Annotated in this window: 39 protein-coding genes, 1 tRNA gene and 1 pseudogene (1 of these 41 only partly in view); 15 read left to right on the top strand and 26 right to left on the bottom strand. The window is 32.6% G+C overall.

What is annotated here, in order from left to right; all coding sequences use genetic code 11:
- Positions 1 to 313: 313 nt before the first annotated feature.
- The 6 genes from ccoG to RH82_RS06735 form a co-directional block, all read right to left on the bottom strand.
- Positions 314 to 1,735 (bottom strand): cytochrome c oxidase accessory protein CcoG, encoded by a 1,422-nt coding sequence (gene ccoG, locus RH82_RS06760; protein ID WP_034059212.1) that lies wholly within the window; start codon positions 1,733 to 1,735, stop codon positions 314 to 316.
- 71 nt (positions 1,736 to 1,806) lie between these two features.
- Positions 1,807 to 2,748, bottom strand: a complete 942-nt coding sequence (locus RH82_RS06755; RefSeq protein ID WP_034059211.1) for a cbb3-type cytochrome c oxidase N-terminal domain-containing protein — start codon at positions 2,746 to 2,748, stop codon at positions 1,807 to 1,809.
- A gap of 2 nt (positions 2,749 to 2,750) precedes the next feature.
- Positions 2,751 to 2,942, bottom strand: a complete 192-nt coding sequence (locus RH82_RS06750) for a cbb3-type cytochrome c oxidase subunit 3 (protein ID WP_034059223.1) — start codon at positions 2,940 to 2,942, stop codon at positions 2,751 to 2,753.
- Positions 2,943 to 2,952: 10 nt separating this feature from the next.
- On the bottom strand, positions 2,953 to 5,148 hold the full coding sequence (gene ccoN, locus RH82_RS06745; protein ID WP_034059210.1) for a cytochrome-c oxidase, cbb3-type subunit I: 2,196 nt from the start codon (positions 5,146 to 5,148) through the stop codon (positions 2,953 to 2,955).
- 2 nt (positions 5,149 to 5,150) lie between these two features.
- Positions 5,151 to 5,366 carry a cbb3-type cytochrome oxidase assembly protein CcoS gene (gene ccoS / locus RH82_RS06740; protein ID WP_034059209.1) on the bottom strand — a complete coding sequence of 72 codons (216 nt, stop codon included), beginning with the start codon at positions 5,364 to 5,366 and terminating at the stop codon, positions 5,151 to 5,153.
- Positions 5,367 to 5,495: 129 nt separating this feature from the next.
- Positions 5,496 to 7,892 carry a heavy metal translocating P-type ATPase gene (locus tag RH82_RS06735; RefSeq protein ID WP_034059208.1) on the bottom strand — a complete coding sequence of 799 codons (2,397 nt, stop codon included), beginning with the start codon at positions 7,890 to 7,892 and terminating at the stop codon, positions 5,496 to 5,498.
- Between the two features lie 153 nt (positions 7,893 to 8,045).
- Between RH82_RS06735 and RH82_RS06730 the strand changes: the two genes are divergently transcribed.
- Positions 8,046 to 8,735, top strand: coding sequence for a Crp/Fnr family transcriptional regulator (locus tag RH82_RS06730; RefSeq protein WP_034059207.1), 690 nt, complete (start codon positions 8,046 to 8,048; stop codon positions 8,733 to 8,735).
- Between the two features lie 33 nt (positions 8,736 to 8,768).
- On the opposite strand, the gene RH82_RS06725 is transcribed toward RH82_RS06730, so the two are convergent.
- Complete coding sequence (locus RH82_RS06725; protein WP_034059206.1) at positions 8,769 to 9,596, bottom strand: universal stress protein; 828 nt, start codon at positions 9,594 to 9,596, stop codon at positions 8,769 to 8,771.
- Positions 9,597 to 9,717: 121 nt separating this feature from the next.
- On the opposite strand from RH82_RS06725, the gene RH82_RS06720 reads away from it, so the two are divergent.
- Entirely contained in the window at positions 9,718 to 9,921 is a 204-nt protein-coding gene (locus tag RH82_RS06720; RefSeq protein WP_034059205.1) for a hypothetical protein, read from the top strand.
- 98 nt (positions 9,922 to 10,019) lie between these two features.
- On the opposite strand, the gene RH82_RS06715 is transcribed toward RH82_RS06720, so the two are convergent.
- The 4 genes from RH82_RS06715 to RH82_RS06700 form a co-directional block, all read right to left on the bottom strand.
- The gene (locus RH82_RS06715; RefSeq protein WP_034059204.1) at positions 10,020 to 10,481 is read right to left on the bottom strand and encodes a hemerythrin domain-containing protein; all 462 of its coding nucleotides are present in this window, start codon (positions 10,479 to 10,481) and stop codon (positions 10,020 to 10,022) included.
- The gene (locus tag RH82_RS06710; protein ID WP_034059202.1) at positions 10,471 to 11,664 is read right to left on the bottom strand and encodes a hypothetical protein; all 1,194 of its coding nucleotides are present in this window, start codon (positions 11,662 to 11,664) and stop codon (positions 10,471 to 10,473) included. The genes RH82_RS06715 and RH82_RS06710 overlap by 11 nt, the downstream gene beginning before the upstream one ends.
- Before the next feature lie 117 nt (positions 11,665 to 11,781).
- A complete protein-coding gene (ric, locus tag RH82_RS06705) occupies positions 11,782 to 12,504 on the bottom strand; it encodes an iron-sulfur cluster repair di-iron protein (protein WP_034059201.1) in 723 nt (240 codons plus the stop codon).
- A gap of 128 nt (positions 12,505 to 12,632) precedes the next feature.
- Positions 12,633 to 13,067, bottom strand: coding sequence for an RrF2 family transcriptional regulator (locus tag RH82_RS06700; protein ID WP_034059200.1), 435 nt, complete (start codon positions 13,065 to 13,067; stop codon positions 12,633 to 12,635).
- 227 nt (positions 13,068 to 13,294) lie between these two features.
- Here RH82_RS06700 and RH82_RS06695 point away from each other — a divergent pair, with 227 nt between their 5' ends.
- From RH82_RS06695 to RH82_RS06675, 5 genes are all read left to right on the top strand, one after another.
- Positions 13,295 to 13,708, top strand: a complete 414-nt coding sequence (locus RH82_RS06695) for an HYC_CC_PP family protein (RefSeq protein ID WP_034059199.1) — start codon at positions 13,295 to 13,297, stop codon at positions 13,706 to 13,708.
- Between the two features lie 108 nt (positions 13,709 to 13,816).
- Positions 13,817 to 17,521 (top strand): efflux RND transporter permease subunit, encoded by a 3,705-nt coding sequence (locus tag RH82_RS06690; protein ID WP_034059198.1) that lies wholly within the window; start codon positions 13,817 to 13,819, stop codon positions 17,519 to 17,521.
- Position 17,522: 1 nt separating this feature from the next.
- Entirely contained in the window at positions 17,523 to 18,758 is a 1,236-nt protein-coding gene (locus tag RH82_RS06685) for a TolC family protein (RefSeq protein ID WP_034059197.1), read from the top strand.
- 13 nt (positions 18,759 to 18,771) lie between these two features.
- A complete protein-coding gene (locus RH82_RS06680; RefSeq protein ID WP_034059195.1) occupies positions 18,772 to 19,023 on the top strand; it encodes a heavy metal-binding domain-containing protein in 252 nt (83 codons plus the stop codon).
- A gap of 71 nt (positions 19,024 to 19,094) precedes the next feature.
- A complete protein-coding gene (locus tag RH82_RS06675; protein ID WP_034059194.1) occupies positions 19,095 to 20,846 on the top strand; it encodes an efflux RND transporter periplasmic adaptor subunit in 1,752 nt (583 codons plus the stop codon).
- A 120-nt stretch (positions 20,847 to 20,966) separates the two neighbouring features.
- On the opposite strand, the gene RH82_RS06670 is transcribed toward RH82_RS06675, so the two are convergent.
- A tRNA-Ser gene (locus RH82_RS06670) sits at positions 20,967 to 21,051 on the bottom strand.
- A gap of 96 nt (positions 21,052 to 21,147) precedes the next feature.
- Positions 21,148 to 21,537 carry an acyl-CoA thioesterase gene (locus RH82_RS06665; protein WP_034059193.1) on the bottom strand — a complete coding sequence of 130 codons (390 nt, stop codon included), beginning with the start codon at positions 21,535 to 21,537 and terminating at the stop codon, positions 21,148 to 21,150.
- Between the two features lie 89 nt (positions 21,538 to 21,626).
- Between RH82_RS06665 and RH82_RS06660 the strand changes: the two genes are divergently transcribed.
- From RH82_RS06660 to RH82_RS06650, 3 genes are all read left to right on the top strand, one after another.
- Positions 21,627 to 22,256, top strand: a complete 630-nt coding sequence (locus RH82_RS06660) for an NAD(P)H-dependent oxidoreductase (protein ID WP_034059192.1) — start codon at positions 21,627 to 21,629, stop codon at positions 22,254 to 22,256.
- 385 nt (positions 22,257 to 22,641) lie between these two features.
- Positions 22,642 to 23,835, top strand: a complete 1,194-nt coding sequence (locus tag RH82_RS06655) for a DegT/DnrJ/EryC1/StrS family aminotransferase (protein ID WP_034059191.1) — start codon at positions 22,642 to 22,644, stop codon at positions 23,833 to 23,835.
- Between the two features lie 114 nt (positions 23,836 to 23,949).
- On the top strand, positions 23,950 to 25,506 hold the full coding sequence (locus tag RH82_RS06650) for a family 16 glycosylhydrolase (RefSeq protein WP_034059190.1): 1,557 nt from the start codon (positions 23,950 to 23,952) through the stop codon (positions 25,504 to 25,506).
- Here RH82_RS06650 and ribB read toward each other — a convergent pair.
- The 6 genes from ribB to tpx form a co-directional block, all read right to left on the bottom strand.
- Positions 25,503 to 26,654 carry a 3,4-dihydroxy-2-butanone-4-phosphate synthase gene (gene ribB, locus RH82_RS06645; protein ID WP_034059189.1) on the bottom strand — a complete coding sequence of 384 codons (1,152 nt, stop codon included), beginning with the start codon at positions 26,652 to 26,654 and terminating at the stop codon, positions 25,503 to 25,505. The two genes, RH82_RS06650 and ribB, sit on opposite strands and share 4 nt — an antisense overlap.
- 106 nt (positions 26,655 to 26,760) lie before the next feature.
- On the bottom strand, positions 26,761 to 29,178 hold the full coding sequence (locus tag RH82_RS18785; RefSeq protein WP_241148016.1) for an LptF/LptG family permease: 2,418 nt from the start codon (positions 29,176 to 29,178) through the stop codon (positions 26,761 to 26,763).
- Between the two features lie 62 nt (positions 29,179 to 29,240).
- The gene (locus RH82_RS06635) at positions 29,241 to 29,882 is read right to left on the bottom strand and encodes a LolA family protein (protein ID WP_034059188.1); all 642 of its coding nucleotides are present in this window, start codon (positions 29,880 to 29,882) and stop codon (positions 29,241 to 29,243) included.
- Between the two features lie 46 nt (positions 29,883 to 29,928).
- The gene (locus tag RH82_RS06630; protein WP_034059186.1) at positions 29,929 to 32,373 is read right to left on the bottom strand and encodes an FtsK/SpoIIIE family DNA translocase; all 2,445 of its coding nucleotides are present in this window, start codon (positions 32,371 to 32,373) and stop codon (positions 29,929 to 29,931) included.
- 105 nt (positions 32,374 to 32,478) lie between these two features.
- Positions 32,479 to 32,850 carry a diacylglycerol kinase gene (locus tag RH82_RS06625; RefSeq protein WP_034059185.1) on the bottom strand — a complete coding sequence of 124 codons (372 nt, stop codon included), beginning with the start codon at positions 32,848 to 32,850 and terminating at the stop codon, positions 32,479 to 32,481.
- Positions 32,843 to 33,349 carry a thiol peroxidase gene (gene tpx, locus RH82_RS06620; protein WP_034059183.1) on the bottom strand — a complete coding sequence of 169 codons (507 nt, stop codon included), beginning with the start codon at positions 33,347 to 33,349 and terminating at the stop codon, positions 32,843 to 32,845. The genes RH82_RS06625 and tpx overlap by 8 nt, the downstream gene beginning before the upstream one ends.
- A 222-nt stretch (positions 33,350 to 33,571) precedes the next feature.
- On the opposite strand from tpx, the gene katG reads away from it, so the two are divergent.
- A complete protein-coding gene (katG, locus tag RH82_RS06615) occupies positions 33,572 to 35,770 on the top strand; it encodes a catalase/peroxidase HPI (RefSeq protein WP_034059182.1) in 2,199 nt (732 codons plus the stop codon).
- Between the two features lie 287 nt (positions 35,771 to 36,057).
- On the opposite strand, the gene RH82_RS06610 is transcribed toward katG, so the two are convergent.
- From RH82_RS06610 to nhaC, 6 genes and pseudogenes are all read right to left on the bottom strand, one after another.
- On the bottom strand, positions 36,058 to 36,354 hold the full coding sequence (locus RH82_RS06610; protein WP_034059181.1) for a chaperone modulator CbpM: 297 nt from the start codon (positions 36,352 to 36,354) through the stop codon (positions 36,058 to 36,060).
- Complete coding sequence (locus tag RH82_RS06605) at positions 36,351 to 37,244, bottom strand: DnaJ C-terminal domain-containing protein (protein WP_034059180.1); 894 nt, start codon at positions 37,242 to 37,244, stop codon at positions 36,351 to 36,353. Before RH82_RS06605 ends, RH82_RS06610 begins: the two co-directional genes overlap by 4 nt.
- Positions 37,245 to 37,432: 188 nt before the next feature.
- The gene (locus RH82_RS06600; protein WP_034059179.1) at positions 37,433 to 37,690 is read right to left on the bottom strand and encodes a DUF6952 family protein; all 258 of its coding nucleotides are present in this window, start codon (positions 37,688 to 37,690) and stop codon (positions 37,433 to 37,435) included.
- A gap of 52 nt (positions 37,691 to 37,742) precedes the next feature.
- Positions 37,743 to 38,051, bottom strand: coding sequence for a thioredoxin family protein (locus RH82_RS06595; protein WP_034059178.1), 309 nt, complete (start codon positions 38,049 to 38,051; stop codon positions 37,743 to 37,745).
- 74 nt (positions 38,052 to 38,125) lie between these two features.
- Entirely contained in the window at positions 38,126 to 38,770 is a 645-nt protein-coding gene (locus RH82_RS06590; protein ID WP_034059177.1) for a peroxiredoxin, read from the bottom strand.
- Between the two features lie 143 nt (positions 38,771 to 38,913).
- Positions 38,914 to 40,400 (bottom strand): annotated as a pseudogene (nhaC, locus tag RH82_RS06585) (Na+/H+ antiporter NhaC).
- Positions 40,401 to 40,486: 86 nt separating this feature from the next.
- Between nhaC and RH82_RS06580 the strand changes: the two are divergent.
- Complete coding sequence (locus RH82_RS06580; protein WP_034059176.1) at positions 40,487 to 41,509, top strand: metal-dependent hydrolase; 1,023 nt, start codon at positions 40,487 to 40,489, stop codon at positions 41,507 to 41,509.
- 91 nt (positions 41,510 to 41,600) lie between these two features.
- On the opposite strand, the gene RH82_RS06575 is transcribed toward RH82_RS06580, so the two are convergent.
- On the bottom strand, positions 41,601 to 42,815 hold the full coding sequence (locus tag RH82_RS06575) for an aminotransferase class I/II-fold pyridoxal phosphate-dependent enzyme (protein WP_034059175.1): 1,215 nt from the start codon (positions 42,813 to 42,815) through the stop codon (positions 41,601 to 41,603).
- Positions 42,816 to 42,992: 177 nt separating this feature from the next.
- Here RH82_RS06575 and RH82_RS06570 point away from each other — a divergent pair, with 177 nt between their 5' ends.
- From RH82_RS06570 to lpdA, 3 genes are all read left to right on the top strand, one after another.
- Complete coding sequence (locus RH82_RS06570) at positions 42,993 to 43,451, top strand: Lrp/AsnC family transcriptional regulator (protein WP_034059174.1); 459 nt, start codon at positions 42,993 to 42,995, stop codon at positions 43,449 to 43,451.
- Between the two features lie 138 nt (positions 43,452 to 43,589).
- Positions 43,590 to 44,216, top strand: a complete 627-nt coding sequence (locus RH82_RS06565; RefSeq protein WP_034059173.1) for a CPBP family intramembrane glutamic endopeptidase — start codon at positions 43,590 to 43,592, stop codon at positions 44,214 to 44,216.
- A 106-nt stretch (positions 44,217 to 44,322) separates the two neighbouring features.
- Positions 44,323 to 45,683 carry the 5' portion of a dihydrolipoyl dehydrogenase gene (lpdA, locus tag RH82_RS06560; RefSeq protein ID WP_034059172.1) on the top strand. 40 nt of this gene lie beyond the right edge of the window, so only the first 1,361 of its 1,401 coding nucleotides appear in the window; it begins with the start codon at positions 44,323 to 44,325; the stop codon falls past the right edge of the window.

Genomic DNA, 45,683 nt, shown 5'->3' with positions numbered 1-45,683 from the left:
CAATTTCTGTCTGGTATAGCATTTCTTTAGCGTAGTATTCATCCGTAACTAAATCGTGACCAATATTCTGTGTTAGTTGTCATTTTAATCACTAAAAATAAAATAAAACTCATAAATGCTATTATGACAACTACTATTTCCTGTTTCCCCAATTCCATTTCATAATGCTTGTGTTTTATCTTTTATCTGTTTGGGCGTGACCACAAGGGTCAGGCTATACGTTTCAATTCCTCGCGCGTCCGCGCTGTGGGATTTCCTCTTTTATCCTTCACGCGGGCTAGTTTACTGTTTTTCAAACCTCAATCAGTCTGTTTTACTTATAACTTCGAGGTCCTAAAAAGGCAGTAGTAGTGGTTTCTATTAATGTATCGCCACTATAAATACCAATCTCTATCCTATCTTTATCGCCTTTAAGTGCACTAGCGTTTACTTCAACAAATAAAGTGCCTTCAGCAAGACCTTGTCCTTCAACTTTAAAAGTGCCATGAGAAACCAGTTTAATTGTACCTTTATGTGATAGTAATTTAAAAGTAATATTCTCGATATCGTCAACAGTTTTATTTACCAGTTTAAAGGTGTAAACGTTACTAATCATATTACCTGCCTTGTGCTCGTATAATTGTCCAGGAAGACGAAGGATATTTGCTTCTACATCATTACGTAAAAATAGCATGCCTATTAATACTGCAATTAAAATACCTAATACAGCACAATAACCTTTTAAACGTGGAGTGAATTTAAATTTCTCCTCTTTTTCAATGTCATCTTCACTGGCATAACGAATAAGACCTTTTGGCAGATCTACCTTTTCCATCATATCGTCGCATACATCGATACAAGCAGTACAGTTTATACATTCTAATTGTGTTCCATTTCTTATATCAATTCCTGTTGGGCAAACGTTTACACATTGAAAGCAATCGATACAGTCACCTTTTCCAGTGGCAGGTCTGTCTTCATTTTTTTTGAATTTTGCACGACCAGCTTCTTTTTCGCCACGTTTATGATCGTAAGCAACAATAATAGATTTATTATCGAGTAAAACGCCTTGTAGTCGTCCATAGGGACAAGCAATTATACAAACTTGCTCTCTAAACCAAGCAAATATAAAGTAGAATACTCCGGTGAAAATTAATAATGAAATAAGGGTGTTAACGTTTTTAAAAGGCCCTTCTAAGATATAACGCAATAATTGATCACTACCAATAAGATACGCTAAAAAGACATTGGCAATTAGAAATGAAATAATAAAAAAGATAATCCATTTTAATACCCTTTTTTTTATTTTCTCTGCATTCCAAGGCATTTTTTTAAGACGAATCTGTTTACCACGGTCTCCATCTATCCAGTATTCTATGCGTCTAAAAACCATTTCCATAAAAATGGTTTGTGGGCATATCCAGCCACAAAATATACGACCAAAAGCTACAGTAAATAAAATAACGAATACAACACCAATAATCATCATGATTACAAACAGATGAAAATCCTGAGGCCAAAATGGGTAACCAAAAATATTAAAACGACGTTCTAAAACGTTGAACATCAAAAACTGATTACCATTAATTTTTATAAAAGGAGCAGAGAATAGGAAAACAAGTAATATGTAGCTTACATATTTTCTATACGTGTACCATTTACCGTCTGGCTTTTTTGGAAACACCCAGGCTCGTTTGCCTTCTTTATTAAGAGTTCCTATTGAATCTCTAAAATTGTCTTGACCTTGTTCTGCCATTTTAGTGTTCTTTGCTTACTGTTAACCTGATTTTTTACAGGTATGAACTAATGTAACTATATTTTTTAGTATTATTCTACAGCAGTAGAATCTGTTGCTACTTCTTGAATAGTTTCAGTTGTTTCTATTGGGGCATTGGGATCTAACCAAATATCTCCTTCAGCAACTTTAGGTTCAGCAGGTGTTGTACCTTGAAACGTTAGTACATAACTAGCTACTTGTGCCATTTCTGCTGGTTTTAATTCAGATTTCCAAGAAATCATACCTTTTCCTGCACGACCACCTTCAGAAATAGTTCTAAAAACATCTTTAATTCCACCACCCGAAATCCAGTGCTTATCTGTTAAGTTTGGTCCAATACCACCACCACCATCTGCTTTATGACAAGCTACACAGTTGGTTGTGAAAATATTTTGTCCAGCTTTTAAGTCTGAAGCATCTGTTAGTAAAATAACAGAATTAACATCTACTAAATCTTTAGCTGTTTTTTTCCATTCTTCAATTTCAGCTTTAGCTTCTGCTACTGCGATATCATATTCTTCTGCTTGACTGTAATCATTTACTACTTCAAAACGTACCCAATACACAACTGCAAAAATTATTGTTGCATAGAACATGTAAACCCACCATGGTGGAAGATCATTATCTAATTCTTTGATACCATCGTAATCGTGGTCTAAGATTATTTCGTGTTCCTCTTCCATTTCTTTAGTTCCTAAAGATTTCTTGTAGGTTTCACTTATCCATTTAAACTGGTTTTCTTTTTTTAGTGCTTCTTTAGACAAATAACTTGTTTGTTGGTCATTAGTTAAAGTTTTAAACAATACAGTTTTTAATGCTTCTACACAGATCTCAAAGGCCACTGCAAATAACATTGCGGTACCAATAATTCCCCAAAATAATGGTTGTGTAAACATGGCCCATTTGTCTCCTGTATCATAAACCCATTCAATTAGTATTAGGGCTACTATAAAAAAGAGTAATAGTCTTATAAATGATGCTGTAGTTTTCATAGTTAGTCGTTATTAGTATTAATGGTGTCGTCTTCCAATGGAATATTACTAACCGTTTCGATATGTGATTTTTTTGCGGTAAAAACCCACAAAAATAAACCTGCGAAAAAGATGAAGAATATTAATAGAGATATTATTGGATAAATTTCCACTCCATCTATTTGCTCTAGATTACCTTTTATAAATTTGAACATCGTTTTAGTTTTATTTAAGTGCAGTATCGCCTGCATTTTTAATTTTAATATCTGTTCCTAAGCGCTGTAAATATGCAATTACTGCAACCACTTCGCGATTACGCATTTCTATAAAGGCTTCACCATTTTCTTTTGCGTACTGTTTATCTGCTTCATAAGTTTTAGCAAAATCAGGATCACTATAAAGATTTTTCTCAATTTGAGTACCTTGTTCGTCCATCCATTCTTGAGCTCTAGCTATTTCTTCTTCTGTATATGGTACACCTAGAGTCACCATAGCTTCCATTTTAGTTTCTGTTAAGTCTTTATCAAGGGCATTTTTTATTAACCACTTATAAGATGGCATAATTGAGCCAGATGAAGTACTCTGCGGATCGTAGAAATGATTTAGATGCCAGTTATCACTATATTTTCCTCCAATACGCATTAAATCTGGACCTGTACGTTTACTTCCCCAAAGAAATGGGTGATCGTAAACATATTCTCCTGCTTTAGAGTATTCTCCATAGCGTTCTACTTCACTTCTAAACGGACGTACCATTTGTGAGTGACAACCTACACAACCTTCTCTAATATAGATATCTCTACCTTCTAACTCAAGGGGAGAATAAGGTTTAACACTAGATATAACTGGTATATAGTCGTCTACAATTAACGACGGGATTATTTGTACCATCCCACCAATTAAAATAGCTATTGTAGCAAATATTGTTAATTTAACTGGTCGTCTTTCTAACCAAGTATGGTATGCCTCTTTGTTAGTACGTTTTTGAGTTACTTTTTGTAATGGAGCGGCTTCTGCTAACTCATCTGTTACTTTGCTACCAGAACGCGCAGTCATGATAATATTATATACACCAATTAAGGCACCTGTAATAAATAGAGTACCACCAATAGCACGCATCCAGTACATTGGCATAATTTGAGTTACTGTTTCTAAGAAGTTACCATAAGTTAAAGTACCATCTGGATTAAATTGTTTCCACATTGACGCTTGTACAAATCCAGCAACATATAATGGTAATGCGTAAAGAATAATACCTAAAGTACCAATCCAAAAATGAACATTAGCTAATCCTGTGGACCATAGCTTCGTTTTAAAAAGTTTTGGAGCCATCCAATAGATCATACCAAAGGTGAAGAAACCATTCCATGCCAGCGCACCAACGTGAACGTGAGCAATAATCCAATCACTAAAGTGAGCAATAGCATTAACATTTTTTAAAGATAATAATGGGCCTTCAAAGGTTGCCATACCATAACCAGTAATAGCAACAACCATAAATTTAAGAGTAGGATCTGTACGTACTTTATCCCAAGCACCACGTAAGGTTAATAAACCGTTAATCATTCCTCCCCAAGAAGGCGCTAAAAGCATTATGGAGAACGCTACACCTAAATTTTGTGCCCAATCTGGAAGCGCAGAATATAATAAGTGGTGTGGTCCAGCCCAAATGTAAATGAAGATTAAAGACCAAAAGTGTACAATAGAAAGTCTATAAGAATACACAGGTCTATTGGCAGCTTTAGGTACAAAATAATACATTAATCCTAAAAAAGGCGTAGTAAGGAAGAATGCTACTGCATTGTGTCCATACCACCATTGTACTAATGCATCTTGAACTCCAGCATAAGCAGAATAACTCTTAAGTGCGCTTACAGGTAATTCCATACTGTTTACAATATGAAGTACCGCAACGGTTACAAATGTTGCCAAATAGAACCAGATAGCGACATATAAATGGCGTTGTCTTCTTTTGAGTATGGTCCCTATTAAGTTTGCACCAAAGGCAACCCAAATTAATGCAATAGCAATATCGAAAGGCCATTCTAATTCGGCATATTCTTTAGAGGTTGTGTAACCTAAAGGCAATGTTATGGCAGCTCCAACAATAATAGCTTGCCATCCCCAAAAGTTAAGACTACTTAACCAGTCTTTCCACATACGTGCTTTTAATAAGCGCTGTGTAGAATAATATACACCAGCAAAAATAGCATTACCTACAAAGGCGAAAATTACGGCATTTGTGTGTAATGGGCGTAACCGACCAAAACTTAACCAAGAGATGCCATCTGTAAGGTTAGGAAATAAAAACATGAAAGCTAATAGTAAGCCCACTGTCATTCCTATAATGCCCCAAAAAAGTGTAGCGATGATGAATTTGCTAACGATTTTATTATCGTAATAAAATTTTTGTAATTCCATAGTTACTTGAGTTGTTCTTTAAATATGATTGGTTTTTTGTTGTTTTTAGGACTTGGTTTTGTGCTTTTTTCTTTGACTAATTCATCTTCAAAAAGCATACGAACAGAAGGTGTGTACATATCGTCATATTGTCCGTTTTTAACAGACACTATAAAAAATGTAAAAAAAACTAACGCAACAATTACGCTAATTGCCAAAAGCATATAAATGATACTCATACCTAACTGAATTATTTTGTAAAATTACTGCTGTTACGCTTAAAAAAAGATGACATTTATCACTTTTAGAGAATTTACTGTATTAATTTTAATAAAAAAATAGTATTATTTTTATTAAATAAATTAGTATTAATAAGTATTCATTTTTTTTCCAATAAAATAGGTAGCCAAAGTTGTAAATACTACAATACTTATCGAGCTTAACGGCATTAAAATGGCAGCTACTACGGGTTTTAGGTTACCCGAAATGGCAAAAGCTAACCCTATTAAATTGTATACTAACGAAAAGATAAAGGCATATTTAATAACTGTAATACCTTTCCGCGAAAGCACCAAAAAGGAAGGGATATCTTTAAATTTTGAAGCATCTAAAATCCCATCGCAAGCAGGAGAGAAGATGTTTACGTTTTCGGAGATTGAAAACCCGACATTACTTTGTGCTAATGCTCCAGCATCATTAAGTCCGTCTCCAATCATTAATACGTTTTTGCCTTCTTTTTGCTGTTGTTTAATAAAATGGAGTTTGTCTTCTGGTTTCTGATTAAATAAAAGCGTCGTGTTCTTTGGCAGTAGGCTTGTAAGGTGTGCTTTCTCACCTTCGTTATCTCCAGAAAGAATAACGATTTTTGATGTTTCACTAAGCGCATTAAAAACGTACTTTACACCATCTCTATATTCATTATAAAACACGTAACACCCTTTGTAATTATTATCTTTACTAATATGTATTGCTGTGCGCTGCAGTGTTTTTGCATGTTCAATAGTCTGGTTTTTTTCTACATATTCAAAGGAGCCCACTTTAATTTCTTGGTTATTAATTTTTCCGGTAATACCCTGCCCAATATCTTCTTTAAAATAATCTAAAGTTTGAATGTTGTTTTTGTCTAAAGTAGCATACAAAGATCTGCTTAAAGGATGATTAGAGGCTCTAATTGTGCTTGTTAATAGAGATTCTTCATCTTTAGTAAGCGGAATCCCTTCGTAGCTTATTGTATTTTTAGTACTTGTCGTAAGCGTTCCTGTCTTATCGAAAACGACAGTATTGATATGTGCTAATTGTTCTATAACAGTTGTATTTTTTAGGTATAATTTATTACGCCCATAAATACGTAATAAATTTCCTAAAGTAAAAGGAGCAGCAAGTGCAATTGCACAAGGACAAGCTACAATGAGTACAGACGTAAATACATTTAATGCTATAGACTTATCAATAAATAACCATACAATAGTGGCAATAACAGCAATTAATAAAAGACTTGTTGTAAAGCGTTTACTAATCCCATCTGTTAACGTTTGAAAAGTGCTTTGGTTAGTCTTGTTAAAAATTTCGTTAGACCAGAGTTGCGTTAAGTAACTTTGCTCCACAGGTTTTAATACTTCTACTTCTATTGGCCCAGATTGTTGTCTTCCTCCGGCAAATAAATGTTCTCCCGATACTTTTGTAATGGGTTCTGCTTCGCCAGTAACAAAACTATAATCTATTAACGCGTTTCCTTTAATTAAGATCGCATCTACAGGCAATAACTCTGCATTTCTAATTAACAATCGGTCTCCTTTTTTTAGTTCGTAAACTTGAGTCTGTTCTTCGGTTTTTGAAGTGCTGTTTTTTAATAATCGTGTTACTGCAATAGGAAAGTATGATTTGTAATCGCGTTCGAAAGACAAGAAATCATACGTTTTTTGTTGAAAGAATTTTCCTAGAAGTAAGAAAAAGACCAAACCAGTCATGCTGTCAAAAAATCCAGAACCAAGATCGAATACAATTTCGATGGTAGATCTAATAAATAAAACAGAAATACCTATAGCAATAGGCACATCTATGTTTAAAATTTTAGAGCGTAAGCCTTTATATGCAGATACAAAATAGTCGCGTCCAGAATATACTGCAACAGGTAAAGCGAAAACAAAAATTAACCAACGAAAAAGAGGCTTAAATTTATCTAGCCAAAATTCATTAACTTCAAAATACTCAGGAAAGGAGAGAAACATAATGTTTCCAAAAGCAAAACCAGCAACTCCTAATTTATAGATAAGACTTCTATCTGTTTTTGTGTTTTTTTTGGTGGCATCATCTAACGAAATATAAGGTTCGTAACCTATTCTCGATAAAAGAATAACGAGATTTTGTAGTGTTATTTCTTCCGAAGAAAAAGTAATTCTTACCGTTTTTTTAGGGAAATTTACCTGAGCTGTTTTTACTGCAGGATTTAGTTTGTTAAGGTTTTCTAATACCCAAATACATGAACTACAGTGAATTGTTGGAATTAATAACGATACTACTTGTGTCCCTTGCTCGTTAAATTCTAAGAGCTTAGCTACTATTTTTTCATTTTCTAGAAAATCAAATTTGCCTTCTGTAAAAAATGGAGTAGTACCCGGAGTTTGCTCTAAATCGTAATAATAAGAAAGATCATTATCGTTTAAAATATCGAAAACAGTTTTGCAACCGTTGCAACAAAAGGATTTATCGTGATGATGAATTACTGTTGTTCTGCATTCGTCTCCACAATGGAAACAATTCTCCATAGTTATTTTATTTGCTCATTAAACCTATAACAAAAGTATTAAATATTCAAGTTTAAAAGATGATATTTGTCATTTTTCATAAGGTATTTGGTAAAAATTATTATGCAGAAAAAATAGATTTGATTACCTTTGCATTTCTTAAAAGAGAACGAAATGGAGAGCCGTTGTGAGAATTGTATTATTAGAGAGTTGAATGCGCTTAAGACTTTAAAAAAGGATGAGTTAAAGCTAATAGCGGATAGTAAGGTGTCTAAAACTATAAAAAAGGGTGATACATTATTTTCAGAAGGCGAAAAACTGAATGGTGTTTTTTGCGTTCGTAGTGGTGTTTCTAAATTGTCTAAAATGAGTGATAATGGTAAAGATCAAATAATAAAAATATCTTCAAGCGGAGAAGTTTTAGGACAACGTTCTGTTATTACAGATGAGGTTACAAATCTAAGTGCAGTTGCTTTAAATGATATGGAAGTCTGTTATATCCCTAAAAAACATCTTCAAGACAGTGTAAATAATAATGTAGATTTTACTAAGGCTATATTACTACATATGGCAAACGAGTTAAAATATGCAGATAACATTATCGTGAATATGGCTCAAAAAACAGTAAAACAACGTGTTGCAGAAACCTTAAAATATCTTGAAGATAATTTTGGAATAGACTGCGATGGTTTTATTGCAGTAATACTTACACGTGAAGATATTGCTAATGTTGTAGGTACTGCTAAAGAGGCTTGCATTAGAACATTGTCTGCATTTAGAAAAGAAGAGGTTATTTCTACAGAAGGTAAACGTATAAAAATTATAAACAAAAAAGCCCTCTATCGTTTAATAGAAGGCTTTTAGAATACGCTTTTACTATTTAAAAGCTTTATAGTATTACATTTTTACTGTAATTACAGGAAGCTTTGAATGGTTTACAATATCTTCACTAATACTTCCAGAGAAGAAATGTGCAATTCCTTTTCTTCCATGTGTTGGAATACCAATAATATCTGCTTTTATCTTTTTGGCATAATTAAACACTCCTTTTTCTACCGAATAATCAGAATAAATTGTAATGTCTTCGGGTAATGTGTTATCATCTTCATGAAGGTGTACTAAGAAATTAGTGATACGTTGTTCTATTTCGTTTGTGCTTAAATAGTGTTCTCCAGGAAGGTTTATATAAAGGAGTTTAACCTCTATGTCTAATGCTTTAAATAAACGGGTGATTCTATTATAAACATCAAGACTTTCTAATCTATAATCGCAAGCAAATACAGCTTTCGAAGCATTAAAAGTATTATCTTGTTTAATAACTAAAACAGGTACAGAAGCTGTACGTACAACTTTTTCGGTGTTAGAGCCAACAAAAACTTCGCTTAAGCCACTGCTGCCATGTGAACCCATTACAATAAGATCTGCATTATGTTCTTTAGCAACATCATCTAATTCGCTAAAAACCTTATAGTTTTTTACCGTTTGGTGTATAGTAATACCCTTTAAATAGTCTTTATCTAAAAACTCAACAAAACGTTTTTGTGTTAATTTTAAAAGGAACATACCTTCCATAGAATTTTGTTCCTTTGTAATTACTGCGTCGCTAAGACCTAGCATATGCACTGCCACAATTTCTGCATTTTGTTTTTTAGCAATTTCTGAAGCAACTTTCAAAGCATTATCTGAATATTCAGAGAAATCTACAGGAACTAATATTTTTTTCATCGTTTTAGTGTTTTGTATTAATATAATTCAAATTTAAGACTAGTTTTATTTTGTTAAGGTGACAAAAGTCATTTAAAGGCATTTATTTTTTTTTAGGTTTACAAAATAAAACAGGTATTAAATGAAAGCGGCAGTAATATCGAAAAGTGTAGAGTATTACGCCTCTATTAAAGAGTGTGTTTCTAATACTAAGGGCATTACCAATTTAGTAGCAGATGCTTCTAATCAAAAATTAATATTCGAATTCTCTACTCATAATGTTGTAGAAGGTTTACGAGAGAAGCTTATTGTTTTTGGGTCTGCAATTGAATTTGTTTATTTATAAAATTAAACCTTTCTTTTGGAAAATTCTAATTATTGGTTTTATATTAATTTTTACAACCACTATTTTAATTATATCCTAAATTAGAAGATAATGCAATGCTACCTCCAAAATTCATCATCTATCTTGTCTACAAAAGATTCTGATTGATGTATTTTTTCTATTTCAAGCATTTGTGTTTCGCTAGCTACTTTTTGAATTTCAGGAAACAAAACACGTTCTTCAAATCTAATGTGTTTTTCTAGTGCTTCTTCAATCTTAATTAATGTTTTTGCATCATCTTCGGTTTCAGTAAATAATCGTTTTAAGCGTCTGTGATCTTTTAATGCTTTTTTTACAAGTGCATTATCTTTTTCTAAAATGGTAAAAACATGCGCTTCTTCCATTTCAAAATGCGGAATTAAATGTGTTTCAAAAAACCAATCGACATAGATTCGCATACGTTCGGGAGTGATGTTTTTGTTAAATCCAGATCTTATTTTCCAGGATAATAATAAACCATGATGGTGCTCTCTACTTAATGGTTGTAATGCTTTATGTCGCTTTTGAGGTTTATGCTGCATGGTTTTTGTGTCTAATAATATTATATAATATAAGGAGTATTCCTAATGGTAATAAGATACTAAAAAGAAATAATAATAAATAGTAATTTGTTAGCATTCCGCTTCTTGTATAAAATGAAATGCCTTGGGTAAGTAATAGTGTTTCAGTTAAAATAAAACCTAAAATAAAGCTCGAAACACCTATGTAAAGTGTTTTGGAATAGGTTATTAATTTATTTTTAAAAATAAAAGAAAACAGAAATCCTGAGATTACACCAAGCATTAATAGGTGAATAAAACCGATAACAAAATTACGATGCGTATATACTACTTGAGAAAATTCAGGTAAAATGGAAAGGAGTTGTAATAGAACTTTCAGGATAAAACAGACCATAGCAAAACTGTACAAATAGAATTGCAGTTTAGTTTCATTTTCTATCAAAGCATATCGTTTGGGTTTTATAAGTTTAAAGAACGTATAGAGCGCGGCCACTTGCAGAATAACACCAGCTCCATTAATCCATACTAATGCATTATGTGGTGCAAACCATTGTATTGGTAATGCCATGGTTAATACCGTTGATGCCATTAGTAAATTGAAAAACTGTCGGAATAATTTTGAATCTTCAATCTTAAGCAAGTGGAAAAATATAGCAATAACAGCAACTAAAAACCATCCATTAAACTGAAAATGTAAAAAGAACTGTATTGCAATTTGATAAAAAGCCGAGGCTTGTCCAAGCATAGAAACGGCAAGGCCTAAACACCAAACACCTAGTGTAGAGAGTACCATAAATAGTAGTGAAGCTTTTAGTAATTTACTAGTAACTAAAGAATGCGTTTTATGATGTTTAAAAATAAGATATGCAAAGTAGTAACTGCAAAAGATATGTAATGTGGAAAATGATATTGAAACTACAGCGTAACCTTGAAAGGGAAAGCTTAGCATCATGCCAATAACGGCAAACTCAGTAAGCCAAAACAAACGCTTAAAAACTTTGATTTTATTGGATATAAAATAATGAACGAAAAGAGCATATAGCATTAAATAGACCCAACCTAACGTGGCTACATGAGAATGCGCATGTGTTAAAAAACGATAGTTTAAGCCAATGGATTCTAGAAAAGAAAAGCGCAATGCTAAACCCATTAAGGCAGCAACTAAGAAATTAATTAAGCAAACAACAATTAGCTTTTTTTGCATTTAAATAAAAAAATGGTTTAATGTAAAGATCCAAGTTTTTAATAAAAATCCTAGAACATATTAGAAGAAATATTCCAGGATTTTCTAATGACTAAAGTTACAATTCATGAAGTGCTATTAATCAAATTGCTTCTCCAATTTTACTGCATTAGGAAATAAAATATTATTTTCTAAATGTATGTGAAGGTGTAGGTCTTTTTCAAACTCATCTAACATTGCAAAAGTTACTTTGTACGTATTGCAGGCGTCTGCAGGCGGAGTATAATTATTTGTAAGTTCTGCTATTTCTCTAAAACGTTCACCTTCCGTATCATGTTCTTCCATCATCATAGCTATTGGGTTTTCAACAGTTCCAAATTGTGGAGATTGTATCGCCTCATTATCCAATTTTGCCTTCACCATTCTTTTTACAAAAGGGAACAGCATTAATTCTTCTTTTTTCATGTGAGAAGCTAATTCTCCAGCTGAAGCTCTAAATAATTCATTTATTTTAAACAGTTCTGGATGACGTTCGCCATGTACACTGCATAGCTTGTCTAAAAACTGACGTATCACAGGAATTTTTTCTTCTACATAACGATGATGTGTTTTTTCAATATACTCTGCTAATAAATCTAATGGCCAAGATTTGTAATCTATAGATTGGTTTGTAGAAGTACTTAAAACACCTTCTAGTTCTTCCAATAGAGTATTACTATCTATTCCTTTTTTTTCGCATGCCTCTTCAATTGATCTGTTTCCATTGCAGCAAAAATCTATTTTGTATTTTGAAAAAATAGCTGCAGTTCTAAAATCTTCTGCAACAAACTGTCCAATTTGTTTTGGTTCTTTTTTTGTAATGTTTCCATTTTTTAATTTAATTTATATTCGTAAAAATGTTTTGCTTTTTAGTATTCTAAATTGTTAGTCATGGCGATTCATAACGGTTTTAATTCGGATATTTTTATCCTATTTTAGGTTAATTTTTTTTAAATTTTTAAAAATGCAGAACCTTTTTTAAGGTCTAGTGCTAACTCTTCTAGGTTAGTGTCCTCAAGTAGGTCTCTTAAGCCATCACGTACTACTTTAAACTTGTCATGCATTGGGCACGGATGGTTTTCATCACATTTGTCTAATCCTAGTCCACAGCCTTTATAAATATTATCTCCATCGATAGCATTAACAATTTGAGCTAGTTTTATTTTAGCAATTTTTTCTTTATCTATTTCAAATCCACCATAAGCTCCTTTTACAGACTTTATAACATTATTTTTAACCAACGCTTGTAATATTTTTGCTGTAAATGCTTGAGGAGAGTTTATTTTTTCAGATATTTCTTTAGGCGATACACGTCTACCTTCAAACGAGTTTTTCGCAATGAAGATTGATGCTCTAATACCGTATTCGCAAGCTTTTGAAAACATAAATTTAATCTATTTCTTGAACAAATATAAATCAATATTTTAATTAGGACAAATCTATCTTTATTAAATATTTGTTAAGATTTGGATTTCAATAGAAATAATGGATATTTCTTCTATTTCAAGATATTCCAATCCAAAATCTAAACACAAAATTACTAACCCAATATCCTTTAATTAACATAATTTTAATTAGTTAGTCCGAATAATTCATACCTTTACACGTAATTATGAAACAAGCATCTCATAAAATATTGTCTTTTGTTATGGCTTTAGTAGTCTTATTCTCTACTATGTCGTTTACTATTGATATGCATTACTGTGGCGATACTTTAGTAGATACTGCTATATTCCAGAAAGTAAAAACTTGCGGAATGGAAATGCAAGAATCTTCAACTAAAGGCTGTTCTATTACTAAAAAGAATTGTTGTAGCGATAAACAATTATTAGTAGATGGTCAAAACGAATTGCCACTATCCGTTGATAAAATTTCCTTTGAGCAACACGTATTTATAGCTTCATTCGTTTATACTTATAGTAATGGTTTTGAAGGTTTAGATAAAAATGTATCTTCTTATGAAGAATACAAACCGCCACTCGTTTTTAGGCAACTCTACAAGATTGACGAGACATATTTAATTTGATTTTTAAACAATAGACTGTATTATCCTATGGATGTATTCCATTAGGATACATTCCTGTATTCGGTGTTGTCGCAACGCCAATGTCTAACTGTTTAATATTCAAAACTAATGCTAAATAAGAGCATCAAATTTCTAATAGAAAATAAACTCGTAGCTGTTCTATTACTTGCCCTTTTTATAGGTTGGGGAATTGTACACGCACCTTTTAATTGGGAAACAGGTTTCTTACCAAGCAATCCTGTTGCAGTAGATGCTATTCCTGATATTGGTGAAAACCAACAAATCGTATTTACTAAATGGGATGGTCGTTCACCACAAGATATTGAAGACCAAATTACATATCCATTAACTACATCCTTATTAGGGATTTCAGGAGTAAAAACAATTCGTAGTTCTTCAATGTTTGGTTTTTCAAGTATCTACATCATTTTTGAAGAAGATGTAGATTTTTATTGGAGTAGAAGTCGCATACTCGAAAAACTCAATTCTTTACCAAACAATTTACTTCCTGATGAGGTCAATCCATCATTAGGTTCTGATGCCACTGGATTAGGACAAATATTTTGGTACACTATTGAAGGTCGAGATCAACAAGGTAATGTAACAGGTGGTTGGGATTTACACGAAATAAGAAGTGTGCAAGATTACTACGTAAAATATGCGTTGTCTTCTGCAAGTGGCGTTTCTGAAGTTGCTTCTATTGGTGGCTATGTTCAAGAATACCAAGTAGATGTTAATCCTGAATTAATGCGTCAATATAACATTGGTTTAAACCAAGTTGTAAAAGCAGTAAAAGAAAGCAATAAAGATATTGGCGCACAAACCTTAGAAATTAATCAAGCAGAATATTTAGTGCGTGGCTTAGGTTATATAAAGTCCATTTCAGACATAGAAAATGCTGTTGTTACTTCAAAAGATTTTACTGCTATTAAAATAAAAGACATTGCAAAAGTGACGCTTGGTGCAAAAGCAAGACGAGGAATTTTAGACAAAGAAGGTGCTGAAGTTGTAGGTGGAGTTGTTGTAGCAAGGTATGGCGCAAACCCATTAGAGGTCATTAATAATGTAAAGTCTAAAATTAGCGAATTAAGTGCAGGATTACCTTCTAAAGTATTGAAAGATGGCAGGACTTCACAACTTACAATAGTGCCTTTTTATGACAGGTCAGAACTTATTAAAGAAACATTAGATACGCTTAACGAAGCATTAAGTTTAGAAATATTAATTACCATTTTAGTTATTCTTTTAATGGTCTTTAATCTTCGTGCTTCGATACTTATTGCTGGCCTACTTCCTGTTGCAGTTTTAATGGTGTTTATAGCAATGAAACTTTTTGGTGTAGATGCCAATATTGTAGCACTTTCAGGAATAGCAATTGCTATTGGTACTATGGTTGATGTTGGCGTTATTCTTTCCGAAAATATTATAAGGCATTTAGAGGAAAACAAAGAAAAGACACCTGTAAATGAAGTGGTTTATAAAGCTACAACAGAAGTTTCAGGAGCTATTATAACTGCAGTTTTAACCACAATAATTAGCTTTATCCCTGTATTTACAATGATTGGTGCTGAGGGAAAATTATTTAGACCTTTAGCATATACTAAAACCTTTGCTTTAACAGCTTCTATTATTGTTGCCTTGTTTTTAATACCACCTTTTGCTTCATTTTTATTTCAAAAAAAGAGCATTAAAAAGATTTCAAAGTTTATTATCAATACTCTTCTAATTTTATTAGGTATAATAGCACTAATTTATGGTTATTGGCTAGGAGGTATTCTTATTGCTTTCGGAGTTTCATCCTATTTAAAATTGCAAGAAAAGATTAATGAAAAGCAAGCAAACTATATCAATATTGGTATATCTGCGTTAACAATTGTTTTTCTTTTAGCTGAATATTGGCGTCCATTAGGTGTTGATAAAAGTATTTTTTGGAATCTCATTTTTGTAGCTATCATTTGTTTTGGGCTATTGAGTGTTTTTACTTTATTCAGAATATATTACACACGAATTTTAAATTGGGCTTTAGCTAATAAATTACTATTTCTTTCTATTCCTACTGCGATTGTTATTTGTGGCTTTTTAATAATGAAAAACACAGGTAAAGAATTTATGCCTTCACTTAACGAAGGTTCTTTTCTACTAATGCCAACATCATTACCACATTCGGGAGTGGAAGAGAATAAACGTGTTTTACAGCAATTAGATATGGCTGTGGCAACGCTACCCGAAATTGAAACCGTTGTTGGTAAAGCTGGTCGAGTAGAATCATCATTAGATCCTGCACCTTTATCGATGTATGAAAACCTAATTCAGTACAAACCTGAATATATGTTGAATGAAGATGGAGAGAGACAACGTTACAAATTGAATAATGAGGGCTTATTTGAGCTTAAGAGTCAATCGACTGCTAACAACCCAAACAATTCAAATGAAGCTGTTAAAATGCCTGAAATTTCAGCGAAAGACCTTATAGAAGATAATGATGGAGCGTTTTACAGGAATTGGCGACCACAAATAAAATCTGCAAATGATATATGGGATGAAATTGTACGTGTAACAAAATTACCAGGCGTTACCTCAGCACCAAAGTTACAGCCTATTGAAACACGATTAGTAATGTTACAAACAGGAATGCGTGCGCCAATGGGAATTAAGGTTAAAGGTCAAGATTTAAAACTAATTGAAGCCTTTGGTGTACAATTAGAATCTATTTTAAAACAAGTTGAAGGTGTTAAAACCGAAGCTGTATTTGCCGATAGAATTGTTGGTAAACCTTATTTGCTAATAGATATTGATAGAGAAAAGATTGCTCGCTATGGCATATCTGTACAAGACGTTCAAGATGTTTTAAAAGTAGCTGTTGGTGGAATGGAAATAACACAAACAGTTGAAGGCCGCGAGCGTTATGGTGTTCGTGTGCGTTACCCAAGAGAGTTAAGAGCAAATCCAACCGATTTAAAAAATATTTATGTTCCTGTTGCAAAAGGCAGTCCAATACCTTTAGGCGAATTAGCGACTATTAAATATGAACAAGGCGCACAGGTTATTAAAAGCGAAGACACTTTTTTAATTGGCTACGTGCTGTTTGATAAATTGAATGATTATGCAGAAGTCGGAGTAGTGGAAAATGCACAAGCTTTAATTCAATCTAAAATAGATTCTGGAGCGTTAATTGTTCCAAAAGGGGTTAATTACCAATTTACAGGCACGTATGAAAATCAAATAAGAGCTGAAAAAACACTATCTGTTGTAGTGCCGTTGGCGTTAGCTATCATCTTTTTAATACTATATTTTCAATTCCGTTCAGTCGCAACCTCATTAATGGTGTTTACAGGTATTGCAGTCGCTTTTGCAGGTGGTTTTATAATGATTTGGCTATACGGTCAAGATTGGTTTTTAAATATCAATTTCTTTGGCGAAAATCTGAGAGAATTATTTCAGATGCACACTATAAATTTAAGTGTCGCTGTATGGGTTGGGTTTATTGCCTTATTTGGTATTGCAACAGATGATGGTGTCGTTATGGCTACTTATCTAACACAAACATTTGATAGAAACAAACCCACAAGCAAAAAAGACGTTAGAGCCTCTATTGTTGAGGCAGGAGAAAAGCGTATTCGCCCTTGCTTAATGACTACAGCAACAACCATTTTAGCATTATTACCAGTGTTAACCTCAACAGGTCGAGGAAGTGATATTATGATTCCTATGGCTATACCAAGTTTTGGAGGAATGCTAATTGCTTTAATCACATTATTTGTTGTTCCTGTTTTATACAGTTGGAAACAAGAATTGCAACTTAAAAAGAATTAAAATGAAAGAAAGAAAATTCAATATAAAACTAGTCTTGGCTCTTGGTTCTTGTTTTTTGAGTCTTTTTGTCAATGGACAGCAATTGGAAACACTTATAGAAGAAGGACTAGCAAGCAATCCTAAAATTCAAACTTTTGAATTGAAACATCAGGTTGCAGAGGAAAAAGTAAACGAAGTAAATACTTTATCTAACACGCAAATTGGAGTTGGCTATTTTGTAAGTGAACCTGAAACGCGAACAGGTGCGCAACGTTTTAAAATTTCAGCGAAACAAATGTTACCCTCATTTGGTTCAATTACAGCAAGAGAAAACTATAAAAAGGCTTTAGCAGATGCGGTTTATGAAGATGTTACTATTGCAAAAAGAAAGTTGGTAGTATCTGTATCACAATCCTATTACAATTTATACGCTTTAAAAGAAAAACAAGTAGTCTTAGATGAAAACATAACGTTACTTAAAACCTATGAAGAGTTAGCATTAACTTCTGTTTCCGTTGGAAAAGCATCAGCAGTAGATGTATTAAGATTACAGATGCGACAGAATGAATTGGAACAGATAAAACAAGTTTTGGAACAAGATTATTTAGCCGAACAAACAGTGCTTAATAAGTTGTTGAATAGAGAAAAAACTATTGAAGTTTCTATTGATAGTGAAATAACAATGCCATCTGAAAGCACGTTAATCAATTCTGGAAATTTAGATTTTCATCCTGAATTATTGAAATACGATAAGCTATACAAATCGGTAGAGCAATCAGAATTACTAAATCAAAAAGAAAGCAGTCCAATGTTAGGTTTTGGCTTAGACTATATAGCAGTTTCCGAAAGACCAAATCTAAACTTTAATGATAACGGAAAGGATATTTTAATGCCAATGGTTAGCGTTTCAATTCCAATTTTTAATAACAAATATAAATCTAAAACCAAACAGAATGAGTTGAAACAAAAAGAAATTACGGTACAAAAAGAAAGTCGATTAAACACATTAGAAACGGTACTTGACAAAGCAGTTAAAAATAGTAATTCAGCAAGAATAAGTTACAATACGCAAACTTTAAACTTAAAGCAAGCTAAAGATGCTGAAACCATTTTAGTAAAAAGCTATGAAACAGGAACTATTGATTTTAATGATGTTTTGGACATTCAAGAACTACAATTAAAATTTCAAATCAATCAAATTGAATCTATTAAAAAGTACTATTTACAAACAACAATTATTAACTATTTAACAAATTAAAATCCAATTTAAAATGAAGACAGTAAAAACAATTTTAGGAGTTTTAGTATTAGGTTTATTGCTAACAACAGTATCGTGTAAAGATGCTAAAAAAGATGATGTAACTACCAAAACAGAACAAGTAGAAAAGAAAGAACTTGCCTCTGCTTATGTATGTCCAATGCATTGCGAAGGTAGTGGAAGTGATGTAGCCGGAGAATGCCTTAAATGCGGAATGGATTATGTTAAAAATGAAGACCATAATGCAAATGGACATAAGCATTAATTAATTTTAAATGTGGCAATATTAAATACTTTGTTAGAATTTAATATTGCCTGTTTTAAACATATTTAAAAATGAAAAAGTTTATAATTTATATAGGAATATTAGCTGTTGGTTTGTTACTTGGTTGGTTGTTTTTTGGTAATTCATCAAAAGAAGAAACTTCACATAATCACTCTGAAACCGAACAAAAGAATCAAAAGTGGACCTGTTCAATGCATCCTCAAATAATGCAACCCGAAGCTGGCGATTGTCCTATTTGTGGTATGGATTTAATTCCTGCAGAAACGAGTGCTGAAGGACTTAATGCCAATGAATTTAAGCTAACTAAAAATGCTATGGCACTAGCTAACATTCAAACGTCTGTTGTTGGTAATAGTTTAAACAAAGGAGCTACTATAAAATTATCAGGTAAGATTGCAGAAAATGAAGAAGCTAAAGTAGTGCAAGCAAGTTATTTTTCAGGAAGAATAGAACGTTTAAATATTGCTTCGGTAGGTGAAGAAGTGCGAAAAGGACAACTATTAGCAACTATATATTCGCCACAACTATTTTCTGCACAACAAGAATTAATTACAACGGCTTCATTAAAGGAATCACAACCTGCATTATATAATGCTGTTCGTAATAAATTGAAGTTATGGAAGATTTCAGATAATCAAATTGACCAAATTGAAGCATCAGGAAAAGTAAAACAGAACTTTCCTATCTATGCTAATGTTTCAGGTACGGTATCTGAAAAATTAGTAGATCAAGGCGATTACGTTAAACAAGGTCAGCCTTTATTAAAAATAACAAACTTAAATACTGTTTGGGCATTATTTGATGTGTATGAAAATCAAGTTGATTTATTCACAAAAGGCCAAAGCATAATGGTTACTACAAATGCATATCCAAATAAGACATTTAAAAAGACGGTAGATTTTATTGATCCAACATTTAATTCAGCAACGAGAACAGTTAAACTTCGAGTGGTATTAAACAATAGAAATCGTGAATTTAAAACAGGACTATTTGTTGAAGGTACTATTGAAAACAGAATGTCTAAAAAAGAAATACATTTAATGATTCCTGCATCAGCAGTATTGTGGACGGGAAAACGCTCAGTAGTTTATTTAAAAACAAATCCTAATGAACCTACTTTTGAAATGAAAGAAATCACAATAGGAAAGCAATTGGGAGAGCAATACGAAGTTGTTGATGGACTTACAAGAGGAAACGAAATTGTTACCAATGGTACGTTTACAGTTGATGCTTCTTCACAACTACAAGGTAAAAAGTCTATGATGAATACAAAAGGTGGTAAAACTATGACAGGACACGAAGGTCATATTGGAATAGAAATGCCAACGACAACAAAAACTTCACGCCTTAAAGTGTCTCTCAAATTTCAAGAACAATTAAAAATGGTTTTCGATAGCTACATTAGGTTAAAAGATGCTCTAGTTAATGATGACGAAAAGAATGTAAACAAAGAAGCTAAAAGCGCTCTAAATATTTTAACTAAGGTCGATATGAAGCTATTAAAAGATGAGAATACACATGTGAAATGGATGTCTTTAGAAAAGGAAATTAAATCTTCTGTTAGTTCAATTTCTGAAGTAACTGACATAAATGAGCAAAGAGGTCACTTTAAGCATTTGTCAAAATATTTAATAATTGCTATAGAGTCCTTTGGAATAAATGAAAAGGTGTACAGTCAATTTTGTCCTATGGCTAACAATGACAAAGGCGCATATTGGTTAAGTTCAGAAGAAAAAGTAATTAATCCATACTTTGGGAATGCTATGTTAAAATGTGGTAGTGTAAAACAGGTTATCGAATAAATGCTAATAATATAAAATATCGGTGTAAATAAATTAGAAATAAATCAATCAGAACTGTCAACGCTATTCTTCAACTAAAAAACAAAACCCTTGTTAATCCTGAGATTACAAGGGTTTTTGCGGAGAGTAAGGGATTCGAACCCCTGGAGGTATGACCCTCAATAGTTTTCAAGACTACCGCATTCGACCACTCTGCCAACTCTCCTTAAAAAGCAACGTTAGACTATTTGTCTGATTGCGGGTGCAAATATAGAATCCTTTTTAATTCTATTCAAATAAAAAATGAGATTTTTTTTTAAAATTATCCTAAAATGGGAATTGGTTTCATTTGTGCGTTGACTGCCACGAACTTAAAGTAGCCAGTTACCGATAATTCTCTATCGTAGTTTTGCATGTGCTCCATATAGATATCTACTTTTACGGTACAACTTGTATTTCCAACTTTGTGAACTCTAGCAACAAGCTCTATAATTGTACCTTCTGGAATTGGTTTTTCGAAATCAATTTTATCTGTTGAAATCGTTACAACTTTTTTTCTGCTAAATCTAGTTGCGCAAATAAATGATGCTTCATCCATCATATGTAAAGCGGTTCCTCCAAATAGCGTGTTATAATGATTTGTTGTGTTTGGGAATATGGCTTTAAATATTCTTGTTTCTGAGGCGTTAATTAATTCTTCGGTTGATTTCATATCTATAGTGATATCATTTTAATTTATTAAACATTGTAGTATTTATAGCGAATGTAATTCTATTTTTGTAAAAAAAACCACAGAATTCTATGAACATAATTGATTCATTAAAATGGCGTTACGCTACTAAAAATTTCGATAAAGATAGAATAGTTTCTCATGAGAAATTGAATATTCTTTTTGAAGCATTTAATTTAACTGCAACTTCCTATGGTTTACAGCCTATAAAACTATTAGTTATTCAGGATAAAAATTTACAACAAAATTTAGTTGCTTGTTCTATGAATCAGAAGCAAGTAGCCGAAGCTTCTCATGTTTTAGTTTTTTGTCTGGAAAGCGTAATTGACAAAGTATATATAGAAAATTATTTTAAGTTAGTTAAATCTATTCGAAATACACCTAATGAAATATTAGATCCGTTTAAGAATTTTTTAGTTTCTGATTTTGAAAATAAATCTCAAAATAAAATTAAAGAATGGTCAACAAAGCAGGCCTACATAGCTTTAGGTAATTTAATGACTGTTTGTGCTTTGGAAGGTATTGATGCTTGCCCAATGGAAGGCTTCGAACCTGAAAAATATGATGAGATTTTAAATTTAAAATCTAAAGGGTTAGAATCTGTTTTAGTTTTGCCAATTGGATATAGGGATGAAAATGATTATATGGCTGAACAAAATAAAGTTCGTAAGAAATTAGAAGACAGTGTTGTGATGATGTAATCCAAGTTTATTGGTATATTATTATTATTATTATTATTATGTCTATTTAATTATTAGTAATCTATAAGTTTTATTTGTGTTGATTAACTAAATACAAGGCTTTTAATAAGAAGAAAAGGCTTCAAGGTTTAATTCGTTTAAAGATTTTAATTAGCAAAAAAAATCATCGGCTTAATATAAAAAAAGCTATGCTAATTTATTTTATTGGTTTTAATTTATCGAGTTATATTTCTTTAAAGGAAAACGGGCGCACATTTTACTTTTATTGACTCATTTATAATAATATATTGGAGTTTTTAATTCTAAAAAACCTTTTAAACTTTGATTTAAGAGTCTTTTTTTATTAACGAAATTCAACTATTTTTGTGGAATTAAAAATAAGTTTATGCCAGGATTTGAACGCTTTGGAGATTTAGAAAGAAAAGAATTACAAGATGTCTTAGACAATGGCGTTTTAATGCGTTATGGTTTTGATGGCATGCGCAATGGTCATTGGAAAGCTAAAGCATTAGAGAGCGAGCTAAAAACCGCATTGCAATGTGACTACGTCCAATTGGTTTCTAATGGAACCTCTGCTGTATCTGTAGCATTGGCAAGTGCAGGTGTTGGAGCAGGAGATGAGGTTATTATGCCAACATTTACTTTTGTTGCTAGTTTTGAAGCCATATTACTTCTTGGAGCGATTCCTGTTTTAGTTGATATTGATGATACTTTAGGTTTAGATTCTAAAGCGGTTGAAGCTGCTATAACGTCAAAAACTAAGGCGGTTATGGTTGTGCAAATGTGCGGGAGTATGGCTAATATGAATGCCTTATCACAAGTTTGTGAAAAACACAATTTACTTTTGGTTGAAGATGCTTGTCAAGCAATTGGTGGACGTTATAACGATAAACCATTAGGGAGTATTGGTGATTTAGGTTGCTTTTCTTTCGATTTTGTAAAAACTGTTACCTGTGGAGAAGGAGGTGCTGTAATAACTAATAATGAAGAGTATTACACAAACGCAGACCATTTTAGCGATCATGGTCATGATCATGTTGGAAATGACAGAGGAGCAGAAACGCATCCTTTTTTAGGTTATAATTTTAGGATTTCAGAATTACACGCGGCTGTTGGTTTAGCTCAAATAAGACGATTATCAGAATTTTTAGAAGTTCAGAAAATAAACTATACAATATTACGAGATGCTTTATCTCAAATTCCTGAAGTTACTTTTAGAACTGTTCCTGATGGAGGACAAGAGAGTTACTCTTTTTTAAATTTCTTTTTACCAAATTTGGAAACTGCAAGAAAAACAATTGAAAGCTTTAAAGAAAGTGGAGTAGATGTTTGCTGGAATTATTACGATAATAATTGGCACTATGTTAGAAAGTGGAATCATTTAAAAGATGCTAAGTCTTTGTTTCCTTTATCTAAAGAAATAAAAGAGGCTTTAGGGATATTAAGTGAAAAAACGTTTACTCAAAGTGACCATTATATAGGGCGAAATATTTCTTGCCTCATAAAATTATCTTGGACAGAAGAAGAAGTTAAAGAAAGGGCGATAAAAATGGTGGAAGCGATTAGATCTTCTATATAATGCCATTTATGCTTGATAATTTTTGTTAAACTTACTAATGTTGTGCTTTTGTATAGGTCTAAAATATGAGATTATATTCTCCAATTCATAATTTTGAGAAAAAATATTGAATTTATGAAAACTCTATACACGCTTGCATTCCTGTTTTTCTTTATTATCCATTCTGGGTTTTCTCAAGAACTTCCTTTAGATTTTTCAGATTCTAATGATAGTTTTACAGCATTTGGAGGTAGTGGTTTTTCTTTTAACACAGATCCTGCAGATTCTAGTAATGATGTAGGACAGTTTTTTAATGATGGTTCAGATCCTTGGCAAGGTTTTTTACTAAATTTGATTAATCCAATTGATTTAGATTTTCAAGAAACAATTAGCTTATCTTTTTATGGGTTTGATCCTAACGTACATAATATTGTTTTAAAATTAGAAAATGGTACAAATGCTAATGTTGAGGTGACTCAAAATGTGCCTTCAGGTGGTGGTTGGACAGATAATATTACCTTCGATTTTTCAAATGCAGTATTAAGTTCTGATGGTACAACACCAATAGACGCTTCTGGAACATATGGTGCATTAGTTCTTTTTATTGATGGAGGCATTACAACTCCAGGAACGTATTTAATTGATGCTATTGATGACGGAACAGTTGCTACAGATCCAAATGCGTTAGATGTCATTTACTCAGATTTGGTGTGGGAAGATAGTTTTAATGCTAATGGCCCAATAAACTCAAATAATTGGTTTCATCAAACGCAATTGCCTGCAGGTGGAAGTTGGTTTAATGGAGAACAACAACATTACACAAATCGTATTGAGAATTCGTTTGTAGATAATGGTTTTTTAAATATTGTTGCTATCGGTGAGACTTTCAACGATCAAGGACAAACAAAACAATATACATCAGCACGTTTAAATTCTAAATTCGCGTTTACCTATGGTAGAGTAGATGTGAGAGCTAAACTACCTTTTGGAGACGGTACTTGGCCAGCAATTTGGACACTTGGTAAAAACACGAATGAGGATGGTGGTTATTGGGATAGTCAATTTGGTACTGTAAATTGGCCTGCTAGTGGAGAAATTGATATTATGGAGCATGGTTTAGGTGCCCTAAACCATACTTCGAGTGCTTTGCATACGCCTTCAAGTTTTGGAAATACTGTTAATGTCGCTTCACAACAAATAAGCGATGTGGCTAATGATTTCCATATATATTCTGTTAATTGGTCTCCAAATCAAATTACTTTTTTAGTAGATGGTGTCGGGTTTTATACTTATAATCCAGCAGTTAAAAATGATGCGACTTGGCCTTTTTATGAAGATCAATACCTTCTGCTTAATATTGCTATGGGTGGCATTGCCGGAACTATTGATCCAAATTTTTCTCAAAGTAGTATGACTATTGATTATGTAAAAGTATATCAAAATACACTAAGTGTAGAACCGTATTCTGCTAATGCATTCAGGGTGTCTCCTAATCCGGCATCAGATTACATAAATATTACTTCGGAAGAAAATATTGACTTTATTGCATTATATGATGTTTTAGGAAATAAAGTGCTTAGTAAAACTAAAAGCAATAAACAAATTGATGTTACAGCCTTAGAATCTGGAATGTATTTCCTTAAAATATACTCTGAAAAGCGAATTGCGACAAAGAAAATAATTATTAATTAGTACCCAACATATTCTACAATCTCTAATCCGTAACCAATAATTCCAACGCGCTTAGTGTGTTGCGAATTCGAAATTAGTTTTAGTTTATGTATATTTAAGTCATGTAGAATTTGTGCGCCAATTCCAAAATCTTTGCTATCCATAGCAATTGCAGGAGCTTTTTCTATGGCGCCTTCAGTTTGGTTTTCTTTTAGAATGTTTAGACGTTTTAATAAGTTTAGCGATTGTGCTTGCTGGTTAATAAATAGAATAGCACCTTTACCTTCTTCATTTATTACACGAAACATATCGTCTAATTTTTTATCAGCATTATTGGTAAGCGTTCCTAAAATATCGTTGTTTACTAAAGTAGAATTCACCCTAGTTAATACAGGTTCGTTAGTTGCCCAATCTCCTTTTGAGAGCGCAATATGTACTTGGTTGTTAGTTGTTTGTTGGTAAGCTCTTAATCTAAAACTGCCAAAACGTGTTTCTATATTAAAATCTTCTTTCTTTTCTATTAAAGAATCGTGATCCATTCTATAAGCCACTAAATCTTCAATAGAAACTAATTTTAAATCGAATTTTTTAGCCACTTCAATAAGCTGTGGTAATCGTGCCATTGTTCCATCATCATTCATGATTTCTACAATAACACCAGCAGGTTGTAAACCAGCTAAACGAGCAAAATCTATTGCTGCTTCTGTATGTCCTGTTCTACGCAAAACGCCACCTTCTTTTGCTACTAAAGGAAATATATGACCCGGTCTGGCTAAGTCGAAAGGTTTTGTGTCTTTCTTTACTAAAGATTTAATAGTTAAAGCACGATCACTTGCCGAAATTCCCGTAGTTACGCCTTGACCTTTTAAATCTACAGAAACCGTAAAAGCAGTTTCCATAGGATCTGTATTGTTGGTTACCATCATGTGTAAACCTAAATCTTTACAGCGGTCTTCGGATAATGGAGCGCAAATTAAACCGCGACCATGAGTCGCCATAAAGTTTATCATTTCCGGAGTTACTAACTCTGCAGCAGCTAAAAAATCACCTTCATTTTCTCTGTCTTCATCATCGACAACGATTATAATTTTTCCAGATTTAATATCGCTAATTGCTTCTTGAATTGTGTTTAATTTAAACGCCACTTTTGGTTCGGTTTTAGTAATCATTGAAATACATTAAGTTACAAATATATCGCTTATTTACGGTTTTTTATTTTGAAAAGAGATTTGATTTTTCTATTTCTGAATAGATGGAGTAAAGCTTGATTATAGTTTACTTCATCTTACTCTTTATAAAATAAAAAATGCTTACTATAAGTGAAATAACACTTAGTTGTATTGAAGCCGAAGCATATTGAGGTAACATATTATTTGCTAACACAAAATGAAGCACAACCAATAACAGTGCTAATATTAAAGTTACAATTGAAGCTTTAATAAAACTCTTATTTGTTGATTCAATAATTACTTTAGAATGACTCTTATTCTTAAATTGAATAGCATTTATATCTTTTTTTATTTGTTTATTCTTTATAAAGTAGAATATACTTACTATAAATGAAATAACACTTAATTGTACTGAAGCCGAAGCATATTGAGGTAATCTGTTATTATTAAATACAAAATAAAGAACACTTAGAAGCACTGCTAATATTAAAGTTACAATTGATGCTTTAATAAGAAATCGAGTCTCTTTATTTATTGGTGCAAGACTTGCTTTTTCTACAGTTTCAGACATAGTTTCCAAATTACTTTTTTTTCTAAATTCAATAGCGTTTAAATCTTTTGTTATTTGTTTTTTCTGAATAAAATAGAAAACAATGTAAAAAGGGAAACCTAATAAAGAAAAAAGAATACCATTAATACTATTGTTTTTACCTAAATGCTTATAAAGGTCTGTGTGTTTAGAAAATGATTTTACTAGAGCAAATATGAAAATTAAAAAGATGATGATTCCTACAAAAAACAATACGTTTCCTGAACCGGATAGTTCGTTATTAATTAATATTCTTCCTACAAGAATAAATACTAATCCAATACTATAAAGAATAAATGCTAGCTTAGAATCTTCAACAAAATCGTTTCTTAAAGTTTTTGCTTCTTCGAGAAAATCATTATTTAAATGTCCAGCCATTTTAAGTTCTTGCCTTGTAATTCCTCTTGAGGTTAAAATAGAAATAGCCGTGTTTTTATGCTCTACAGTGTAATCAAAATTTCTATAGTTTTTAACGATTGCAATTAGCTTATTATCGCCTAGGTTCTCTAGAACATGATAATCATCAGAATTAACATCAAATACTTTTGTGCTAAACTCAGTTTTTTTAGTTTTAATTTTGAAGAATTTTTTAAGTGGTTCTAACAATCCATCAGTTTCAAATAGGCCTCTATCTTTTGTCGCCCTAGTAGTTAAATAAATACTTAAGGGCAGCATAATAAGTGTAGAAAACCAAGTCGCTAATGCTGGGTTAAACGAGCCATCTCTAGCACTGTTTTTAGCGAAAATTCCAATAAAATGATAACTTAAAAATATAACAATTGCTATAACCATTGGTAAACCTAAACCACCTTTTCTAATTAGAGCACCTAATGGAGCACCAACAAAAAACAAAATAATACATGCAATTGCTAAAGCAAATTTTTCATGAAGTGCTATAATGTGTCTGTTTAGCCAAATGGTCTTACCTTTTATGTTAGATTCTTTTGCGGCAACAATTTGCTTTGTACTTGACACGGCATTTATAGCATAATCTAGTAATTGTACTTTTTGTTTGGTGTTAAAAAGAGCGATTATACTTTCGGAATATATCGTGTCTTTTTTTGTATCGATAGATAGGTTTAATGTCGCAATATTAGTTCTGTTGTAGAGTGTTGTTCCAAATTTTTCGAATTCCTTTTTACGCTCTATAATTAGTGAATCTGTAGTGTAGTTTAGGTCACCAATAGCAAGCATGGTGTATTTGTTGTCGGTGTTTTTTTCGTTTAAATCTACAGCATTAAGTTGCGATAAATCTATATTCATCGTGTATTTTACAAACTCACTTTTAGTAAAAGGTTTCTTTCGTTTCTCCTTATTTTTATTTGGAGGTGTGTCATCATAATAATAACCATCAAAAAGAATTAATTTTAAAATATCAGAATCTTCAGCGCTTACAAGCTCTCCCGTTTCTGCAATAATAGTGACGTGATTGCCTGGTTTCCTAACTTGTCCTTTATGGATTACTACATTTTCTAAAAACTGTCCACGATCACCAGTTTTTTTAGCAACCTTAATATTAAAATTATCACCAATTTGGTTAAATTGCCCTTCAGCAATGGCCATAGCGGGTTTTATTTTCGCTATGTTTTTTCTTAGATTATAGCTTTCATATTGCGCTCTCGGAATGATATTATTACTAAAAAAGAAGGTAAGAATACTTAAAAACACAATAAAGACGCTTAAACTAGCCATAGCACGTTGCAATGAAATACCTGTAGATTTCATTGCGGCAAACTCATAGTTTTCGGCAAAATTACCAAAAACCATAATGGAAGAGAGTAGGATTGTAAGCGGTAAAATTAATGGAATTAGAGTAGGCGTGATATAGAAAAGGAATTTTAAAACCGTTAAAACATCTAAATCTTTACCTGCTAATTCTTTTATATATAACCAAATAGCCTGTAATACAAAAATCAGCATGAGTATTACAAACACGCTGATAAAAGTTTTTAGATAAGAAGTTAATATGTATCTATCTAATATTTTCACTAATAGCCTTAATCTAGTTTGTTGATGAAGTAATCTTTATACTTACTGTTGTCAAATGTAAACAAGGTTTTCGAGATAGGCTCGTTTGTTTTAAAAGAATTAACAGTAAGTGTTGTTTTAGTTCCGTTTTTTCCAATTTCTATAAGATTATAGATGTGTTTTGTTTGCGCATCTATTCCTAATAGAATGTATTTTATAGTGGCATTAGAATCCATTGGAGATAATTTTATATACTGAATTCTTCTGCCTTTTAGTTTTTGAATGATATTCATTTCATAAGTAAAACCTTCTTCGTAAAACGATAACATTTCACTAGGTGTAACCGTACCTTCTTCGTTTCCAGTTTCTGAAGAAATAGTTACTTCTTCATCTTCTGGACTAATAGTGTGTAATTTATTACCATCAAAAATTCTGGTAATACCAAGAATATTTAATTTGTATTTATCACCTTGCATAGTGACGTCTCCACGTGTTTCTTGTTTTATGTTTTCAGAAGTGTTTTCTAAAACATATTTAAAGTCTATTGCTATAGTGTTGTAGCCTTTTACTTTTGCAGATACTTCGTTTAAAAGTGTTTTTGCTTTCGCATCATTTTGACCAAATGTTACACTTGAAATAATTAAAGCTAATACTAGTAATACTTTCTTCATTTTAAAAATTTTAATTTTAAGTTTCGGTGCCACCGGAAACTTATTTTTATTCTCCTTCGTTTGCTAATAATTGATCGAGAGCAACTAAATCTGTAATTAATACTTGTCTAGCTTTACTGCCTTCAAAACCACCAACAATGCCAGCAGCTTCTAATTGATCGATAATACGTCCTGCACGATTATAACCTAATTTTAACTTACGTTGTAATAAGGAAGCAGAACCTTGTTGTGCTGTTACAATAATTTCGGCAGCTTGTTTAAACAGTTTATCTCTATCGTCAATATCTACATCAAGACTCGTGCCACCTTCTTCCCCAACATATTCTGGAAGTAAGTAAGCATCTGGGTATGCTTTTTGAGCGCCAATAAAATCGACTATTCTTTCTACTTCTGGTGTATCTACAAAAGCACATTGTACTCTAATCATGTCGTTTCCCTGCGTATAAAGCATGTCTCCACGACCAATAAGTTGGTCTGCTCCACCAGCATCCAAAATGGTACGAGAATCTATTTTACTCGATACCCTAAAGGCTATACGCGCTGGAAAATTGGCTTTAATAATACCTGTGATAACATTTACACTAGGACGTTGTGTTGCGATAATTAAGTGAATACCTATGGCACGTGCTAATTGCGCTAAACGTGCAACGGGAGTTTCTACTTCTTTACCAGCAGTCATTATTAAATCGGCAAACTCATCGACTACCAATACAATGTATGGCAAGTAAGCATGTCCATCATTAGGATTTAGTTTACGGTCTTTAAACTTTTTATTATACTCTACTATGTTACGACACAATGCGTTTTTAAGCATTTCGTAACGGTTATCCATTTCAATGCATAATGAATTTAACGTATGTATTACTTTAGTATTGTCCGTAATAATTGCTTCAGCTTCGTCTGGAAGTTTGGCTAGGTAATGTCTTTCAATTTTATTGAATAAATTTAATTCTACTTTTTTAGGATCTACTAAAACAAACTTAACTTCTGCAGGATGTTTTTTGTAGAGTAGTGAAGTTAAAACAGCATTTAATCCAACAGATTTTCCTTGTCCTGTTGCACCAGCCATTAAAAGGTGAGGCATTTTTGCTAAGTCAATAACCAGAGTCTCATTACTAATCGTTTTACCAATAGCAATAGGTAAATGCATTTTTGAATTCTGAAATTTTTGAGATGCAATAACCGAACGCATAGAAACAATAGTTGCATTGGTATTAGGTACTTCTATACCAATGGTTCCTTTTCCGGGAATTGGAGCAATTATTCTAATACCTAAAGCTGCTAATGATAATGCAATATCATCTTCTAAATTTTTAATCTTAGAAATACGAATACCAGCTTCTGGAACAATCTCGTACAATGTAACTGTTGGACCAATAGTCGCTTTAATACTTGCTATACCAATTTTATAATTGTTTAAGGTTTCAACAATTTTGTTTTTGTTAGCTTCTAGTTCTTCTTGATTTATGGTAACACCTTCGTTATCGTATTTTTTTAATAAATCTAAAGGCGGAAACTGATAGTTACTTAATTCTAAGGTAGGATCGAATTGCCCAAAATCTGCTACTAATTTATCTGAAAGATTATCGGTTTCAGATTTTTCTTCAATAACTTTTTTTACTTCAATTTCAACTTCAGGTTCGTCTTCTGGAATTTCAATTTCCATTGTAGACGTTTTGATACTTGGTTTTTCAACCTTTGGTGTTTCTACTTTTAATTCTGGAGTTAATACATCTAGTGTTGTTTCTATTTTAGAATGATTAGAAATAGTAGGTTCTACAGTTTTAGCGTTTATTTCGAAAGCCGATTTTATGGCTTCAGCTTCTTCACTTAGCGCATTATCAACAGGAATACTAATATCGTTTGAAGCCTCTTTAAATTCAGATTTAATATCTTTTTTAGCACTTCTAAATAGCGCACCAATACGTTCTGGAGTAAACTTAAATCTAATGGCTAAATACGTAATTAAACCGAAAATGAGTAATAGTACAACTCCAGCTTTGCCAATATAACTTTGTAGAAAAATGTTCAGCTCAAAACCTATAACACCACTTAGTAGTCCAATTTTCGGAATCGCAAAACCTAACAAAATTGAAGTCCAAATAATAATAAGTGTTCCCCAAAACCAATGTTTAAAAAGCTTAGCTTTCTTTAAATCTAAAAGAATGTAAATTCCTGAAATAAAAACCAATCCAGAAAAAATAAAGGAGGCTATACCAAACCCACTTTGAATAAATAAATGACTTATCCAAGCACCACTTTGGCTCGCCCAATTTTGTGTTTCGGTAGTTCTAGAAGGTAATTCGCTAAGCACGCTTTGGTCTACTTTTCCAGTAAATAAGAAAGACAAAAAAGCAATAAAAATTAAGATACCTAAAAGCGCTAATAGACTTCCGAAAATTAGCTTTTGCTGACTTGTAAGTTTAATACTAGGTCTTTTAAAACTTCGCTTTTTCTTGGTAGTTTTAGGTTTTGCTTTTGCTTTCGCCATTTTAGGTTTTTATATTGCGTAAAAATAAACAAATTCAATCGATTATTTTGATGTTTCTTTTGTTTGTTAACGGTATTAATAGAAAGCAATTGTGTTTTTAAATTTTCAGAAAATTTTCGGAATATAAATAATGGAACCAATAACAATTGCGGCAATAGCCACAATAAATACAGCGCCAGCAGCCAAGTCTTTAATCAACCCAATTTTTGGATGGTGTTCTGGATGAATAAAATCTGCAATTTCTTCAATAGCAGTGTTTACACCTTCAATAGCCATTATCATTGCAATAACTAAAATTTGAATACACCATTCTGTAGCCGAAAGACCAACATAAAACCCCAAAACGGTTATTAGTATTCCTATAGTAAATTGTACTTTTAAACTCGCTTCTGTAGTCATTAAAAGGTAGGCGCCTTTAAAAGCAAAACCTACACTTTTAATTCTATTAACTATAAAAGAGTCCTTTTTTTTATTCATCTAAAAGCGCATGCAATGATGCTTTGTAATTTGGCTCGTCTGCAACTTCTTGCACTTGTTCGGTATATTTTACAATACCATTTTCATCCAATACGATAACTGCACGAGAATGTAATCCTTCAAAAGGACCAGTAGTAAATTCTAATCCGTAATCTTTTCCAAACTGTCCATTTTTAAAATCGGATAACATCATTACATTATCAATACCTTCAGCACCACAAAAACGCGCTTGAGCAAAAGGTAAATCTCTAGAAATACATAATACTCGCGTGTTTTTCATTTCTGCAGCTTCTTTATTAAAGGCGCGTACAGACGTAGCACATGTTCCTGTGTCAACACTTGGGAATATGTTTAATACTAACTTTTCACCTTCAAAATCTGAAAGTTTTTGAGTTGATAAATCACTTACTACTAATGTGAAATCTGGAGCTTTTTCTCCTATTTTTGGTAAGTTTCCATTTGTTTCTACAGGAGTTCCTCCTAAAGTTATTTTAGCCATTATTTGTTTTTTTTGTTTTGTGAATGCTAAAAATAATCATTCTACAGAAAACTTAGACTTAAGAAACTAATATTTTTTTTTAAAATGAATAACTAATTATTATCGTTTGCATTACTAGTATAGTCAATAGCTATTATGAAATAACCTTATTCAATTTATGTTATGCCGAGTTAAACATATAATTGATTAAATTTAGGGAATTAAAATCTAAAACATACACCTATGGAACATAACAATAATGGAGACACTAGTAAATGTCCTTTTTTAAGTGGAGATCAAAAGCAATCTGCAGGTCGCGGAACGAGTAATCGCGATTGGTGGCCTAACGCGTTGAAATTAAATATTTTACGCCAAAATGCATCAAAATCTAACCCAATGGGTGAACATTTTGATTACGCTGAAGCTTTTAATAGTGTTGATTTTCCTGCATTGAAACAAGATGTTATAGATTTAATGACAGATTCTCAAGAGTGGTGGCCAGCAGATTATGGACATTACGGACCCTTTATGATTAGAATGGCATGGCACAGTGCAGGAACATATAGAGTTGGTGATGGAAGAGGAGGAGCGGCTTCAGGAAACCAGCGATTTGCACCACTTAATAGTTGGCCGGATAATGGGAATTTAGATAAAGCCAGATTATTATTATGGCCAGTAAAAAAGAAATATGGAAATAAAATCTCTTGGGCAGATTTAATGATTCTTGCAGGAAACTGCGCTTTAGAATCTATGGGTTTCCCAACGTTTGGATTTGCAGGAGGTCGTGCAGATGTTTGGGAACCAGAACAAGATATTTATTGGGGAAGTGAAACCGGTTGGTTAGATAATGATAATCGTTACGATACTAGCGATGGTGATTTAGAAGGCCATTTAGGTGCTGTACATATGGGATTAATTTATGTAAACCCTGAAGGACCAAATGGAGAGCCAGATCCACTAAAATCTGCACACGATATAAAAATTACTTTTGGTCGAATGGCAATGAATGATGAAGAAACTGTTGCATTAGTAGCTGGTGGACATACATTTGGTAAGGCACATGGTGCTGCAGATCCAGATGAATATGTTGGTGCAGAACCTCATGGAGCTGCTATAGAAGAAATGAGTACAGGTTGGAAAAATTCTTTTGGAACAGGTGTTTTAGACGATACTATTACTAGTGGAATTGAAGGTGCATGGACGCCAAATCCAACACAATGGGATGCTGAATATTTTGATGTACTATTAAACTACGATTGGGAATTAACAAAAAGTCCAGCTGGAGCTCACCAATGGACACCAACTGCTGCGTCTAATGCGAAGAGAGCTCCAAAAGCAGGCGATGCTAATGGAACACAAGCCTTAATGATGACTACCGCAGATATGGCCTTAAAAATGGATCCTGCTTACTTAGAAATTTCTAAGCGTTTCCTTAAAGATCATAAAGCTTTTGAAGATGCTTTTGCACGTGCATGGTATAAATTAACGCATAGAGATATGGGACCAGTTAATCGCTATTTAGGACCGGAAGTGCCTAAAGAAGAATTAATTTGGCAAGATCCAATTCCAACAGTTGATTATAGATTAAGTGAAGCAGATCTTTCAACTTTGAAAAATCTAATTTTAGATTCTGGACTTACAGTTTCTCAATTAGTATCAACAGCTTGGGCTTCAGCTTCAACCTATAGAGGCTCTGATAAAAGAGGAGGTGCAAATGGAGGACGTTTACGTTTAGAACCACAACGCAGTTGGGAAGTAAACAATCCAGAAGCATTAGATACAGTATTAAACACTCTAGAAGGTATTAAAAACGAATTTAAAGGAACTATATCTATAGCAGATTTAATTGTGCTAGCAGGAAATGTTGGTGTGGAAGAAGCCGCTAAAAAAGCAGGGCATGACCTTGCTGTTTCTTTTACTCAAGGTAGAGGAGATGCTACGCAAAAACAAACAGATATAGAGTCTTTTGGCCATTTAGAGCCGATAGCAGATGGATTTAGAAACTATATGAATTCTAATCTAAATGTTGCCGGTGAAGATTTATTAGTAGATCGCGCAAACTTATTGACATTGTCTATTCCAGAAATGACAGCTTTAGTAGGAGGATTACGTGTATTAGGAACTAATTACGATGGTTCTAAACATGGTGTGTTTACAGAAAATGTTGGACATTTAACAAACGATTTTTTTACTACTATTCTTGATTTCGGGTTAACTTGGAAAGCAGCTTCGACTGAAGATAAAGAATTTATTGGTCGTGATCGCAAAACGAATGCAATGAAGTTCTCTGGAACTAGAGCCGATTTAATATTTGGGTCTAATACAGAATTAAGAGCAGTTGCCGAAGTTTATGGTGCAAATGATGGGCAAGAAAAATTTGTTCATGATTTTGTTGCCGCGTGGACTAAAGTGATGAACTTAGACCGTTTTGATTTAAAATAATAAATATTGTAAAGTCAGTATTAAAAGGAGTGCGTTTATAAACGCATTCCTTTTTTGTTTTCAAAAAAGATGAAAGTCTAATTTTTTTGAAGTTGTAAGAATAGAACGCTCGTGTAGATGAACTATTTTAGGGTTTCGTTTAACGGTTTGTTTACTAGTATTGACGATTTAATAGCGCTTCTATACTCATTTTTTGCTTCTATGTAGTAATAATTCATAATATAGATGTTTTTCCTTCTGTATTGAATTATAGTATTATTTTATTAGATAGGCTATAATAATTCTAATTAGTCATTCTCATAAAGCTTTAATCTGTTTTTAAGGACATTTAATTCATTTCGTAATTTTCGTTCCTTTTCTAATAAATTAAATACCACATCAATGCCTTCTAAGTTTACGTTTAACTCATTGTGAAGTCTGATTATTTTTTCTAGATCACCAATTTGGTCTTGATGTATAAATTGATTTTGCTCAATAATTTCGATTTGGATGAGCCCCATATTGTTTAAAGCATCTACAAATGAAATTTCAATATTATAATGTGAACAAAGAGTTTGTGTCGATATTAAAGGTTTTTCATTCATTTTTTCTTGATTTTTTGTAATTCCTTGAATAGCTCTATTTCTTTTTCACTTAGATCAGTTGGTGTTTTTATATGAAAGGTGATGACCAAATCGCCAAATTCACCTTCTTTTTTATAAATAGGAAAACCTTTTCCTTTCAATTTCAATTTTGATTCATTTTTCGTTTCAAGCTTTATCTTGAGCTTGACCTTACCATTAAAAGTGTTTACTGTGATTTCTCCGCCCAAAATGGATGTGTATAAATCCAGATTGACATTCTGATATAGGTTATTACCTTCACGTTTGAACTGCGTGTGATTGTCAATGTTGAATTTGATGAACAAATCGCCATCTGGTCCATTATTGACTCCTGTTCCTCCTTTTCCTTTAATTTTTATTACTTGACCGTTTTCAACTCCTGCGGGAATTGTTAACCTTATTTTTTTACCATTGACTGTTAGTACTTGTTGTTGACTTGTGTAAACATCTTTTAAATTAAGATGTAATTCAGCATTGTAATCCTGCCCTTTATATTTTGGACTGCGACCTTGATTGCGTGATGATCTTCCTCCTCCGAACATTGATTCGAAAAAATCAGAATGTTCTTCGTTTGAATAGCTTTGCCTGCCAGATTGGTGCTGAGCCTTTCGTTGCTGCTGTCTCTGAGCTTTTTCAAACTCTTCTCCATGTTTCCAATCTTTTCCGTATTTGTCGTATTTTTTGCGACTTTCAGAATGACTTAAAACTTCGTTTGCCTCATTTATTTCTTTGAATTTATTCTCAGCTTCTTTGTTGTCAGGGTTTACATCAGGATGATGCTTTCGAGCGAGTTTCCGATAGGCGGTTTTAATTTCCTTTTCAGTCGCGGTCTTCGCAACGCCCAAGATTTTGTAATAATCGATAAATGCCATTTATTAATTTTATTTTTTTTAATTGGGTATAATGCAAAAATAAAGTTTCGTTTCAATGCAATGCAATGTAATGGTTGCTAAACGAAGTTAGTTGAAAAATTTGACAAAGTCAAGCTTCAATTTAAACAAAAAACCACCTTGCTTTCGCAAAGTGGTTTTTAAATAATACAAATTTTTCTTTTTTTGTTCTATTTATCGATAGCACCTAAAACACGTTTCATAAAACTATTTAACGCTTCCTTTTGTGGTGTGCCTTCTTTTATCATTTTGTTCACTTCAATGGCACCATACATATTAGAAATAAGTTCGCCAATAACATCTAATTCTTCGTCTTTTAACGAAGGAACTTCGGTTAATGCTTCTAAAGTCTCAATAGTTTCAACAACAAAATCTTCGTCGTTCTCGGCTATAAATTGCGTTAGGTGTTTTATTACTGGTAATTTCATCTCATCTTACGTCTTCCCAATGGAAAGAAACTATTTTTTAGTTATTACTACTTTATGATACTTCTGCAACTAATTCTTTTAGAACGTCGAATTTATTAGTTTGTGTTTGATTCACAAATTTTCCAGCTTTAAAAGCAGCAAAAGTTGGTAAATTATCTACAGTTGCTAATTTTCTTGATTCAGGAAATTTTTCTGCATCAGCAATTACAAACGTAATATTCTCTAATTCTGAAGCCAATTTTTTAAGCTTTGGTTTCATAATACGGCAGTTTCCACACCAAGTAGCAGAATATTGTACAACCACAACGTCATTACTACTAATAATCTCATTTAAATTATCTTGTTCTAGTTCTTGAACCATACTGTTTTGAAATTAATAAATCCAAACTTCAAAAGTTGTTTTTGGAGTTTGGATTTAAATTGTTTGTTTATTATTTAGTTTGAGTGCGAAGCTAAATAATCTGCAACTCCAGCTCTGTTAGCGTTCATTGCATCTTTTCCTTCTTCCCAGTTTGCAGGACAAACTTCACCTTTTTCTTGAACATGTGTTAACGCATCAATAATACGTAAAAATTCGTTTACGTTTCTACCAATTGGCATGTTGTTTACGCCTTCGTGTTGTACTGTTCCTTCTTCGTCTATTACGTAAGTTGCTCTGTAAGTTACATTATCTCCTTCTACAGTTATAACGCCCGTTTCTTCATTGTACTTCTCATTAGTAATATCTAAAATACCTAATGTAGAAGCTAAGTTACGGTTTGTGTCTGCCAAAAGTGGGTAAGTTACACCTTCAATTCCACCATTATCTTTAGCAGTATTTAACCATGCAAAATGCACTTCTGGAGTATCACAAGAAGCACCAATAAGGATTGTGTTTCTTTTTTCGAATTCTGCTTTAGCAGCTTCAAAAGCATGTAATTCTGTTGGGCAAACAAAAGTGAAATCTTTTGGGTACCAGAATAATAATACTTTCTTCTTATTGTTTTTTGCTTCTTCAAGAACGTTTAATTTAAAGGTGTCACCCATTTCGTTCATTGCATCTACACTTAAGTCTGGAAACTGTTTTCCTACTATTGCCATTTTATAAATTTTTGTAATTATTGTTTTATTTTAAGTGGACAAATCTACAATAGAAGACAAAAAAATATAGCCAAACAAAATTTTAAAATCTTATTTAGCTATAGTCTTTGATGATGGTAAAATGGTAAAGTGATAACTTACAGTTATTTAGTTATTAATTGTTTAATTTTAATTGAGAATGCTGCGAAAATTAATGTCATTATTGGGCTTAACCAATTAAAGATAGCATAGATAAAATATTCACCAACACCAACGCCCAAAACACCACTGTGGTAGGCTCCGCATGTGTTCCAAGGAACTAAAACAGAGGTTACTGTGCCAGAGTCTTCTAATGTTCTACTTAAGTTTTCAGGAGCAAGACCTTTATCTTCATAGGCTTGTTTAAACATTTTACCAGGAATGACTAATGCTAAATATTGGTCTGAAGCGGTTACATTTAAAGCTAGACAACTTGCAACAGTGCTTGCAAATAACCCAAATGTAGATTTGGCTAAACTTAGAAGAGATTTACTAATTCTTGCTAAAGCGCCTATAGCATCCATAATACCGCCAAATACCATTGCGCAAATAATAAGCCAAATAGTTCCCAGCATTCCAGACATGCCTTTGCCAGAAGCAGAAAACAGTTCTTTTAAAGTTTCATTTTCGGTAGCTATAGACGTTTTTACAGTAATGGCATTCATGACTCCTTGATAAGCAGATTTAAAAGATAAAGTTTCAACACCAGCAATTTGAGCAACAACTTGAGGTTGAAAGATAATTGCAAAAATACCGCCTAACAAAGTACCGATTAACAATGCTATTAATGGAGGTGTTTTTTTATTATTAAGAAAACTACAGCAGCGGGTACTAAAAATAGCCATCCACTTATATTGAATGTTTTTTCGATATCCTTTAAAAGGACTGAGGTATCAGTGGCTCCGCTTGTGTCCTGGGTGAAACCCAAAATAATAAAGATTATAAAAGTTATCAGAATAGTAGGAACTGTCGTGTAGGCCATATATTTTATGTGATCAAATAATTCGCCACCCGCCATGGCAGGAGCAAGGTTTGTGGTGTCGCTTAAAGGAGACATTTTATCACCAAAATAAGCGCCAGATAAAATCGCTCCAGCAGTCATGCCTAAGCTAACACCTAAGGCTTCTCCTATTCCTATCAATGCAATACCAACAGTTGCCGACGTTGTCCAAGAACTGCCCGTAGCAATTGATATAATAGCACAAATAATAACACAGGCAGCCAAAAATATAGTTGGATTTAAAATTTGAAGACCATAATAAATCATGGATGGAATAACACCACTTATTAGCCATGTTCCTGCTAAAGCACCAACCATGAGTAGAATTAATAGAGCGCCTGTAGTCGATTTAATGTTTTCTGAGACTTCTTCAATCATTATTTTAAAAGAAACTTTATTAAAAAATCCAACAATAGTAGCTACGGCAGCACCAAGTAATAATATAAATTGATTACTTCCGCTTAAAGCATCATCACCATAAACATATACATTAAAGGCGAGCATGCCAATTAAAGCAAATACAGGAATCAAAGCTTCCCATAAATTTAATTCTTTGTTATCAATTATTTTTTGGTTTTGAATTTTAATATCGGTCAGATTATTGTCTTGCATATGAGTTCGTTTTTTTTGATATGTAATGTTACGATTTTCGGAGATGCTATGCAAATTCAATTGCATAGCTTAGATTTGCAATTAATATGGATTCAATTACTCAAATTGTTCTAGGAGCTGCTTGTGGAGAAGCTGTTTTAGGAAAGAAAATAGGAAATAAAGCCTTGCTATTTGGTGCTATAGGTGGTACAATACCCGATTTAGACGTGTTTATTGGTAAACTTTTTTATGGAAATGAAATAGATATTATGCTCTTTCATCGTGGCTTTATGCACTCTATTTTATTTTCGGTTTTAGGTGCTTTTTTGATTGGTTGGCTAGTTTTTAAAGGGTACAATACTGGTAAACGTAAAGGTTCTACAACTTTAAAGGGATGGATTTTGTTGTTTTTCTGGTCGCTTTTTACACATCCTATTTTAGATTGTTTTACTCCTTACGGCACGCAATTATTCGCACCATTTTCTAATTATCGTGTGGCTTTTAATACTATAGCCGTGGCCGATCCATTATATACTTTTCCGTTTTTGATATGTATGATTGTTTTAATGGTTTTTAAAAGAAATACACCTAAAAGAAAAAAGTGGTTAACCTATGGTATTGCTATAAGTTCCATTTATATGTTATTTACACTTGGTAATAAGTTATATATTGATTCGGTTTTTAAAAAATCTTTAGCTGAAAAAAATATTGAATATTCACGTTTTAGCTCACAGCCTTCTATATTAAATAATATTCTATGGTATGGTATTGCTGAAACTGAAACAACTTATCAAGTTGCTTTTTACTCCTTATTTGATAAAAGCGCTCGTTTTTCAGAATGGAAAGAATTGCCAAAAGCAAGAGCTATTTCTCCTTCAAATTATCAAGATTTAAGAGATTTAGCTTGGTTTAGTAATGGTTATTTTAGCGTCGAAAAATTAAGTAACGATAACTATCTTTATAACGATTTACGTTATCCTTTATTGAAAACAAAAGAAGGCTATGTGTCAGTTTTTAGTTTGGAGCTTTTTAAGGAGAATAACAGGCTAAACATGAAAGGATTTAAGCCTAAAGTTGATGATTTTGGTAATGCAATGGCAGAACTTTGGGAACGTATGAAAGGGATATAATATACAGTTTTGTCTTTTCGAGCACAGTCGAGAACTCATTATGTTCTTTAGGTTTCAACTGTGCTCAACCAGACACTTATTTAATTTTATTCTAAGCCATTTCAGGTTTTAAAACACCAACACGTTCCATACACGCTTGCATTATTTCAAAAGTACGTTCTATATCATTATCTAAACCAATAGAAAAACGAATTAACCCATTTGTTATTCCCATTTCTTCTTGTTCATCCTCAGGAATTTCCGAAGAGGTAGATGTTCCAGGAGCACTAAAAAGTGTTTTGTAAAACCCTAAACTTACTGCCAAATAGCCTAGGTTTTTTTCTTGCATTAATTCCATTAACGCATTGGCTTTATCAAGAGATCCAGCATCAATAGTTAGCATCCCTCCAAATCCGTATTCGGCATTCATCAGAGATTTGAAAAGTTCATGAGATGGATGTGATGCTAATCCTGGATAAACTGTTTTTATGCCTAAACCTTCAAATTTTTCAGCTAAAAAAGCCGCGTTTTTACTATGTTGTTTCATTCTAATATGAAGTGTTCTCATATTCTTTAAAATTGAAGAAGAACGCAAGCTATCCATAGAAGCACCTAGTAACATACTTGCGCCATCAATTACGCTTTTTAGCGAATTCACAAATTCTGAAGAGCCACAAACAACACCACCCATTGTGTCCGACGATCCATTGATAAATTTTGTTAAACTATGTATCACTATATCTGCACCTAATTGTGCAGGAGAGATTGATAATGGTGAAAACGTATTGTCTACAACTAAAGTGAGATTGTGTTTTTTTGCTAAAGCAGATAAACCTTTTATATCCGCAACTTCTAAAAGAGGATTGCTCACAGATTCACAATAAAGGACCTTTGTGTTAGTTGTTATTGCGGCTTCAACGTTATCTAATTTTGTAATATCTACAAACGCTGTTTGAATATTCATTCTTGGCGTAAAATTCTTTAAAAAAGCATAAGTTCCTCCATAAATTGTTCTACTAGATACTATATGATCACCAGCACCGCAAAGTTGCAGAAGAGTTGGAGTAATTGCTCCCATTCCTGATCCTGCAACATTTGCAGTTTCAGTACCTTCCATAGCAGCTAAAGCTTCGCCAAGATATAAATTGCTTGGAGACGTATGGCGTGAGTATAAGTAACAACCATCTGTATTGCCTTCAAAAGTGTCAAGCATTGTTTTTGCTTTTAAAAAGGTGTAAGTTGAAGAGTCTGAAATTGAAGGGTTTACGCCTCCATTTTCTCCGAAATATTGTAAATCCTGAATATTATTTGCTGGTTTAAACGCCATAATTTAGATGTATAAGTTTAAAATTTATGAATATTATGATGTAAAATTGGTTTATTTTAGATTAATAATCAATAGATTTGTTTAAATTCAGTTATTAAAACTGAATATTATTAATAATATGGTTTATTTTAAGTTTAATTATAAAAATATGCCAATACAACTGAAAATTTTTCGATTATGACTTTTGATGCCATCGATACCAAATTAATTCAACTGCTGCAAGAAGATTGTAAACAGACCAATAAAGAGCTTTCTAGTAAGTTGAATTTATCTATTACAGCAGTTTACGAGCGCATAAAAAAACTTGAAAATAATGGCGTGATAGATAAATATGTCGCTTTAATTAATAAAGAAGCAATAGAAAAATCTTTTGTTGCTTTTTGTCATATTAAACTGTCGCAACATACTCAAGATTATGTGGTTAGTTTTGAAAAAGAAGTTGCACAATTAGAAGAAGTTTTAGAATGCTTTCACATCAGTGGCGATTACGATTATTTACTAAAAGTTTTAGTAAAAGATATGGAAGCGTTTAGAGAGTTTATGGTAAATAAATTAACCAATATTAATCATATTGGTAGTACACATAGTATGTTTATGATTAACCAAGTGAAACATACCACTGCCATTTCGGTTTAAATATTATTTCTTGCAAAGGAGCAAAGATTTAAAGGTTCAAAGTCAAAAAGGTAGTTGTGATTTTTAAACGAAGGATTAAACCCTCAGTGCATCTCTGTAAAACTCTGCGTATCTTTGTATAATAATGATTTACAAAACATGCAATCCGTAAAATACAGACTTACAGAGTTCTTTCTAATATTCATAGTTGTCCCTGTGAGTTTTGCTTTAGACTTTCCTGTTTGGATAAAAGCAATACTGGCCATTACTGGTTTTTTCTATAGTATCTATGTGCTATTAAAAGTAGAGAAAAAAAGCTTAAAAATTTCTAAATATCTGGACTGGACTTCCTTTTTTAAGGAGACTTTTATAAAGTTACTTGTTATAGCTATAATTACTATCGTTTTTGTGCTTTTTTCAGATAAAGAAAGCTTGTTTAAAGTGGTTGTAAATAAACCTTTAATGTGGTTAGTTTTATTATTTGTGTATTCTACATTTTCAGTCTATCCTCAAGAGTTAATTTATAGAACGTTTTATTTTCAGCGTTACGAAAGTTTATTTCAGAATAAAAAACTCTTTATATTTATTAACGCCATAGTGTTTGCTTTAGCGCATTTGTTTTTTAGAAATAGTTTAGTAATTATACTAACCTTTTTAGGAGGATTACTTTTTGCATTCACTTATAAGAAGACAGAATCAACGCTTCTGGTAACTATAGAACATGCTATTTATGGTTGTTGGTTATTTACTGTAGGAATGGGCGAAATGCTAGGTTTTCCTAGTTAAAAATTTAATCGATAGTCATTGGTTTGTCACAAATCAAAATTGTACTTTTGTTGTAATATTAAATTTGTCATTCCGAGAAATAGGAATTTATACAAAAACATTTTTTATGAGTAAATATGATGTAGCCATAATTGGTTCAGGACCTGGAGGATATGTAGCAGCAATACGTTGTGCACAACTAGGCATGAAAACAGCAATAATAGAAAAATATTCAACATTAGGTGGCACGTGCTTAAACGTTGGTTGTATTCCAAGTAAAGCGTTGTTAAGCTCTTCACATCATTACGAAGAAGCAACAAAACACTTTGAAGGCCATGGTATAGAAATACCTGGAGAAATTAAGGTGAATCTTGAAAAAATGATTGGTCGTAAGCAAGCAGTTGTAGATCAAACAACAGGAGGGATTGATTTTTTAATGAAGAAAAATAACATCGATGTTTATCAAGGTATGGGAAGCTTTATAGACGCTACGCATATAAAAATTGATGGTGAAAAGGAAATAGAAATTGAAGCGAAATATAGTATTATTGCTACCGGATCGAAGCCTTCAAACTTGCCATTTATCACTTTAGATAAAGAACGTATTATCACATCTACTGAAGCTTTAAAACTAAAAGAAATCCCTAAGCATTTAATCATAATTGGAGGTGGAGTTATTGGCTTAGAATTAGGTCAAGTCTATCGTCGTTTAGGATCAGAAGTTACAGTTGTTGAGTATATGGATCGTATCATTCCAACTATGGATGCTAGTTTATCTAAAGAACTTAATAAGGTCTTTAAAAAGGCAAAATGCAAAATGATGTTGTCTCACAAAGTAGAATCTGTGGTGCGTAATGGTGAAGAAGTCGTAGTAAAAGCAAAAAACAAAAAAGGAGAAGATGTAGAATTTAAAGGAGACTATTGCTTAGTTTCTGTTGGACGTCGTCCTTATACAGCTGGCTTAAATGTTGAAGCTGCTGGTGTGAAAATTAATGATAAAGGTCAAGTTGATGTAAATGAACATTTACAAACGTCTACAAGCAATATTTATGCCATTGGAGATGTTATAAAAGGTGCTATGTTAGCACATAAAGCTGAGGAAGAAGGTGTTTTTGTAGCTGAAACTTTAGCAGGACAAAAACCACATATTGACTATAATTTAATTCCAGGTGTTGTTTACACATGGCCAGAAGTTGCAGCAGTTGGTAAAACTGAAGAAGAATTAAAAGAATCTGGTGTTGCTTACAAAGTAGGACAGTTTCCGTTTAGAGCTTTAGGAAGAGCTAGAGCAAGTGGTGATATCGACGGGTTTGTAAAAATCTTAGCCGATGAGAAAACAGACGAAGTTTTAGGAGTACATATGATTGGTGCACGTTGTGCAGATTTAATAGCAGAAGCTGTTGTGGCTATGGAATTTAGAGCTAGCGCAGAAGATATTTCGCGTATGTCTCATGCACATCCAACATTTGCAGAAGCAGTTAAAGAAGC

Source organism: Lacinutrix jangbogonensis, assembly GCF_000797445.1.
Lineage (GTDB): Bacteria > Bacteroidota > Bacteroidia > Flavobacteriales > Flavobacteriaceae > Lacinutrix > Lacinutrix jangbogonensis.
The sequence above is the reverse complement of the archived record's forward strand: the minus strand, read 5'-3'. Positions and strand labels throughout refer to the sequence as shown.

What these genes read in the sequence shown, in the direction of transcription:
- RH82_RS06725 (WP_034059206.1), bottom strand. Translation starts at nt 9,596, where the DNA reads ATGAAAAAAATATTAGTTCCTGTAGATTTCTCTGAATATTCAGATAAT.
- RH82_RS06695 (WP_034059199.1), top strand. Translation starts at nt 13,295, where the DNA reads ATGAAACAAGCATCTCATAAAATATTGTCTTTTGTTATGGCTTTAGTA.
- RH82_RS06565 (WP_034059173.1), top strand. Translation starts at nt 43,590, where the DNA reads ATGCAATCCGTAAAATACAGACTTACAGAGTTCTTTCTAATATTCATA.
- RH82_RS06710 (WP_034059202.1), bottom strand. Translation starts at nt 11,664, where the DNA reads ATGCAAAAAAAGCTAATTGTTGTTTGCTTAATTAATTTCTTAGTTGCT.
- RH82_RS06735 (WP_034059208.1), bottom strand. Translation starts at nt 7,892, where the DNA reads ATGGAGAATTGTTTCCATTGTGGAGACGAATGCAGAACAACAGTAATT.
- ccoG (WP_034059212.1), bottom strand. Translation starts at nt 1,735, where the DNA reads ATGGCAGAACAAGGTCAAGACAATTTTAGAGATTCAATAGGAACTCTT.
- RH82_RS06605 (WP_034059180.1), bottom strand. Translation starts at nt 37,244, where the DNA reads ATGGCATTTATCGATTATTACAAAATCTTGGGCGTTGCGAAGACCGCG.
- RH82_RS06625 (WP_034059185.1), bottom strand. Translation starts at nt 32,850, where the DNA reads ATGAATAAAAAAAAGGACTCTTTTATAGTTAATAGAATTAAAAGTGTA.
- RH82_RS06690 (WP_034059198.1), top strand. Translation starts at nt 13,817, where the DNA reads ATGCTAAATAAGAGCATCAAATTTCTAATAGAAAATAAACTCGTAGCT.
- RH82_RS06700 (WP_034059200.1), bottom strand. Translation starts at nt 13,067, where the DNA reads ATGTTTTCAAAAGCTTGCGAATACGGTATTAGAGCATCAATCTTCATT.
- RH82_RS06590 (WP_034059177.1), bottom strand. Translation starts at nt 38,770, where the DNA reads ATGGCAATAGTAGGAAAACAGTTTCCAGACTTAAGTGTAGATGCAATG.
- RH82_RS06675 (WP_034059194.1), top strand. Translation starts at nt 19,095, where the DNA reads ATGAAAAAGTTTATAATTTATATAGGAATATTAGCTGTTGGTTTGTTA.
- RH82_RS06570 (WP_034059174.1), top strand. Translation starts at nt 42,993, where the DNA reads ATGACTTTTGATGCCATCGATACCAAATTAATTCAACTGCTGCAAGAA.
- RH82_RS06750 (WP_034059223.1), bottom strand. Translation starts at nt 2,942, where the DNA reads ATGTTCAAATTTATAAAAGGTAATCTAGAGCAAATAGATGGAGTGGAA.
- RH82_RS06660 (WP_034059192.1), top strand. Translation starts at nt 21,627, where the DNA reads ATGAACATAATTGATTCATTAAAATGGCGTTACGCTACTAAAAATTTC.
- RH82_RS06610 (WP_034059181.1), bottom strand. Translation starts at nt 36,354, where the DNA reads ATGAATGAAAAACCTTTAATATCGACACAAACTCTTTGTTCACATTAT.
- RH82_RS06755 (WP_034059211.1), bottom strand. Translation starts at nt 2,748, where the DNA reads ATGAAAACTACAGCATCATTTATAAGACTATTACTCTTTTTTATAGTA.
- RH82_RS06650 (WP_034059190.1), top strand. Translation starts at nt 23,950, where the DNA reads ATGAAAACTCTATACACGCTTGCATTCCTGTTTTTCTTTATTATCCAT.
- RH82_RS06665 (WP_034059193.1), bottom strand. Translation starts at nt 21,537, where the DNA reads ATGAAATCAACCGAAGAATTAATTAACGCCTCAGAAACAAGAATATTT.
- RH82_RS06655 (WP_034059191.1), top strand. Translation starts at nt 22,642, where the DNA reads ATGCCAGGATTTGAACGCTTTGGAGATTTAGAAAGAAAAGAATTACAA.
- RH82_RS06595 (WP_034059178.1), bottom strand. Translation starts at nt 38,051, where the DNA reads ATGGTTCAAGAACTAGAACAAGATAATTTAAATGAGATTATTAGTAGT.
- RH82_RS06730 (WP_034059207.1), top strand. Translation starts at nt 8,046, where the DNA reads ATGGAGAGCCGTTGTGAGAATTGTATTATTAGAGAGTTGAATGCGCTT.
- RH82_RS06720 (WP_034059205.1), top strand. Translation starts at nt 9,718, where the DNA reads ATGAAAGCGGCAGTAATATCGAAAAGTGTAGAGTATTACGCCTCTATT.
- RH82_RS06580 (WP_034059176.1), top strand. Translation starts at nt 40,487, where the DNA reads ATGGATTCAATTACTCAAATTGTTCTAGGAGCTGCTTGTGGAGAAGCT.
- RH82_RS06680 (WP_034059195.1), top strand. Translation starts at nt 18,772, where the DNA reads ATGAAGACAGTAAAAACAATTTTAGGAGTTTTAGTATTAGGTTTATTG.
- ribB (WP_034059189.1), bottom strand. Translation starts at nt 26,654, where the DNA reads ATGATTACTAAAACCGAACCAAAAGTGGCGTTTAAATTAAACACAATT.
- RH82_RS06715 (WP_034059204.1), bottom strand. Translation starts at nt 10,481, where the DNA reads ATGCAGCATAAACCTCAAAAGCGACATAAAGCATTACAACCATTAAGT.
- RH82_RS06575 (WP_034059175.1), bottom strand. Translation starts at nt 42,815, where the DNA reads ATGGCGTTTAAACCAGCAAATAATATTCAGGATTTACAATATTTCGGA.
- RH82_RS06635 (WP_034059188.1), bottom strand. Translation starts at nt 29,882, where the DNA reads ATGAAGAAAGTATTACTAGTATTAGCTTTAATTATTTCAAGTGTAACA.
- ccoN (WP_034059210.1), bottom strand. Translation starts at nt 5,148, where the DNA reads ATGGAATTACAAAAATTTTATTACGATAATAAAATCGTTAGCAAATTC.
- RH82_RS06685 (WP_034059197.1), top strand. Translation starts at nt 17,523, where the DNA reads ATGAAAGAAAGAAAATTCAATATAAAACTAGTCTTGGCTCTTGGTTCT.
- katG (WP_034059182.1), top strand. Translation starts at nt 33,572, where the DNA reads ATGGAACATAACAATAATGGAGACACTAGTAAATGTCCTTTTTTAAGT.
- ccoS (WP_034059209.1), bottom strand. Translation starts at nt 5,366, where the DNA reads ATGAGTATCATTTATATGCTTTTGGCAATTAGCGTAATTGTTGCGTTA.
- tpx (WP_034059183.1), bottom strand. Translation starts at nt 33,349, where the DNA reads ATGGCTAAAATAACTTTAGGAGGAACTCCTGTAGAAACAAATGGAAAC.
- RH82_RS06600 (WP_034059179.1), bottom strand. Translation starts at nt 37,690, where the DNA reads ATGAAATTACCAGTAATAAAACACCTAACGCAATTTATAGCCGAGAAC.
- RH82_RS06630 (WP_034059186.1), bottom strand. Translation starts at nt 32,373, where the DNA reads ATGGCGAAAGCAAAAGCAAAACCTAAAACTACCAAGAAAAAGCGAAGT.